Origin of the sequence: Gemmatimonas sp. UBA7669 (genome assembly GCF_002483225.1) — a bacterium.
Taxonomy (GTDB): Bacteria; Gemmatimonadota; Gemmatimonadetes; order Gemmatimonadales; family Gemmatimonadaceae; genus Gemmatimonas.
In genome coordinates this window covers 1-57,671 of the sequence record NZ_DLHL01000037.1, presented here as the reverse complement: position 1 = coordinate 57,671, position 57,671 = coordinate 1, and the positions used below count along the sequence as shown (strand labels likewise).

Below are 57,671 nucleotides of genomic sequence, written 5' to 3'. Positions count from 1 at the left end.
CGGGGATGTTGGCCATCGGCATCAATCTCGCCATCGCTGGCGTGGCGGCGCTCAATCTGGTGCTGGATTTCGACCGAATCGAAGAAGGCGTGCGCATGGGCGCGCCGAAGGCCATGGAATGGTTCGCGGCGTTTGGGCTCATGGTCACTCTCATCTGGCTGTACCTCGAGCTGCTTCGTTTGCTGTCGCGCCTGCAGGGGCGTCGCGACTGACACGTTGACTTACTGACTATCGCGGATTCCGCGGACAACCAAGGAAACCACAGGATCTGCACACTGCAGGTTCTGTGGTTTTTTCGTTCAGAGGTCTTTGTTCATTCCTTGAGATCGTGAACAGCTCACGCAGAGGAATAGAGGGCGCAGAGGCCGCAGAGAGATGCAGTCGGGGGCTCAACTGCCTTGTCGCGGATCACGCGGATGAAGCGGAAACAGCACGGATAAGGATGTAAAATCAGCCCATTCTTTCACCCTCCTCTGCGTACTCTGCGCCCTCCATTCCCCTGCGTGAGTTGTTATTGATCTCGGCCCCCACACGGCCTGGTCAGCAGCGCGCACAAAAGAAGAAACCACAGAAACTGCGGAATGCAGATCCTGTGGTTTCCCTTTTTGTCCGAGTACTCCGTGATAATCAGTCCAGCCGGATCCGGCAGCGCTTACTTGGGCCAGCCCGCCGAAGGCACGGCCGGCATGATGCGCAGCGCGTTCTGGTAGTACACCTTTTTGAGCACGGCATCCGGCAAGTCGATGCCGTAGAGCTTCCAGAAGGCGTGATAGTCGCGGTAGTAATCGAAGTAGTCATCCCGCGTTTCCAGCACACGCCAGTAGTACGGATACTCCTCGGGCTGGAAGCTGTCCTTGCCAAAGAGAATGCGGTCCTGGTACTTCACGAAGAAGTCGTGCGCCGCGCGCGGCTGACGGCCAATGTCGTAGAGCACCGCGCCCATTTCGCCGAGCACGTTGGGCATCTCGTCGAACATCTTGCCCAGTCGCCCGAGGTCGTTGGCATGCCAGCCAAGGTGCGCCGCGACAAAGGTGGTTTGCGGGTTGGCGCGGAAGAGGCTGTCGCGCTCGTTCATGAGCTGCTCGAAGCTCGGGTAGCGATCCTGCGGATAGCGACGCTCGGGGAAGAGCGCCTGCTCGAGCCAGCGCTCGTTGGTGTAATCGAGATCGCGGAAGAACTCCTGCGGGTCCGCCGTGTGAATGAACACCGGCAGCTTGAGGCGCGCCGCGGCGGCCCACACCGGCTTGAGTTCCGGGTCATTGAGCTTGAGGCGCGAGCCGTCGGCCTTGCGCGTGGACAGACCAAAGCCCTTGCCCACCTCGCCGATGCCCACGGCACCGGCCTTCACGTCGGCCTCAAGCTGCGCCACCGCGCGCTCGGCCCAACCTGGCGAGCCGACACCGCTGAAATTGATGCCGGTGAGGAACACCACGCGGTTCTTCATGGACGGCGACTGCTTGACGAGGGCGAGGCCCTGCGTGAGGCGATCGCCGGACACGTTGCCGGCCACCACCATGAGGCGCACGTTGATGGAGTCGAGCGTGTACCGGAAGCGTTCGAGCGCCTCGACACTGCCGATCTGCGCGCCGCCCGGGTGGCCGTGGAAATCCACCACCGGAAACTTTGCGGCACGCCGCATGTTGGCGGGGACCTTGAGTGTCGACTTGGGGCGATAGTCGACGATGCTGGGCACCGCGCCCTCGGGCGCGAGACAGGTGCGCGGACGGATTTCCGTCATGCCCGCGGGGCAGGACTCGCCGTCCTTGATCTGCGTGCCGCCACGGAAGCCGCCCTGGGCCTGCAGTGCGGATGACGACGTAACGAACGGTGTGGACAGCAGTGAAGCGGCAACGAGCGAAAGCATGCGACGCACGGACGACTCCTGAGTGAGGAAACGACGCGGGGACCGACTGTGGTCGATCCCCGACGTGCGAAAGACCACGGCAATACCAGGCGAACTAGTTGCGGCTGCTGTCGCGGCCCGTATCGGCCGGCAACAGCAATTGCTGTGCGGCCGTGTCGTTGCCGGGCTGTGCGAAGGGCTGCGCCACGCGCTCGAAGCCGAACACACTTTCGCGGCGCATGGCCTTGGCGATCTCGCGCGACTGGTTGTACACGGAATCGGCGCGGGCCATCCGCCCGGTCTGCGCAAGCGCTTCCGCGAGCGTGATGCCGCTGATGACGTAGAGATCGGGGATGCCCACCGACGCGTCGTCCACCCAGCCGTTGCGGGCCGCGAGCGACTTGGTGGCGGTGAACACCGAGCTCCAGAGCTCGTACGAGCGCTTCACGTCCACGAGGCCTTCGCCGGGAATGACAACGAGATCACCGCCCGGCTCCTGCGGGTCGGGCATGAGCTTCTTGGCCATGCCCTGCGTCACCACATAGCGCTCGAGGCCCAGCTCATACGGATACCCGCCGGCGGTGCGGCTGAAGTACAGCGGCCGATCGGGGAAGGCGTCACGTAACATGAAGTACACGAGCTGGTCGGACTTCATGAGCTGCGGCGAACGCGGCTGGGCAATGATGTTGCCCTTCTGGAAGGCGGCGTTCTGCGGCGTGGGGATGTAGAGCGGCAGCGCGTCGGCTTCGTCGTAAGTGAGGTTGAACGGCGGGCCGCTGGGCTTCTTCCAGTTGCCACCCTTGTAGATGGCCGGCCCCTTGGCCTCGTCATACTCCCGCACCGGATTGCGAATGAGCTGTCGCACATACCAGTCGGTGTTCATGAGCGAGGTGTTGGCCACGATCACGTCCTGACGCACGCCTTCGACTTCCTGCGCGTACCACAGCGGGAAGGTGTCGTTGTCGCCCACGGTAATCAGGATGCCGTAGGGCTCGACCGAATTGAGCAGGTCCCGCGCAAAGTCGGCCGTGTCGGTCTGCCCAGAGCGCGAGGCTTGCGTCCAGTTGCCGAAGAGCGGGATGAAGGCCACCACGAGCAGCGGCGAGGCCATGGCGAAGCTGCGTGGCCGCGGCTCCACCACGGTGGTCTTGCCCAGCTTCGTTTCGTCGGCGCCAAACAGCGTGGCCACCGTCTCCCACAGATAGAACAGGCCCAGCGCGGCCCAGACGGAAAGCGCCGAGAAGCTCCAGAGATAGAAGTAGTCACGGTCACGCACTTCACGCGGCACGGAGTCGCCCAGCTCGGGCGCCTGCGAGTGACCGTACTTGAAGTTGAGGTAGAAGATCAGCCCCAACGTCATCGTGAACACGAGTGGTCCGAAGAACCAGAAGGATCGTCGATCCTTCTGGAAGTGCATCCATCCACCCAGGATGATGAGGATGAAGTAGAACACGGCGAGTCCATTCTGCAGACCCGGGTTCTCGTTGTAGGCGTCACGCAGCCACTGCCACTTGAAGTACAACCAGTACATTCCCACCTGCGCCGTGAACGGGGCCTGGCGCTCTCCGAGCTCCGGCTTGCCGTATTGGCCGCGGTTGAAATTGTACATGAAGCGGTCGTACGTGAGCTTGCTGAACGTGCAGTCCATCCGGATTTCCGTCACGCATCCGGTGGGCTCACCTTCGTTGATGGCGGGGAAGTGCGCAGCGCGAATGGGCTGCGTGGCAAACGGCGTGAGACCGAACACCAGGGCGGCGGCGCAGGCCACCAGCAGCTTCCAGCGCATGACCGTCTGCGGGCGACGAATCAGCACGGCCAGACCCACGGCCGGTGCGGCCAGCATGCCGGCCATGTGATTGGTATAGCCAAGGCCAAGCAGATAGGCGATCAGCACGAGCAGGCGATCTGCCACCGGGCCTTCGGGATCGTCGCACCAGCGCACGGTGAGCCAGCAGATGAACGCCAGGCCAACGAGTGACACCGTGTACACCTTCTCGTTCACCACCGACTGGTTCCACACCGTGAAGGCGGTGGCGCCAATGAGCACGGCAAGCGAACCGCCGATGATGCGCTGCCAGCGCCGCGGCATCCACTGCACGAGCACGCGCTCGGTGACGAGGAACCAGAAACCCGCCGACACGGCACTGACCAATGCGGCCAGCACATTGATGCGCATGGCCACGGTGGGTGCGATGGGCAGCACCGCGAACACGCGGCCGATGAGCACGAAGAGCGGATTGCCCGGCGGATGTGGCAGGCCAAGCACGTAGGCGGCAGCGATGTACTCGCTGGTGTCCCACATGGACGTGGACGGCGCGAGCGTGACCAGGTAGAGCAGGAAGGTCACGAGCCCCGCCACGGTGGCGGCGAGGTAGGACGGGCGGTAGTCGAGTTCGGCCGCATCGGTGCCCTTGGCACCGATGCTGGTGGCCGTAGTCGCGGAAGCGGTCGCGGCGACGGTCATGGACGGGACAAATAGTGGAGCCGCCCCGGGCCGGAGGCGGACCGGGTGGGCAGAGGAGCAGTAACCCTCAAAGCTCGCCAGCGGGGGGACCGGGCACAACCGCCCGGGGCGAGAAGCTGGGGGCCAGTTGGCCGACTCAAACAACAAGGCGGGACCAGTCGGCCCCGCCTTGGACGTTGGTGCTGTGGTTTGCCGGACAGCCCGGCCGAACGCGGCGCGTTGTGTGCTGGGGCTACAACGCGCGGTGTCGGCGCGCTCGTCGCGCTGCGAGCAGCAGCAGACCGCTGGCCAACAACGCGGGCAGCGCCGGTTCCGACACGGGGACGGCCTTCACGCGGATGACGAAGTCGTTGTAGTCACGGTCGGAGAAGGAATTGCGATCGTTCGGATAACCGAAGGCGCAGCCGCCCGCGCCGGGGATCGGGTCGCAGGCGTTGTCTTCGGCGCCGACGTAGTAGGTGCCGGTGTTGGCGAGTTGGTAGAAAGTCCCGTAAGCGTCAATGTCTGATACCGGCGGAGCGGCGTTACCAATGTCTGTGAAGACCGCGAACTGCTGGGGGGCGGCAGCGAATTCCTCACCATCGAACGTCAGCATGTCGGTGTAGAACCGACGCGGGTCACCAGTGGGGTTCCACGCGTCCACCCAGAGGAAGAATCCGAAGTCGACCGTGATGGTTGTGGGACCCGTCACAGCCGCTTCCACGTCAAAGTCGTCTGCCAGCTGATAGCCGAACTGCGACTCCAAAGGCACATCGGCGCCTGCCACCCTGCCCAGCAGTTCGATTTCCCAGGTGCCGGCGCCGAAGAAGAAGCGCAGAGGTGTTCCAGTGCCGCTCTGCAGCACCCTGGCGTTGGCTGCAATGAGTTCACCACTCGTGCTGAGCCAGCCGGCAGGCTTCTGATTGCTGCAACTCCCCTCCGTGTTGCGGAGGATGCGGCCAATGTTGCAGTTCGTGCCGTCGCTTGAGTTGTTGTCCCAGTAGCCGCCGCTGGAAATGTCCTGCCACTGCTGGGCCTGGACGGTTGAGGCGGGCAGCGCCACGAGGGCGGCAAGGAGCAGGGCGGGAAGCGCCTGGCTCGAGAACAGACGGGGGCGGACAAGCATGACAGCTCCTGGTCAAAGGGCGGACCGTTTCATGATGAACACTGCATGATTCGCGCCGCGCGCTCTGCCCCGCGTCCTTAGGGAAATACCACTGGGGGGACGCCAGGAAATTCCGGAAAATGGCCACAACTCGCCACAGTCTGACGCAAACGTGCAACAGACGGGCTCATGCATGGGAATGCCCGCGACATGACGACAGGGAGCGGGCTCTTGTCCCCGGGGGATTGGCTCTGGTCCGGAAATTATCTAGCGTGACGCATGCGACTCCTGTTTGCTGTCAGCCGCCGGTTCTGGACGCCGGCCATCGCGTCTGTCTTGCTCGTGTTGGCTCGCCCGGTCGAGGGTCAGAGCGAGCGTTCTGGTGCCGCCGATACCACCCGCCGAGCTGGGGTACCGTTGGTCGGTGACGTCATTGATGCGGCGGGCCGGCCGCTGGCCGATGTTGAGGTCGCCCTCGTGGGGACCGGACTGCGCACGCGTACTGATGCGCGGGGCTTCTGGATGTTCCGCGATCCGCCTACCGGCGCTTATGTGCTCACGGCTCGCCGATTGGGTTATGCGCCCATCAATCATCCCATCAACGTGTTCGCCGGCGTAGCGGATACGGTCAATCTCGCCACCGCGCGGCTCACCAAGCTCACGCCCGTGCAGGTGCAATCCACCATGGACGCAGCTGGTCGTGATGCGACGGCCATGGCGGAGCGTCTGCTGCAGATTCGTGTGAGCACGGGGCGCTTGCTGACCCGCGATGACATTCTGGCGCGCAAACCAGCCGGTGTGGTGGATCTCATTCAAGGCGTGCCGGGCATCCTCGCGCAGCGCACGGCGCGTGGCATCAGTGTGGCCACCACACGCGCGGGCACCGGGGCCATGCAGATCGAAGGGCAGGGCTGCCAAGTGCAATTCTTCCTCAACCGCCAGCCGGTGGATGTGGAAGACATCCAGTCGCTCAGCCCGCTGCAGTTCCGCAGCGTGGAGATCTATCCCAACACCTCCATCATGACCGGCCTGCCCATGATGTCGGGCAAGTGTGGAGCGGTGGTCATCACGATGATGTGAAATCCGGCCGATTGCCAAGCTCTGGTACAACGCGATGCCAGTGCTGGCTGACCACACTGGGATCGGTGACATCACTCAATGCCGGAACAGGCGCTCGCCGGTGAAGACCATGGCAATGCCGTGCGCATTGGCCGCTTCGATCACCTCGGCGTCACGCACCGAACCACCGGGCTGCACGATGGCCGTCACGCCCGCCGCTGCGGCCTGATCGATGCCGTCGCGGAAGGGGAAGAACGCATCGCTGCCGAGCGCTGACCCCTTGGTGTCGTGGCCCAGCGTCGTGGCCTTGTGCACCGCCACGAAGCTCGCGTCCACGCGGCTCATCTGCCCCGCGCCAATGCCGATGGTGGCGCCACCGCGCGCGAGCACAATGGCGTTGCTCTTCACGCTGGCCACGGCCTTCCACGCAAACAGCAGATCGCGCTGTTCTTCTGCCGTGGGCGGACGCGTGGTCACCACGTTCCACTGCTGCGGATCGGTGGGCGACGGCGCACGATCCTGCACCAGGAGGCCGCCACGCACACGCTTGAGATCCATGGTGCCGGCCGGCCAGTTGGCCCGACCCTCGAGCACCCGCAGGTTCTTCTTGCGGCCAAGAATCTCCACCGCCTCTTCCGCGAACTGCGGCGCGACAATGCACTCCACGAAGAGACTGCTGATGGCTTCCGCCGCCGCCACGTCCACCGGCACCGAGAACGCGATGACGCTGCCGAAGGCACTCACCGGATCACAGGCCAGTGCCTTCTTGTAGGCGTCGAGTGCGTCGCTGCCCGTGGCCAGGCCGCAGGGCGTGGTGTGCTTGATGATGGCGCAGGCCGGCTGGCTGCCAAAGGGCTCGATGGCCAGCAGGGCGCCTTCCAAGTCGAGCAGGTTGTTGAACGAGAGTTCCTTGCCACCCTTCTGGACCAGCGCGCCCAGTCCCGTACCGGGCTTCTCCACGTAGAAGGCGGCGCGCTGCTGCGGATTTTCGCCGTAGCGCAGCGTCTGCTGCTTCTCGAAGGCCAGCGGGTAGCGATCGGGGAAAGGCTCGCCGCGCTGCTGCGCGAACCACTGCGCGATGGCGGCATCGTAGCCGCTCGTGTGTGCGTACACCTTTTCGGCCAGTAGCCGGCGCAGGCTGGCATCGTCGGTGCCGGCGGTGACATGCGCGAGCACACGCTCGTAATCAGCCGGGTCGACGATGACCCACACCGACTCGAAATTCTTGGCCGCCGAGCGCAGCATGGACGGGCCGCCGATGTCGATGTTTTCGATGACCTCTTCGGGATGCACGCCGGCCTTGGCCGCCGTCTCGCGGAACGGATAGAGGTTCACGACCACGAGATCGATGGTGCCGATGTTGTGCGCCTTGATGGCCTCCATGTGCTCGGGCAGATCGCGGCGCGCCAGGAGGCCGCCGTGCACCACCGGATGCAGCGTCTTCACGCGCCCATCGAGCATTTCGGGAAAGCCGGTGATCTCGCTGATGTCCTTCACCGCGAGGCCGGCATCGCGCAGCGTGCGGGCCGTGCCGCCGGTGGACACCAGTTCAACACCCTTGGCCGCGAGGCCCTGGGCAAACGGCACGAGGCCGGATTTGTCGGAAACGGAAAGCAGGGCGCGCATGGACGGGATCTTGGTGTGAGCAGGGCGACGAGCAAGCCGAAAAATAAACGGGTCGCCAAGCCGATGCTTTCAATCTTGACAGGAGAGTCTCAGGGCATAGCATTGCGGCGCCCAAACTGGGAACTTCGATTCCTTGGCCCGTCTTCTCCTCGCTTCAACTGCGTGGCTATGAACTTCAACATCCTCATGCTCGTGTCCTTTGGCCTGCTTGTCGGCTGCTCGGATACGACGCGGGCGCGACCTGCCAATGCCGCACAAGACACAGACACGCCGACGCTGGAGGCCGCATATGTCGGCGTCACAAGTTTGCCTGACCTCTTCTCTTTGGGAAGCGATGGTCGGGCCTTGGCTGTGTCAACGGCGGACAACCGCGTCTTCGTGATTGCCGATTCTCTCGAACGGGATATAGCTATGCGTCGAGGCCGTGGTCCCGGCGACGTAGAGGCCGTCGGACGAATATTCGCAGTCGATGCCGGCTACGGACTATGGGATGATGCTTTGCAGCGGGTCTCCGTGTTTGACAGCAGCGGACGCGTGCTCTTCACCGAATCACCAGTGGCGTGGCGGGGCATGGGCGGTCTTCAGGTTGTGAAGCGGCTCGACGACGGCCGATACCTTGGAGTCAGAACTTCACGATTCGGTAGGGTGTCCGTTGGTAGTGTCGTTGCCGATTCGGTAGACGTGCTCGTTGGCGACATCAAGGCCGCTCCGCTCCGACTTGTACGTCTGCCGGCGGGTCAGCGTCTGCTGGTAGATGGAAGTCCCGCTCCACGCATGGTTACGGTGCCCAAGGTCTCACCTCAGCTTGTGCTGGCGTGCCGTGAGACTTTCACTGTCGTGACAGCAGACAGCGTGCGAGTGTTCTCGTACGGTGGTTCGCCGATCAAGGCATATCCTCGATTCTGGCCCGCATTTCCTCTGCAAAGAGAACAGTTGATCTCGTCGGAACTCGGGCAGGAAGCGATGTCCCCTGACTCGTTTCGGTCAGCCAAGCGTTTCCTTGAGGCTCAGCTGGCTGTGCACGACTCGATCGTTCCTGAACCAATCGCTGACTCCGAGGGCAACTTCTGGCTTTCGGTACCAGGCGGAAAGCGTCGCTACGCCAATTTCACACCGGAAGGGCAGACCTTGCGAGTCGCACAACTTCCGCCCGGAGCCATGGTGCTACTTGCCGATGCGCGGCGATTCTTTGCGATGTCGCCCGAGGCGGACGATGCTGAGCCTCACCTCGTCATCATGAATCTCCCCGCGGTGACTTCGCAATCGAGGTCAGCAGATACAGAGAACTGTACCACCGTTCGATTTTGAGCTGCCCGCTCAGCGGGGAAACAGTCGGGCCACATGTCCCGGCAGCAGCGCCGGGAGCGTGGTGTCATCAGGTGTGAGAGCAAACTGCCACTCGGGCGCCGCCGGGCTCACCGGTACCGGCAACTCGCCGTGCACGCGGTTGTCATCACCGAGCAGCACGGCGCCGGAGGCCACGGCCGAAGCACAGAGCGGCAGCAACTGGTGCTCCACGCGCAGCACGCGCGCCGCGAGCAAGGCCGGTGTATCGCCCGGCAGCACGGGCACCGGCCACTGTGCGATGATGGGGCCGCGGTCGTACACTTCGTCCACGAAGTGCACTGTCACGCCCGTCACCGTTGCGCCATGTGCGAGCACGGCGCGGTGAATGCGCTGACCATACATGCCCGGGCCGCCAAAGGCCGGCAGCAGCGCTGGGTGCACGTTGATCACGCGACCACGAAACGCGCGCACCACCTCGGCGGGCAGCAGCTTGAGATAGCCAGCCAGCACCAGCGTGTCCACGCGCAAATTCTGCAGAGTGCGTACGAGCGCGTCACCGTCAGATGGCGCAGTCAGCACTTCGGTGGCCACGCCGTGTGAGCGCGCACGCATGAGCGCGCCGGCGTCGGGCTTGTCGGCACCCACCCACACGATGTCCCCAACCGACTGCGCGCTGCCCGCAAAATGATCGAGCAGGGCCTGCAGATTGGAGCCACCACCAGAGGCCAGCACACCAAGACGAGCGCGCGGCGTCATGACGGTTCGGAGTTGGAGTGGATGGGCTGTGTCATACCAAGCGCGGCCAGGGCCCAGCGCACGGCATCGCCCAAGGAGTCGGCTACATGCAGGCGACTCGAGAGGGCCGAGCGTGCCTGTTCGACGTCATCCACCGGCGTTTCGACGCCCGGTACCAGCACACCCACACCGCCGGTGGCAATGGCCGGCTGCACGTCGCGCCACCGGTCGCCAATGTAGGCTGCACGCGCGAGATCGAGCCCATGCTCGGCCGCCGCCTGCTGATACATGCCAAGGCCAGGCTTGCGACAGGGACAAGGACGGGCTGGGTCGGGCAAGTGCGGACAGTGATAGGTCTGCACGATTGCCGCGCCGGCCTCGGCCAGCAGCGCTTCGGTGCGCTCGCGCGTGGCCTCGTACTGCGCCGGCGTGATGAGCCCGCGTGCAATGCCCGACTGATTGGTGATGAGAAACACCGGCACCTGTTGGGCGTTGGCCCATCGCACGGCATCGGCCGCGCCGGCAATGAGCCGAACGCCAGACGGATCGGCGAGGTAATGCGCGTCGGCGATGACGGTACCGTCGCGGTCGAGGAACAGGGCCACGGTCACTTGCGCGAGGTGTCCGGTGGCACCGGTCGCACGGGCGCCGGTCGTGCGGTGGTGTCGCGCCGCGTCGTGGTATCCGGTCGTGCTGTGGTGTCGCGACGGGTTGTGGTGTCACGCCGCGCGGTTGTGAACACCCGCGAGGGACGGCGCACCACTTCACCCAGACTGCGCACCCCGCGCACCTCCACGCGATACTGCGTTTGCGGCGCGAGGGCAGTGTCCAGCCGAATGAACATCTCGGTGAACACTTTGGGGCGATTCATTTTGGGCGGCGGCGTGGTGTCGGGCGGCACATAGCGCACACCACGCGCTCGGGCCTCGCGCTCGGCAGCTTGACGCGCGCGCCGGGCTGCAGCCACCGCCGCTTCAATGCTGTCGGCGCGGCGCGCACGCATGGCGCTGTCCGCGCGGGCGCGCATGGCTGGTGTGGAATCGATCTTGGGGGCGTTGGCGGCGTTCGCGGCCCGCGTGGAATCGGCCACCGCCTTATTTCGCGCACTGTCGGCCGCGGCCCACTGGCCGGCGGTCTGCACGAGCCGCACCATGACCAGCGAGGAATCCGGTCGCTTGACGAGTACACTGTCGATGAGGAACTGCTGCTCGGGGCGGTAGGGCTTGTCGAAGGTGACCTTGAGCACCCGATTGCTGTCACTCACTTCCACGCCCGTGATGCGCAGCCCCACCGTATCGTGCTGGAAGGCATAGAACTCCGCTTCCGCGCTTTCGGTGAAGGTGACACGCACCGAGTCCCAGATCTCCAGCGGCTCGAGTTCGCGGTTGCTGTTGCGATCGGCAAAGGCGCGCAGCAGGTACGGCCCCGGCGGCAGATGCCGAAGCTCGTAGCGACCAACCGAGTCGGCCACGGCCTGATACGTGGTGCTGTCTTCGGCAATGGCCTCCACCACGCTGCCCGGCATCCCGCGACCGGCCGCCCAGTCGAAGGCCACGCCCGTAATGCGCGTGGCCGGAATGGGTCCGCCGGTGGAAAACACGAGACGGATGATGGAGTCGATGCCGTTGGCGCGCAGGTCCTGGATGCCGGCACGGATCTGGATGGAGTACACCGTGTTGGGTTTCCATCCCTTCTCCGGACGAATGCTGATGCGTGAGCGCGACCAGCTCACGCGGGCCTGGCCGCTCTTGGGGCTGATGAAGACCAGCTCGCGCAGGTCCTGCGCGCCCTTGGGCGTTTCGCTGATGACTTCGTCGAAACGGATTTCGACATCGCGCGGCTTGCCGATCACGCTGGCGTTCTCCGGCGTGATGGCCAGAATGCGCGGCGGCGCGTTATCCGGCGGACCGCCCGGCGGCATGCCCTGATTGGCGCACGCCGCGGCAACGGCCAATGACACGGCGCTCAGCAGCGCCGCCGCGCGGCGGCGCAACATCGAATCCGTTGTACGCGAGGTCACGCGCCGAGCGCCTGATGCTTGCTGCGCAACTGCTCGAGTCGTGCGCGCCAGTCGGCGGCCTTGGCGCGCTCCGCGGCCACCACGGCCTCGGGCGCCTTGGCCACGAAGCCTTCGTTGGCCAGACGACCATCGAGGGCCGTGAGCTGTTTGTCGAGCTGTGCGATTTCGGTTTCCAAGCGCTGCTTCTCCTTGCCCAGGTCGATCATCCCGGCCAACGGGATGACCAGCTCCACGCCACTCGGCAACACCACCTGGGCGGCGGCTCCAGCAGGCGCTGCACCGGCCGCTGACACCTTGGCACGGGCCAGCGCTCCGATGGTGTCGACCTGTGCCGCCACTGCGTCCAGCGTGTCACCTGCGGCCACGAGCGTGGCATCCACCCACGCCCCCGGATTCACATTGTACTCCGCACGGACCTGACGGATCGCCGCCACGGCTTCACGTACATACTCGAACTCGGCGCCGATACCGGCCGGTTCGCCACTCGCCGTGGGCCAAGGGGCCTGTGCAAGGAAGGTACCGTCGGGCGACTGCGGCAGCTTCTGCCAGAGTTCTTCGGTGATGAAGGGCACGATGGGATGCAGCAAACGCAGCGCGCCGTCGAAGGCGTGCGCCAGCACGGCGCGCGCCACCTCGCGGTCGGCGCCTTCCGCCGCAAGGCGCGGCTTGACCGACTCGAGATACCAGTCGGCCAGCTCGTTCCACACAAAGCGGCGCGCCGCTTCGGCGTACTCGGAGAGCCGGAGGCCGCGCCCACGTTCTCCGTCGGTCCACTCCAGCAGGTCGGCAGGACGCGCCGGGCCCAGGGCCGCGTTGCAGTCGGCGATGGCCATATCGAGCCGCTCGAGAATCCAGCGATCGGCGGGCGCCAGTTGTGTGCGATCGAGCGCGGCTACCGGAGCCACCGGATCGGTGCCCACGCGCGAGAGCAGGAAGCGGCCGATGTTCCAGAGCTTCGTGCAGAAGTTGCGCCCCGGCGCGAACGACTTGTCGAGATCGGTGGGGTCGAGCATGACGTCGACACCGAGTCCGAGGCCCGCGATCATGGTCCAGCGCAGCGCATCGGCGCCGTAGAGCTTCACGACATCGAGCGGGTCGATGCCGTTGCCCAGCGACTTGGACATCTTGCGGTGCTGCATGTCGCGCACCGTGCCGTGCAGATAGACCGTGTGGAAGGGCGGCTTGTCCAGGAACCAGCAGCCACTCATGACCATGCGCGCCACCCAGAAGAACAGGATCTCCGGCGCGGTGACCAGCACATCACCCGGGTAGAACGCGCGCAGATCGGGCGTGTCGTCAGGCCAGCCGAGCGTGCTGAAGGGCCAGAGCCAGCTCGAGAACCAGGTGTCGAGCACGTCCTCGTCCTGACGCACGGCGCCGCCGCAGCCTGCACAGGCGCTCACGTCGCTGCGCGAGACCATGGGCGCCTGACCGCAACTGTTCGCGCAGTACCACACGGGCACACGATGGCCCCACCAGATCTGGCGCGAGATGTTCCAGTCGCGAATGCCCTCGAGCCAGTTGACGTACACGGCCTCCCAGCGCTCGGGCAGAATGCGCAGCTCACCACTGCGCAACGCTGCGAGTGCCTTGTCGGCCAGCGGCTGCATGCGCACAAACCACTGGTCGGACAGACGCGGCTCCACCACCGTGTCGCAGCGGTAACAGCGGCGCACGCTGTGGGCGTGGTTCTCGACCTTGACCAGCGCACCGGCCTCGTCGAGCGCGGCCACCACGGCCTTGCGCGCCGCGAAGCGCTCGAGACCCTGGAATGCGGCCGGCACCCGACCCGCGGCGGCTTCCACCTCACGCACCATGCCTTCGGCGTCAATGATGACCGGCATGGGCAGCGCATGACGCTTGCCGACTTCGAAGTCGTTGGCGTCGTGCGCCGGCGTGATCTTCACCGCGCCCGAGCCAAAGGCCGGGTCGGTGTAGCTGTCGGCGATGATGGGGATGGCCACGCCGTTGAGCGGCAGCACCACCGACTTGCCGATGAGCGCCTGGTAGCGTTCGTCGTCGGGATTGACGGCGACGGCCACGTCGCCAAGCATGGTTTCCGGGCGCGTGGTGGCCACGGTAATGCTCTGCGACGGATCGTCGGCCAGCGGGTAGCGCAGATGATACAGCTTGCCGTTGCTGTCGTTGAACTCCGCTTCCTCGTCACTCAGCGAGGTGCCGCAGCGCGGGCACCAATGGATGACGCGATGCCCCTTGTACACCAGGCCGTCTTCGTGCAGACGCACGAAGGTTTCGCGCACGGCGCGCGAAAGCTCTGGCGAGAAGGTGTAGGCCGTGCGGCTCCAGTCGGCGCTGGCACCGATGGACTTGAGCTGATTGAGGATTTCGCCGCCCGTCTTGTCGACGAACTCGGCGACACGACCCACGAAGGCCTCGCGCCCCAGATCGAAACGCGTCTTGCCTTCGGCCGCCAACTGCTTCTCCACCACGTTCTGCGTGGCGATGCCGGCGTGGTCGGTGCCCGGCACCCAGAGTGCCTCGTCGCCAGCCATGCGCCGCCAGCGAATGAGCACATCCTGCACCGTGTTGTTGAGGCCATGCCCCATGTGCAACACGGCCGTGACATTGGGTGGCGGGATGACGATGACGAAGGGTTCCCGCGTCGCGGCGCGTGCCGCATCGGCAGTGAACACTCCGTGTTCGGTCCAGCGAGGGTACCAGGCGGCCTCGGTGGCCGCGGCATCATAGGTGGTCGGCAGCGACGTATCTGGCGCAGTCATCCGCGCAAGATAACCACCCCGGCCAGCGCGCGGCGTGTGCCGCTACGAGGCCTTCCGGCGGCGCTCAGGCCGCCGGCGAGGGACGCAGGACGAGCGAGTTGACAATTTGCTTTACGCCGGGCACGCCGCGCGTGATCGTGACGGCGTAGTCCACCTCGGAAGGCAACGCCACCCAGCCACTCAGCTCCACGCTTCCATCGGCCTCGGCGGTGATGTCGATGGCACACTCGGAGAGAATGGGATCGTTCTGGAAGGCCTCGAGCACACGCTGTTCGAGCTCCTCTCCCGTGGGCAGGACTTCAACCGGTGGGGCGGAGCGGACCGGGCGACGGGCGCCGCCTGCCACGGGCGGGTGCGCGTCGACTGCCTTCATGCCGCGAGCCGGGGTTCCACGCGACTCCTGGTGCGCAAAGTGCAGGTGCGACATGGCCTCGGGGGCCAACTCGGAGTCGTCGTCGGCGAGGTCGTCGAAGTGCGCCGATCGACGAGCGTCGCCGCGCCAGCCGCTGTCCTTGTGCCGCTTGCGCGAGCGGAGGCCTGCGCGACGGGCCAATCCGTCGACACCGCCAAACCGGTCGGCGAGAGCCATGCCGATGGCCAGGCCGGCCACCGCACCCAGCGCCACGAGGGCCAGCGTGCCGGCCCCCTCTTTCTTCCGACGAATCCGCAATGCCCGGGAGGTTCGAGTAATTCGCATGTCGCACGTAGGGTCGCGGGAGCGCCCTGCGTGGCGCCCCTAGGGTCTGAAGGATAACTTCAGAGGCTCTACCCGGCGTAGTGGCTCTGGTGCCACCGGCCGGTCGTTCTGACTCCTGCGCCTTTGCCGATGATCGCCGGACCGTCCTCCAATGCTGCTGCTGACGCACCGATCACCCTCACACTCCCGGATGGGGCCACGCGCGAGGTCGCGGCCGGCACCCTGGCGCGGGATGTGGTGGGCAGCATCGGGGCCCGTCTGCTGCAGGCGGCGCTCGCGGTGGCCGTGGACGGCGAGGTGCAGGACCTCATGACCCCGCTGCGCAAGTCGGGGACATTCGTGGTCATCACCGACAAGGACCCGCGGGCCCTGGCCGTGCTGCGCCACAGTGGCGCGCACATCCTGGCCACGGCCGTGCGGCGGCTGCGCCCGGACGCCAAGATCGGGTTCGGTCCGGCCATCGACGATGGTTTCTACTACGACTTCGAAGTCGAGAAGCCCTTCACGCCCGAGGACCTCGCGGCCTTCGAGGCCGAGATGCGCAAGGTGGTGGCCGAGAAGTATCCGTTTGTGCGTGAGGAGGTGACGCTGGAGGAGGCGAAGCAGCGCTTTGCCGACGACCCGCTCAAGCTGGAGCGCCTCGCCGATTTCGACGGCACGGACGAGGTCATCAGCACGTACACCGACGGCCCGTTCATCGATCTGTGTCGTGGGCCGCACGTGCCGGATACGTCACACCTCAAGCATTTCAAGCTGCTGCACACGGCGGGCGCGTACTGGCGCGGCGACGTGAAGCGGCAGATGCTGCAGCGCATCTACGCCACGGCCTTCTTCAAGAAGGACGAGCTCGAGACGCACCTGCACAATCTCGAGGAGGCCAAGAAGCGCGATCACCGCGTGCTGGGCAAGTCGCTGGGGCTCTTCCAGCTCTTTCCGCAGGCGCCGGGCGCGGCCTTCTGGACGCCCAAGGGCACCACGCTGTACAACACGCTCGAAGGCTTCGTGCGTGAGCGGCAGGCGGAGGATTTCCAGGAGGTCAAGACGCCGCTCCTGTACAACAAGATGCTGTGGGAACAGTCGGGGCATTGGGGCAAGTACAAGGAGAACATGTTCCTCGTGCTCGACAACGAGACGGGCGAGCATGACATGTCGCTCAAGCCCATGAACTGCCCGTCGCACTACGTGCTGTTTGGTTCGCACAAGCACTCGTATCGCGAACTGCCGGTGCGTTACGTGACGTTCGATGTGCTGCACCGCAACGAGCTGTCTGGCGCGCTGTCGGGTCTCACGCGCGTGCGGCAGTTCTCGCAGGACGACTGTCACGTGTTCCTGCGTGAGGACCAGATTGCCGAGGAAGTGCGCTTCCTCCTGGAGTTCATTCTCGGCTACTACGACACGTTTGGGCTCACGGCCACGCTCAAGTTTGCCACGCGTCCCGAACAGCGCATCGGCAGCGACGAGCTCTGGGATCGCGCCGAGGCGGCGTTGCGCGCGGCGCTCGAGAGCACGGGCCGAGCGTACGAGATGAAGGAAGGCGACGGCGCGTTCTACGGGCCCAAGATCGACTTCGACGTGACCGACTCCATTGGCCGCGCCTGGCAGTTGGGCACCATTCAGCTCGACTACAACGCGCCCGAACGCTTCGACCTCACGTACACGGGCGAGGACAACGCACCGCACCGGCCGGTGGTCATCCATCGTGCGGTGAGTGGGTCGTTCGAGCGGTTCATCGCGATTCTCATCGAACACTTCGGTGGCGCGTTCCCGGTGTGGCTCGCGCCCGAGCAGGTGCGTGTCATTCCCATCGCGATCGACTACAACGAGCATGCGCAGGCGTTGGTGGATCGCCTCAAGAAGCACGGCATCCGCGCCACGCTCGATGCGCGCAACGAAACGCTGAACTACCGCGTGCGCGAGGGTGAGGTGGAGAAGGTGCCTTACATGTGCGTGATCGGTCGGCGCGAAGCGGAAGAACAGACGGTGGCGCTGCGCACACGCGGCGCCGGCAAGAAGCAGGACATCATGACGCAGGACGCCTTTCTGGAGCGACTGCTGCACGAGGTGTCCACCCGGGCGCTGGTACCGGCGTCCGGCGGAGCCGCTGCCCCGGCTGATGCCGCTTCCTCCGACGCCAAGTCGGAGGCGACGGCGTGACCCCCGAGGCGCTGCTCGACCTGTTTCTGCTTTCGCCCGTCGGCCTCGTGGAGCTCAACGAGGATGGGCGGGTGGAGGTGGCCAACCTGGCCGCGCGGCGTCTGTTGTCGCCGTTCACGCCCACCGGGTCCCTTGAAGATCTGGTGGGTGCACTCAATACCATTGCCCCCGACCTCTCGGCGCGCGTGCGCGGATTCGACAGTCCGCGTGGCGTGATTGTCGACAGCGTGGAGTTGCTGGCGCCCGGCTCGCAGCACGGGGTGTTTCTGTCATTGGTGAAGGTGGCCACGGGTCGCATCGTGGCGGTCGCCACTGATGCGGCGGAGTTGGCCAGTGCGCGTGGGCTGGTGAGCCGGCTCGAGCAGCGGCTGCATGCGGTGGAAGGCGCGGTGCGCGAGTATGCGATCTACACGATCGATCGTGAGGGGCGCATCGACAGCTGGAGCGAAGCGGCCGAGCGTGTGCATCAGTGGCCGGCCTCGGTGGTGGTGGGGCAACCCATGACGGTGCTGCTGCCGGCGGACCATGGGGACAGCTACCTCCAGGACACGCTCGCCCTTGCGGCGCGCAACGGCTGGTGTGAGGAAGAGGGGCACCGCCAGCGGCAGGACGGTACGCTGTTCTGGTCGAACACGGTCATCACGGCCCTGCGTGGCGCGTCGGGCGAGGCGCTGGGCTTCTCCGTGGTCACGCACGATCAGTCGGAGCGTCGCAAGCTCGAAGAGCAGACGCGTGACGATGCGTCAAGCACCACGGACTATCTCACGGGTGTGGCGGCGCGCCGGGCGTTCTTCGACGTGGCGCAGTCGGAAGTGGCCCGTGCTCGGCGCTACGGACAACCACTCACGATGTTGCTGGTGGATCCGGACAATTTTGCGGACACGGTGGCGCAGCACGGCGAAGGGTTTGCCAGCGAGTGGCTGCGTGCGATTGCCTGGGTGTGCCGTCAGGAGTCGCGAACGACAGACGTGGTGGGTCGCGTGGGCGGCGAGGCATTCGCGGTATTGCTGCCCAGCACGGAGCTCTCGGGCGGTCTGGTGCTGGCCGAGCGTATCCGCGAGCGCATGCAGCGGCATGTGTTTGCCGGCGACTACCAGGGCGCGCGCTGCACGCTCTCGATTGGTGTGGCTGAGGTGTCGGAGGGCATCACCGGTGTGGACGGGCTCATGACGACGGCCGGCACGGCGGTCGAGCGGGCGCGTCAGGCAGGCATGAATCTGGTGGTCGGGTACGACGACTGAGTTCTGGGTCGTGGTTTGGGTCAACTGACCATCACGGATGGCACGGATTCAAACGGAAACTGCAGGAGGACTGCAGTGACCGTAGAGGAAGTGATCCGTTTTGGGCTCGTATCTGATCCGTGTGGTTTCCGCCCCATCCGCGTGATCCGCGACAAAGTTGTTGACTGGATCGGCCGCCGGTACGGCATTTGAGGGCCGGCTCGGCTTCGGCCGCCAATTGGTACAACAGCTCACGCAGAGAGAATGAGGCCGCAGAGTTCGCAGAGCACTGCAGTTTGGGCTCAACTGCCTTGTCGCGGATCACGCGGATGTAGCGGAAACTGCACGGATAAACATCAATGGGAACGTGCTGCTTTTCCTCTGCGAACTCTGCGCCCTCCGTCTCTCTGCGTGAGCGGTTGACGATCTCGCCGATGCACCGAGTGCCGGTGTCGCGGCAATCCAAATCAGCCAAAAAAAAACGGCAGGATGCCAGTGCCGCACATCCTGCCGCTCCCGCTTCAATCCGTGCAATCCGCGATAGGCAGTCCCGTGCTCAGCGCGGTCGACGCGCGCCGGTCCAGATGACGATGGAGCCGCAGCCGTTGCGATCCTGGAACTGAATGGGCACGCTGCCCGTGCGCGGATAGACCTCGACGGCGCGGATGTCCGTCGGATTGACGAGGTTGTCGAGGATGCCACCGGGTGCGGGTGTGAGCACCCCGTTGAGGAACACCGCCGGCACGCAGGTGCCGGTGCCGGCGTTGCCACGCATCATGACGCGGTCAGATCCCAGGTTGCCGGGCTGCACCTGCACGCCGGGCGTCGCGCGGAAGATGTCCGCGGTGTACTGCGCGTTGCGACGCTGCAGGAAGGCATCGTCCATGTAGTAGCCGCCGCCGATCTTCTTGCGTTCCTCGAAGCCCGCCATCTGCTGCGCCCAGCGATCCGCCTGCACACGCACCGTGTCCACGGTGGGCGTCAGTGACGCCATGTTGATGACGGCGTTGGCTTCAGCGTCGTCGAGAATGTCCACCGGTACACGCAGGGGCTCGAAGCCCACGGCGCGGGCCTCGATCATCCAACTGCCACCGGGGAGTGAGTCGAGCGCGAACTGTCCATTGGCATTCGACTCGGCCTGGCCGACTGCACCCGGCAGGGTGACGCGCGCGCCGAGCAGTGGGCGGCCCAGGGAGTCGCGCACGGTGCCGCGCACGCGGCCTGTGCCCTTGAGTTGCGAGAGCGTGCGACCCGCGGCGCCCGTCGTGGCGACCCGCTTCGGGTTGGCGATGATGATGTCGCGCACGAGCAGGCCGTGCGCTGGCACCTTGTACTCCACGACGCCGCTCGAGTCCGAGCCGGCGTAGGCGCGTGAAGTGATCTGTGCATCGGCGGGCAGGCCGCAGACCGCAAACGCCCCGGTGCTGCTCGCGTCGGCAAAGCGGGTGGGGAAGCGGCGCTGCAGGCCGCTGCCCGAAATCACGGTTTCGCGGAACTGCGCGCGCACGCGCGCGGGACCGCCCAGCGGCGCCCCATTGGCGGTGCGCACCAGACCCACCCAGGCGCCCTCGGCCATGTCGGCCCCCGCGTTGCGGCAGACGGTGGCGAGAATGGTGGCCGGTCCCGGCACGGCCAGCGGCAGGGTCTGGTCCCCCGCTTGCGGCACATTGACCTGCACCACGCGCGTGTCGAGGCCGAGGCGATCAAGCTGCGGGTGAATCATGCCCACGAGGTAGCTGCCGAGGCGCACCGAGTCGAGCACGAAGCTGCCCAGGGAATCGGTGCGCACGCTGCGCACACTGCTGGGGTTCTGCGCGTCGACAAACTGCACCGTGGCCTGGGCCAGTGGGGCCATGGCCACGCTGTCGTACACCTCGCCCTGAATGCGGGCGTAGGGGATGGCGAGGGTTGGTCCCGCAGCGGCTGGCGCTACCGGCGCCTTGCCCACCGGCGGCTTGCCGGTCGGAGGCTGCCGGGGCGGACCACCCTGTGCGTGGGAACGGGCCGGTAGCAGGCAGAGGCCGGAGAGGCCGAAGGCCAGCAGGGTGGTCAGAATGCCCGGGTGCGTCATGACGCGCCGGGGCAGGGACCGGGGAAGGGCTTGGTTCGGTCGCATATCGGAACATCGTGGAAAGTCGGCCTGCTCCTCAACCCCTCACTCTGGTTATTTTGAGGGGCTGCCCCCTTTGGGGACGGTGCGCGATGTCACTCCCGATCGTGCCGCGCGGCGGTCCCGCGGGTCGCCGCTTTCCCGCAGTCGCTCTTTCGATCATGACCGACCTTTCCCGCCAGCCCGTCATCGTCGGTGCCGCGCGCACCCCGATCGGGCGGTATCTCGGAGGCCTGGCCTCCCTGTCGGCGTCCGATCTCGGCGCCATCGCCATCAAGGCCGCCCTGTCCCGCAGCGGCGTGTCCCCGGACGCGGTACAGGAAGTGATCATGGGCCACGTGCTGCAGGGTGGCACGGGTCAGGCCCCGGCCCGGCAGGCCATGCTCAAGGCGGGCGTCAGCAACACGGCGTCGGCGTTGACCATCAACAAGGTGTGCGGCTCCGGTCTCAAGGCCGTGATGCTGGCCGCGCAGGCCATCAAGGCCGGTGATGCGCAGGTCATCGTGGCTGGTGGGCAGGAAAGCATGAGCAACGCGCCGCACTACGTGTACGGCATGCGTGGTGGCGTGAAGCTGGGTGACCAGACCATGGTCGATGGCATGATCAAGGACGGGCTCTGGTGCAGCACCTGCGATGTGCACATGGGCTCGCACGCTGAATACACGGCAGAGAAGGCCGGAGTTTCGCGCGACGCACAGGACGCGTTTGCGGCGGCGTCACACACGAAGGCCGTGGCCGCGCAGCAGGCCGGCAAGTTCACGGCGGAAATCGTGCCCGTGGAGATTCCGGGCAAGAAGGGGCCGACGGTCATCAGCGCGGACGAAGGACCGCGCGCCGACACCACGACCGATTCGCTTGGCAAGCTGCGTCCGGCCTTCCCGAGCAAGGGCGGCGACAACAGCAACCTGTCAGTGACGGCCGGCAATGCCTCGTCGCTCAACGACGGCGCCGCGGCGGTGGTCGTGACCAGTGAAGCCTACGCGCGTGAGCACGGTCTGAACATTCTGGCGCGCATCACCGGCTACGCCACGGGTGCGGGCCATCCGCGCGACCTGTTCTTTGCGCCCATCACGGCGGTCAAGAATCTCATGGCCAAGGCCGGCACCAGCATCGGCGACTACGACCTGATCGAGGCCAACGAAGCCTTCGCGAGCCAGGCCCTGGCCGACGGCGAAGGACTGGGCTGGGACGCCACTCGTGTGAACGTGCACGGCGGCGCCATTGCGCTGGGTCACCCGATTGGCGCCAGCGGCACGCGCGTGCTGGTCACGCTGTTGCACGCGCTCATCGATCGCCAGGCCCGTACCGGTTTGGCGACGCTCTGCCTCGGTGGTGGTGACGCGGTGGCCCTTTCTGTGGAACGCGTCGGCTGAGTGACGTGAGCGTGCCAGGCTGGGCCCGCGCGGGCCGGCTGCTGTGGCGACTTGGCGGGTTTGTCGTGGTGTGGCTCGTGGCGCAACTGCTCTTCGAGTCCTTCGCGGGCCCGCTCTGGGGAGGTGTGTCGGCACTGGTTGGTGAACCGGTGCCGATGTACCCGGTCAGCATGCTGATTGGCGCGCTGGCGGGCACGCTGGTGGTGTTCCGACAGGCCGAGCCGCAGTCGTGGACGCAACTGGGTTTTGCCGAGGGCAGTTGGCACTGGCGTCGTCTGACGGTCGGTGCGCTGCTTGGTACCGCGCTGATCGGCGGCACGGCGCTGCTGTTGTGGTTGGGAGGCTGGCTGCGCTTCGAGCGCGTCGCCCCGCCGGTGTTCATGCAGGACACGTGGTGGGGCACGGCGCTGCGATTGCTGGTGGTGCTCGGACCGGCGGCGTTGTGGGAAGAGTTGGCGTTTCGCGGCACGCTCTACTCGGCGTTCCGTGAGGCGTTTCAGGAGTCCGCGGGTGACACGGCGAGTGCCACGGTGGCTCAAAACGGAGCCAATGTGGCGGCCCGGCTGGTGACGAGTGTGCTGTTTGGCCTCGTGCATCTCACCAATCCGGGAGCCGGCGTGCGCACCACGGCGTTGGTGATGCTGGCGGGGTGGGGACTCGCGCTCGTGCGCGAGCGTGCCGGCGTGCCGGCGGCCTTCACGGCGCATCTCGCGTGGAACTGGATCATGGCGGCCGTGCTGCACCTGCCGGTGAGTGGGCTGCCGTTTGCGACACCGGGATACCGTGCCACGGTGCACGGTCCCGACTGGTTGACCGGTGGCAGTTGGGGCCCCGAAGGGGGACTGGCTGCGGCCTTCGTGCTTGGAGGCGCCGTGCTGTGGGCATCCCGCCCGCGCCGTACGTCTCACGACTTGCAAACATCGCACGCGTAAGAGGAGTGGCAGAGATGTCGGTTTCCGAGAGCAGCCCCGTGCAGCGCGCCGCCGTGGTGGGCGCCGGTCAGATGGGCAATGGCATTGCCCATGTGTTCGCCACGAGCGGGCATGCCGTCACCATGATCGACGTGAGTGCCGATGCACTGGCGCGCGGTCGCGACACCATTGCCAAGAACCTCGACCGTCAGGTCAAGAAAGGCGCGCTCGAAGCGGCCGCTGCCGAAGCCGCGCTGGGTCGCATCAGCACGGCCACCGCACTCGATGCCGTCGCCGATGCGCAGATCGTGGTGGAAGCGGCCACCGAACGGGTGGATCTCAAGTTCCGCATCTTCGAGGATCTCGATCGCCTCGCGCCGGCCGGCGCCATTCTGGCCAGCAACACCAGCTCCATCTCCATCACGGAGATCGCGGCGCGCACGAAGCGCCCCGAGTTGGTCATCGGCATGCACTTCATGAATCCGGTGCCGGTGATGCAGCTGGTGGAAGTCATTCGCGGTCTCGCCACCAGCGACGCCACCACGCAGCAGGTCATGGCCCTGTCGCGCGCGCTGGGCAAGACGCCGGTGGAAGTGAACGACTACCCGGGCTTCGTGGCCAATCGCATTCTCATGCCGATGATCAACGAAGCCATCTACTGCGTGATGGAAGGCGTGGGTACGCCGGAGGCCATCGACACGGTGATGAAGCTCGGCATGAATCATCCCATGGGGCCGCTCACGCTGGCCGACTTCATCGGGCTCGACACCTGTCTGGCCATTCTCGAGGTGCTGCACGAGGGCCTCGGCGATCCCAAGTACCGCCCCTGTCCGCTGCTGCGCAAGTACGTGGCCGCCGGCTGGTACGGCCGCAAGGCCGGTCGCGGTTTCTACCAGTACTGAGGGCTGCACGACATGGGTTTGCTCCACCTGACCGACACACAGCAGGAAATCCAGCGCCTCGCGCGCGACTACGCGCAGCGTGAACTCACGCCGCTGGCGGGTGAGCGTGACCGCGAATCGCGCTTCGATCGCGCGATGATCACGCAGATGGCCGAGCTCGGATTTCTGGGCATGCTCATCCCCGAGCAGTACGAGGGGCTGGGACTCGACGCGCAGAGCTATCTGCTGGCGCTCGAAGAAATCGCCGTGGGCGATGCGACAGCGGCGGTGACACTCAGTGTGCACAACTCGCTGCCCACGCAGATGATCCTCAACTTCGGCAACGACGCGCAGCGTCAGACCTTCCTGCCGCGCATGGCGCGCGGGGAGTGGCTGGGTGCCTTCGCGCTCTCAGAGCCGGAGGCCGGTTCCGATGCCGGCAGCCTGCGCACGCAGGCCGTGCGCGACGGCGACCACTGGGTGCTGAACGGCACCAAGGCCTGGGTGTCGCACGGCAACGAGGCGCAGGTCATCCTCTGCATGGCGCGCACCGACACGGCCGACGCACGCCGCGGCAGCAAGGGCATCAGCACCTTCATTCTCACCCCCGATCTGCCCGGCTTCCATCTGACCAAGAAGGAAAACAAGATGGGGCTGCGGGCTTCGCCCACGCTGCAGATTGTGCTCGACAACTGCCGGGTGCCGGCCGATCGTCTGGTGGGTGAAGAGGGCAAGGGCCTGACCTACGCGCTCGGTTCACTCGATCATGGACGGCTTGGCATTGCGGCGCAGGCCGTGGGCATTGCCCGCGCCGCGCTCGAAGCCAGCGCGCGCTACATGACCGAGCGCAAGCAGTTCGGCAAGGCGATTGCCGAGTTCCAGGCCATCCAGTTCAAGCTGGCCGACATGGCCACACGCATTACCGCTGCCCGCACGTTGTTGCACACGGCGGCGGCCGCGAAGGAGCGGGGAGAACGGGTCACCCGCTTCAGCAGCATGGCGAAGCTCTTCGCAACGGAGACCGCCATGTGGGTCACCACCCAGGCCGTGCAGATCTACGGCGGCTACGGGTACGTGACCGATTATCCCGTCGAGCGCCACATGCGCGACGCGAAGGTCACGGAGATCTACGAAGGCACCTCCGAGATCCAGCGTATCGTCATCGCGCGTGAAACGCTGGCCGCTGCGGCGGCCGCCGACGGATCACTTCCCGACTGAACATACGGTCGTCCCATGCGCTACTTCGAAACCATCGCCGAGATGGGCCACGAGCAGGTCGTGTTCTGCCACGACAAGGCGTCGGGCTATCGCGGCATCATCGCCATTCACGACACCACGCTCGGGCCTGCGCTCGGTGGTGCGCGCTTCTGGAACTACGCCTCCGACGAGGAGGCCGTCATCGATGCGCTGCGCCTCTCGCGTGGCATGACATACAAGAACGCCGTGGCCGGTCTCAACCTCGGCGGCGGCAAGTCGGTCATCATCGGCGACAACAAGACCACGCAGCGCGAGATGCTGTTCCGGGCGCACGGCCGCTTCGTCGATTCGCTCGGCGGCCGCTACGTGACCGCGGAAGATGTGGGCACGTCGGTGGAGGACATGGACTTCGTGCACATGGAGACGGACTACGTCACCGGCATCGGGTCCAAGTCGGGTGATCCGTCGAGTGTGACGGCGCGCGGCGTGTTTCGCGCCATCCAGGCCTCGGCCTTCCAGCGTTGGGGCAGCAAGGAACTCACCGGCCGCACGGTGGCCATTCAAGGCCTCGGGCACGTGGGTGGTTACCTGGCGCGCGAGTTGCACAAGGCCGGCGCCGACCTCGTGGTGACGGACATCGATGTGACGCGCGTGGACAAGGTGGTGAAGGAGCTGGGCGCGACGGCCGCGCCGTTGTCCGACATCTATGGGGTCAAGGCCGACATCTTTGCGCCCTGCGCGCTGGGTGGCATCATCAACGATGACACCATCCCGCAGCTCAAGGTGGAGATCGTGGCCGGTGCCGCCAACAATCAGTTGCTCGAGGATCGCCATGGCGAAGAGCTCGAGTCGCGTGGCATTCTGTATGCTCCCGATTACGTGGCCAATGCCGGCGGCGTGATCAACGTGTACAGCGAACTCACGGGCTGGAGCCGCGATCGCTCGCTGCGCAAGGCCGATGAGATCTACGACACGGTGTTGAGCGTCTTTGCCCTGGCCAAGAGCACGGGCCTTCCCACGTACAAGGCCGCCGATCGTGTGGCCGAGCAGCGCATTCAGGCCGTTCGTGGCATGATGCGTACGTGGCCGCAGTATCCGAACAAGGAATCCTGACCTCCGTTCATCCTGAGCCCAGCGAGACGAACATGGTGGAACACGCACGTCCCGGCGAACGCATCCCGATCGCGTCGGACCACGCCGGCTTCGAGCTGAAGGAACGCTTGCGCACGGTGCTGGCCGACCTGGGCTATCAGGTGGAGGACATCGGTACGCACAGCACCGCCAGTACCGACTATCCCGACTACGCGCATCCGCTCGCCCAGCAGGTGTCCGACGGCGCGGCCGATCGCGGCGTGCTGCTCTGCGGCACGGGTCTTGGCATGTCGTATGTGGCCAACCGCTATCCCAATGTGCGGGCGGCGGTGGTGTGGAACCCGGAAATCGCGGCGCTGGCGCGCAAGCACAACGACGCCAATGTGCTCGTGTTACCGGCGCGCTTCGTGTCCGACGAGGACGCGATCGCCATCCTGCGCACCTGGCTGGAAACCGATTTCGAAGGTGGCCGTCACGAAACGCGTGTGGCCAAGATCGAACAGACCAACGAACACAACGGGGCCGAGCGCCCGGGGAATGACGCATGAGTGCTGCTGCGAGTGCGGCCTGGTCCGACTGGGATCGTCTGCCACCGGGTGGTGCCCTCTCGGCGGTGGACCCACAGATCGCCGAGCTGATTGAAGAGGAAACGCGGCGCCAGAGTGATGGCATCGAGCTCATCGCCAGCGAGAATTTCGTGTCGCCGGCGGTCATGGAAGCCATGGGGTCGCCGCTCACCAACAAGTACGCCGAGGGCTTGCCGGGCAAGCGCTACTACGGTGGCTGCGAAGTGGTGGACAAGGTGGAGCAACTGGCCATTGATCGCCTGAAGCAGCTCTTTGGTGCCGAACACGCCAACGTGCAAGCGCACAGCGGCGCGTCGGCCAATGCCGCGGTGTTCCTCGCGTTCATGAAGCCGGGTGAGACCTTCCTCGGCATGGACCTCTCGCAGGGCGGTCACCTCACGCACGGCTCGCCGGTCAATTTCTCAGGACTGTTGTACAACGCCGTGTCGTACGGTGTGACCGGTGATGGTCTCATCGACTACGAGCACATGCGGGCGCAGGCACGGGCGCACAAGCCGAAGATGATCGTGGCGGGATACAGTGCGTATTCTCGTGTCGTCGATTGGCAGGCGTTTGCCGATATCGCCAAGGAAGTGGGCGCCATCTTCTGGGTGGACATGGCGCACTTCGCGGGGCTGGCCGCCACGGGGGTGTATCCGTCGCCCGTGCCCTTCGCCGATGTGGTGACGAGCACGACGCACAAGACCCTGCGTGGTCCGCGCGGCGGCATCATTCTCTGCAAGGCGGAACACGCCAAGGCCATCGACAAGGCCATGTTCCCCGGCATGCAGGGCGGACCGTTGGAGCATGTCATTGCCGCGAAGGCGGTGGCATTCCATGAGGCGTTGCAGCCGTCATTCACGGCGTACTGCCAGCAGGTGGTGCGCAATGCCCAGGTGCTGGCGGCCGCGCTCGTGGCGCGTGGTTATCACATTGTGTCGGGCGGCACGGACAACCATCTCATGCTGGTGGACCTGCGCAACAAGGGTCTCACCGGCAAGGTGGCGGAAAAGGCGCTGGATGCGGCCGGCATCACGGTCAACAAGAACACCGTACCCAACGAGACCCAGTCGCCCTTTGTCACCAGCGGCATTCGCATTGGCACGCCGGCCGTGACGACGCGGGGTATGGGTGTCGAGGCCATGGAGCAGATTGCCGTGCTCATCGATCGGGTAATTGGTGCGCCGGAAGATGGCGCGGTGCTGGCGGCAGTGCGCGCCGATGTGAAGGCACTTGCCGATCGCTACCCGCTGTATCTCGAGCCGTCCAACGTGGGCTGAGATTGGGACCATTTGAGGTTGTGGCCACCCCGAATGGCCTGCATTTTTCGGGGTGGCCTTTTTTCTGCACAGGTGAGGAGCAATATCCGGTGACCGAGCTGGCATTCCGTGAAGGCATCATGGACCAGATCCGCTTGCGTGAGCAGCGGTTCGACGAGCGCGCGTATCTGTTTGTGCTCTCGTCGCTGGAGCATTGCCAGGGGAAGCTCACCGAACGGCGTCATATTACCGGGCCGGAGTTGGCGCACGCCTGCCGCGAGCTGGCGTTGCAACGCTTTGGTGTGATGGCGCGTCTGGTGCTGGAGCACTGGGGCGTGCGCAGCACCAGCGACATTGGCGACATCGTGTTCACGCTCGTGGACATGGGGCTGCTCATCAGCCAGCCGCAGGATTCGCGCGATGACTTCTTCGGCGTGTTCGAGTTCGCCGACGCATTCGAGCGGTCCTATCCCTGGGGCACGGCCAACGTCTGACGTTTACCGTCTGATGCTCCGGACAGGGGCCGTGTGAGCGCCCCGGTTCCACGCGCGTTACGCGTGACCACGGCCGCTCAATCCCGCGCGGCCGACGAAGCGGCCATTGCGGCCGGCACGCCGTCGTTTGCCCTCATGTGCCGCGCCGGCACGGAAGCCGCAGCGGTCATTCTTGCTGAGCACGGCGATTGTCTTCATGCCGGTGTGGAGGTGTTGGCGGGCCGCGGCAACAATGGCGGTGACGCGTACATCGTGGCCGCACAGTTGTATCGCGCCGGAGTGCGGGTGCGCGTGTGGGCGGCGGCGCCGCCGGCCACGGTCGATGCGCAGCGCGCCGCCGAACTGTGGGTGCGCACGGCCGGGCCACTGGCACACGGCGTGTCGGATGGTGTCGCCGGTACACCAGAGCTTGCGGCCGCGCTGGTGGTGGATGGCCTGCTTGGCACCGGTCATCGCGGCGCGTTGCGTCCAGAGCTCCAGCCCTGGTGTGCGGCCATCCATGCTGCGCGCGTGCGTGGTGCCACTATCGTTTCGCTGGATCTGCCCAGTGGCCTGGATGCCGACAGCGGTGCGTTGAGTGAAGGCGGTGTGGTGGCGCATCACACCATCACCTTTGGCACACTCAAGCGCGGCCTGCTGCAGCAGCGTGCGGCCGCGGGCGCCGTGTCCGTGGTGGATATTGGTCTGGGTACCGCCACGGACCTGGCCACGGACGCCCAGACCGCGTGGTGGTGTCCGCCGCACACACTGGCGCCGTGGCTGCCGCGCGCGCCGTGGAATGCGCACAAGGGCGTGCGGGGGCGTGTCGGCATTGCCGGCGGTGACACGGGCATGGCGGGAGCCGTTGTATTGGCGTGCAAGGCGGCGCTGGCAGCGGGTGCCGGTGTGGTGCATGCCGTGGTTGATGCGCCAAGTGTATCGGCCATCCAGTCCACCTTGCTGCAGGTCATCGCGCACGAATGGCCACCGCTGGCAGCCTCGCGGCAGGTCGACGCCATGCGCCTGACGCCCAGCGAAAGCGGGCAGGTGCCGCGCTACGAAGCGTTGGCCATCGGCCCCGGACTTGGCAGGTCGCGTCTTTCGTCGCAGGTCCTGCAGCGACTCATCGACACCTATCGCACCGGTCCCCTGGTGCTCGACGCCGATGCGTTGTGGTTGGCTGCCGACGCGGCCAATGCGCTCGGCACCGACACGGCGTCGCTGCTGCGTTATTGGCTGCGTGACACCCCGCAGGCCGTGTGCACCCCACATCCCGGCGAGTTTGCCCGCATGACGGGGGCGTTGTTGCCTGCCGAGTGGGAACAGCGCGTGGCGCGAGTCCAGGACCTTGCCGACCGCGTCAATGCCGTGGTGCTGCTCAAGGGCACGCCCACATTAGTGGCGGCGCCCAAGGCTGCGGAAGTGTTGGTCGTCCCGCATGGCACGCCGGTGCTGGCCACAGGCGGCAGCGGTGATGCACTCACGGGTCTCATTGTGGCGCTGCTCGGCCAGGGAGCCACGGCGCGTGCAGCAGCCGCCGTGGCGGCCACAGTACATGGCGTGGCGGCCGAGTGTGTGCAGGCTCGCGCGCTCGCGGACGGACAGGCCGCGTTGCATGGCCACACACTCGACCGCGTGCTGCAGGCGCTGCCTGACGCATTCGGGCTGCTGGATCGCGCGCCAGACCATGCGGTGACCCGGATTTCGGCCGCGGCGACGCCGAATGCCTGCGTGCTGGGTCGTTTGCCGGCCCTGCGCTGAGCCGCGATCACAGGGGTGTAGATTCCGGCATGACGATTCCCGGCATGGCGTCAAACCTGCTCCGCATGGTGGCCGCGCTTGTTCTCGCGAGTGGCGTGTCTGCCTGTGTACCGGCCGGAGCGGGAGGCGGCGGCTCGGGGGCGGCGCCGCGCGCCATGTTTGGCCGCAACGATGACCGACAGCGTATCGGCAGTTTTGCCAACATTGACGGCGTGGCCGTGTCGCGGCGCTACGTGTTTGCCGCGGCGAGCGGGGGCATTGCCGTGTACGACCGGCTGCGCAGTGCCTGGCTGCCGCCGCTCACGCGCGATGCCGACATGGGCGAGATGTCCATCACCGTCATGGCCGGTGATCCGTTCGAAGACGCGCTGTGGCTTGGTGTGCCGGGTGGTGTGCTGATCTATCGTCCCGAAACCATGCAGCTGCAGCGCAGCATGCTGACGGGCGTGCCCGACGTCATTGCCTTCGACAAGCGCGGCACGGGCGACGCGTTCGTGCGTGCCGGGGGGCAGTGGACGCGGGTGTCGCGCATTGGGCTCACCACGCCCATGCCCGGGCCGCCGGCGGCCAACAGCGTGGTGGTGTCCGGTGGCCTCAACGAACTCTACGCGCGGTTCCCCACACTGCGCGCGCAGCCGCAGGCGTTGTTGCGTACACAGCAGGCCAATCGATCCTTGCGGCCGTTTGCCCTGTCGAGTGGCGCCGCCTCACCCGATCGCACCAGTGAAGTCTGGCTGGGTACGACCGGGGAAGGCCTGTTCCGACTCGATCCCAACTTTCTGCAGGCCGAACCGCTGCGCTTCGGTTTGCAGGAACCGGGTGTTGGTGCGCTCGCGCTGGCCGCCGACGGTGTGTGGGTGGCCGGACTGGGATTGTCGTCGTTTCGTGGTGGTTTGAGCTTCACCACCAGCGACCTGCAGCGCTGGCGATGGATTGACGGCACGATTGCGGTGCCACTGGCCGGTGTGCGCACCTTCGCGCTGGCCACGCGTGGCAATCGCGCGTGGATGGGCACGGCCCGAGGGCTTGTGCGGGTGTGGCTCGATGGCAACGAAGACATGACCGCGTGGACGGCACTCGACGGCTTGCCCGACGAGCGCGTGCTGGCCGTGGCCCCACGTGGAGACGGCGTGTGGATTGGTACACCGCGTGGTGTGCTGTCCATTGTCGATTCGTCGGACAGCAAGCCGCGCGAGACACGTGGCCTGGGTGTACGTCTGCTGGAGAATGTGCCGGTGTACGCGTTGCAGTTTGTCGGCGACACGTTGTGGATGGGCACCGAGGGGGGGCTGGTGGCCATGCCGCGTGCGGAGGCCGGTGGTGGCGTATTGTCCCGGCCCGCCGGTGATGATCCGGCGCTGCGGCGACCGGTGCGCAGCATTGCCTGGCATGACACGGTGTTGCTCGCGGCCACCGACGACGCGGTGTTGTCGGTCGCTCCGCGCGGGGGACGTGCGCCACGCCGCCTCGATGAGCTGTCCCTGCCGCAGATCGGTCAGGTGACACGCGTGGGCATCGACGAGCGCGCGATGTGGGTCAGCGGCAGCACGGGGCTCGTCGTGCAGTCGCGCAGCACCGGTGCGCTGCGTGTGATGCGTGTGCCATCGGAGTTGCCTGGACCCGTGCTGGACGTGGTGGCCGACGCCAACTGGATGTGGGTGGGCACGCCGCAGGGACTCATTCGGCTGCGTCGTACCAGCGACGGCGTGATCTTCTAGTCCCCCATGTTCACCTCACACAACGCGGCCGCGGCGGGCGCACTGCGCCACAATCAGGCCATGGGGCAAGGGCAGGAGTTCGACGTGATTCGTCGCCTCATGCACACCTGGGGCGATCTGGCCACGGATATCGGGGATGACGCCGCCGTGTTGCCTTCACGGACCGATGGCCTGCGTGTGGTGAGCACCGATGCCTGTGTGGAACACGTGCACTTTCGCTCGGCCTGGATTTCGCCCGACGAGGTGGGACATCGTGCGGCCGCGGCGGCGCTCAGCGACCTGGCAGCCATGGGCGCGGTGGCCGAGTTCGTGCTGGTGGCCTTCGTGGTGCCGGATGCGTGGCAGCCCAGGCTCGAGGCCGTGGCGCAAGGCATCGGGCGCGTGGTGCGCGCGGCCGGCGCCCGCATTGTGGGGGGCAATCTGAGCCGCGGCGATACGTTTGGCATCACGCTCACGGTCATTGGCTGCGCCGCACGACCCGTTTCGCGCGCCGGTGCCACGCCGGGCGATCTGGTCGTCGTGACTGGCCAGCTGGGCGGGCCGGGGCAGGCCCTTGCCGCCTGGATGCAGGGGCAGGCGCCGCGCGAATGGGCGCGAACGCGGTTTGCGCAGCCCTGGCCGCGTCTGGCGCAGGGACAGCGTCTCGCGGCGCATGGCGTGACGGCCATGCTTGACCTTTCTGATGGCCTGGCGGCCGATCTGGGACACCTGGCGGCCGCCAGCGGCGTGCGGGTGGTGATGGACAGCGCAGCGCTGCCCTGTGGCCCCGACTGCGCAGTGGGCGAGGCGCTGGGGAGCGGCGAGGAGTACGAGCTGGTGGCCACCGTGCCTCCGGCAGCCTGGCCGGCGCTCAAGGCAGCCTGGGACGCGGAGCAGCTCGGGCCCCTGCACGTCATTGGACGCATTGAGGGCAAGGCCCCCGGCGAGCCCCCCGTGATGGTGACGTCGGGCACGGATGCCACGGGCTTCGACCATTTTGCGCGACCCGTCGTTGAAATGCGTCCCGGAAAAGGCGAACTTTGATGGAATGTTCCGGACCGCCATCACCTTCATCGCCCTGCTGCTTGGCACGCTGATTTTCGGCAGCCTGGTGTTGTTGGCGCAGTTGTTCGGCATCAAGCCCGGGCCGGGCAGCGTGTACGAGAAGGCGCCACGCTGGTGGTCGTGGTGGTTGTTGCGCGCCGCCGGGGTGAAGGTGGTGCTTCGCGGAGACGACAGCCTCGTCAAGGGCGCGCCGCGCGTGTTCATCGCCAACCACGTGAGCTGGTTCGACATTCCGGCCATGATCGACGCGTTGCCGCACTACGGGTTTGTGGCCAAGCGCGAGCTCGAGAAGATTCCGCTGTTCGGACCCGCGGCGCGCGCGGTGGGCGTCATCTACATCGATCGCGAGAATCGCAAGGCGGCCTTTGGCGCCTATGAAGACGCAGCAAAGCGCATCCGCGATGGCCATCCGGTGCTCGTGTATCCGGAAGGCACGCGCGGCGCGGAGTACGCGCTGCGGCCGTTCAAGAAGGGCCCCTTCGTGCTGGCCATCAGCAGCGGGGCGCCCATCGTGCCCGTGGTCATTCACGGCACCATCGAAGTCAATCCGCGTGACGAGTTTCGCGCGTCGCCGGGCACGGTATACGTGCACATACTCGAACCGATTCCCACGGCGGGCCTGTCGTACGATGATCGGGACGCGCTGGCGGAGCGGGTACGCGAAGCCATGGCGGAGTGTCTGCGCACGGAGTACGGCGTGGATCCGGCCCTCGTCGCGCGCGAAGCGCGTGCGGTGCGTTCTGTACCTGAAGCTCGACTGTCCACCTGATCGCCGCTCCTTTTTTCTTTCTCCCCAAAGACACTCATGGCTCCCATCGTTTCCGTCAGTGCCCGCGAAATCCTCGACTCGCGCGGCAATCCCACCGTCGAAGTGGACGTCATTCTCGAGACGGGCGCGGCCGGTCGTGCGGCGGTGCCGAGCGGCGCCAGCACGGGTGAGCGTGAGGCCGTGGAGCTGCGCGACGGCGACACGTCGCGCTACATGGGCAAGGGCGTGCAGCAGGCGGTGAACAACGTCAACACCGAGATTGCCGAAGCGCTCGAGGGCATGGATGCCACCGATCAGATCGCGATCGACCGCGCGATGCTCGATCTCGATGGCACGGAGAATAAGGGCCGTCTTGGCGCCAACGCCATGCTTGGCGTGTCGATGGCGGTGGCGCGCGCTGCGGCGCTCGAGGTGGGACTGCCGCTCTATCGCTATCTCGGCGGCCCCATGGCGCGCACCATGCCGGTGCCGATGATGAACATCCTGAACGGTGGTGCGCACGCCACCAACACGGTGGACTTCCAGGAGTTCATGGTCATCCCCGTGGGCGCCGACTCGTTTGCCGAGGGCCTGCGCATGGGCACCGAGGTGTTCCATCACCTCAAGAAGGTGCTGGTGGGTCGCAAGCTCTCGACCGGTGTGGGCGACGAGGGTGGGTTTGCGCCCAACCTGGCCAGCGACGAAGAGGCGCTCAAGGCCATCATGGAAGCCATCGAAGCGGCCGGCTATCGTCCCGGGCAGGACATCGCGCTCGCGCTCGATGTGGCGGCGAGTGAGCTCTTCCGCGGTGGTCAGTATCAGTTCAAGAAGAGCGGCGCCGCGTCGCGTTCGCCGAAGGACATGGCCGAGCTGTACGCGGGCTGGCTGGAGCAGTATCCCATCGTGTCCATCGAGGACGGCATGGCCGAAAACGATTGGGACGGCTGGAAGCTGCTGACCGAGATGATTGGTGATCGCTGCCAGCTGGTGGGTGACGATCTTTTCTGCACGAACAGCGAGATTCTGGCCAAGGGCATCGAGAACGATGTGGCCAACGCCATTCTCGTGAAGGTCAATCAGATCGGTACGCTCACGGAAACCATCGAGGCCATTGAGCTGGCGAAGAGCGCGGGCTACAACGCGGTCATCTCGCATCGCTCGGGTGAGACGGAAGACACCTTCATCGCCGACCTGGCGGTGGCCACGCAGGCGGGTCAGATCAAGACGGGTGCTCCGTCGCGCAGCGATCGTGTGGCCAAGTACAACCAGTTGCTGCGGATCGAGGAGCAGTTGGAAGCCTACGCCGAGTATCCGGGCGGCGCGCTGTTCGGCATTTGATGTTTCGCATTCCGTCCGGGAGCTGAGAGATGGCCAACAAGGACAAGCCGGGACGGATCTGGCTCCGGCGCCTCGCATGGGGCGCCGGCGTGCTGGCGGTGCTGGTGTACGCCGTGGAAGGTGGTGAGTACGGCACGAGTGACCTCTGGACGCAGCGTGACGAGCGGCAGCAGTTGGAGTCGGATCTCGAGGTGCTGCGTGACACGGTGGCCGTGCTGAGGCGCACGCTGGAGCAGGTGCGCACGGACGACGCGACCCTCGAGCGGATTGCGCGCGAGGAGCACGGCCTGGTGAAGGGTGAGAAGGAGTTGCTGTACCGGGTACGGCGGGTGGAGGCGGGCACCGCGCTGAACGACTCGGCGCGGTAGCCCTCGGCCTGCAGTTCCGAGGGTGTGGCCGCGGATGGTTGGGGCCATTCTTGACAGCTCAAGTGATATAGTTATACATATCACCTATGTTCTTGCCGCTGCAGCCCGGCGCCGAATTGCCCCTGTATCGCCAACTGATGCGTCAGGTGGTGGAGGCGATTGCGTCAGGGCGTCTGACCGCGGGAGACCGACTGCCGTCGCATCGCGAGCTCAGTGAGCAATTGGTGGTAGCGCCGCTCACGGTAAAGAAGGCGTATGATGAGCTCGAAGCCCAAGGGTTTCTCGAGAGCGCGCAGGGCCGAGGCACCTTCGTGTCTGCGGCGGCCCCGTCCACCCGCCGGCGGAGCGCACAGCGCGCCCAGGAGGCGGCATGGGCCGACCTGGTGGACGGCTTTGTGGCGCAGGCGCTGGCATCGGGTATGCCGCCGCAGGTCGTGCGCGATCAGGTCGCGCGTGCTCTGCAGGAACTCCTCCCCGAAGCGAAGACGTCGCGCCAACGCTGACTCCGCAAGACGGACTCTGTACCGCGGACTCCACAGTGAATTCTGACCACCCCCCAATCAGCCCCCAGTCATGACTGTACCACCCCCTGTGCTGTGTGAACGTGTGTCCTTTGCCTACGAAGCACGGCGTCCCGTGCTTCGGGATGTGACCCTCACGATTGAAGCCGGTGAAACGGTGGCGCTGCTCGGCCGAAATGGAGCGGGCAAGAGTACGCTGCTGTATCTGCTCATGGGGTTGCTTCAACCTGGTCAGGGTCGCGTGCTGGCGTTCGGGTTGGATCCGGTGCGTCACCCGGTGGCGGTAAAGCAGCGCATCGGCTTTGCCAGTGAGCTGCCAATGTTCCCCGCCACGCTGCGCGCGGCCGATCTGTTGTCGGTGTATCGGCGCGTTTACCCCACGTGGGACGTGCGACTTGAGCGCGAGCTGGTGGAACGCTTCGATCTTGGTCGCGTGGTGTCGTCGAACGCCGACATGAGCAAGGGTCAGCGGCAGCAATTGGCCATCCTGTGTGCCGTGTGTCATCGCCCTGAACTGCTCATTCTCGATGAGCCGGCGTCGGGGCTCGACCCCGTGTCTCGGCGTGACTTCCTGGCCACGATTCTGCAGCAGATGCAGGGTGAAGGCAGCAGTGTGCTCTTCTCCTCGCACAACCTGAGCGATGTCGAACGCTTCGGCGGGCGCGCCGTGCTGTTGCATGACGGGCGACTGGCGCTGGATGCCAACCTTGATGGGTTGCGCGAGGAACATGCGCTGATGCTGGTGCCGTCATCCCTCGTGCATGACGGACTCTGGGAGACGGTGCCGGGCGTGCTGTGCCGCCGGATGGTGCAGAGCACTTGGCGCGTGGTGGTGCGCGGCTCGGCAGCTGACGTGGAGCGCATGCTGCAGGCTCGACTCGGGAGTGATGTCGTGCAGGGCATGCCGCTCACGCTCGAGGAGCTGTTTGTGGAGTACACCAGTCGGGACAGTCAAGTGGAACCGACGTTGTCTGCGGAGCGGGTGGCATGAAGCCGTCCGCTTCGCTTGTCGAGCGGGGCCGCGCGTCGCTGGAGAGCCCGCGAGGGACCAGCCTTGTTGGCCTGGTATGGACGTTGCTTCCGCGTCGGAACATGCCCACACCGCTTCGAATGCTGGTACTGGGGTCGACGCTGCTTGCGCCGATGGTGCATGGGCGCCAAGTCCCAACCGATGTGCCGTGGCTGGCGGCGGGTGTCTTCCAGGCTCTCCTCTTCATGGTGGTGGCGAGCTCGGTGATGGTTCCCGCAACGCCTTCGCTGGCGGAGCGACTCTGGCCGATGACTGTGCGCCGGGTATTCATTCTGCACATTGCGCAACGGCTGCTGCTCGGTCTCGGGCCGTTCGTGCTGATGTCGCTGCTGGTTTGGGGAATTGGTTGGGTACGCGTCGGTTCTGTTCACGCGGGACCGATCGCCGCGAGGCAAAGCGACGCATCTGCGCAGCCATGGCTTGAAGTTGTGGCCGTGCTTGTCTTGGCCTGCCTCCTGCCATTCCTCTCAGCGCAGTCTCCGATTGCTGATGGAGGCGAGAAGGCGCTCCGGGAGCGGCGCGCGTTCGTCCTGTCCATCGGATGGTTACTGGTCGCGTTGCATTGGTTGGGCGAACCATGGCGCCTCTTCGCGCCAACTGCCGCGGTGCTGCTGATGCTGCCCTTGGTGTGGCGGCAATGGACGCGGGCATATGAACCGGCAGTGAGCGCATCGCTCGAGTACGACTCGTCGGAATCCAGACCAATGAAGATGCGTGGTGCTTACGGATTGCCGTCGCGCCCTGCGTCAACCAGCGGTCCAGGCCTGCTCGATACGTGGCGCTTGGTGTGGGCACTGAGCCCCTCTCGCTGGCTTCTGGTGGTCTTGAGCGCCATGTATCCTCCGCTGATCGCATACGGCGCGTATACAGGGAGTCGCAATGCCATTTCGCTGTTTGCCGCGATGGTCCCTGCCATGATTTTCCTTAGCCAATCGCAGGCCCTTTCGGTCTTGCCGGTTCACCCGTGGCGCCGCCTGCAGTTGACGGTTGTGATGTTTCCCCTCGCAGCGACGATGGCCGTCGTATGCGGACTCGCATTGCGTTCCGTGTACCGGCCGCCAATCACGCACACCCGCGAGGCACCGTTCGGCGAAGCCTTTGCAGGCGACTGGGACAACCCGTCCCGGGTACAACTGGCGTACTGGCGGTGGAGTAGCGCGGACACTCCACCCGCCGTTGTTGCTCCGTGGGGTGAGCAAGTCCGGCCCTATGCTGCACGCATCCTGGTGTGGTGGCTCTACAATCCGTTTACGGTGCGGAAAGGGACCAGTGAGGCGTTTCAGAGGTGGCAGTGGCAACGTCTTACCACGACCGTCTATGGTGTGCCGGTCGCGAAGGAAGTGCTGGCCAAGCGCACACGAGATCGACCGCCCATGCGCAGCGAGCAATGGCCGATTCTGACCTTGCGTACGGCGTTTTCGTTCGCGTTGCTCCTGATTGTGACACTCGGATGCTGGCATGGTCGAGTGAATCGGTTCACATGGCGCGCTGCGCTCGGCACCGCGGGATTTTGCCTGCTGATGTTGCTTCCCATGCTGGGCGACTTCCTGTCAGGAGGACTCGGACTTGGGCTCGTGTCGGGTGTGGTGGACCAGTTGCTCATGGCCCTTGTCGCCCAACTGCCTACCGATCCGCTCGCATTGGTGACGACAGTGGGAGCGATTTCCCTGCTACCCGTGCTCGCGGCGCTGGCTCTGCTGTACCGCGCGTCGCTTCAGCCGATGCTGGAGTTTACGCCGCGTCAGACGCCGGGATGGGGGAGCTCCCGGGGTTGACTCTGCTCACCAGGTGACTAATATCCCAAGACTGCCGCGGGGTGGAGCAGCCTGGTAGCTCGTCGGGCTCATAACCCGAAGGTCGCGGGTTCAAATCCCGCCCCCGCCATAGTGCACTCGGCCGGTCCGCAAGGGCCGGCCGTTTGCTGTCCCGGACCCACTGTTGCTCCAGTGGGTGCACAGGGGCTGGGTAGCTCAGCCGGTTAGAGCGCACGACTCATAATCGTGAGGTCGGGAGTTCGAGTCTCCCCCCAGCTATTGTGGTTCACTGTCGCCGCCCTCGCGTTTCGAGGTGGTGGCAGCAGGTTTCTCTGACGGCATCGGCGCCTTGGCTCCGGTGCCGTTTCTTGTGCGGACATTGCAATAGTGTTCAGGAATTGGGCACCCGGAATTACTGAGGCCGGTGCTTGCGATGGCGCCCGATACTCAAAGGCAGCGACGTCACCTGCATGTTCCGGCCGCGGTTCCGGCTACGTCGTCGCCCCTGTAAACCCACGACGCCGTGCCCACTCGTGCTGCCGGAGCGCAATCCGGCTCGTATAAGCGCCTCGCGCGCCTTGTCACCCTGAGTCTGGTGGCCCTCGTGGTCCTTGGCGCCACGGAATGGGTGTGGGTGCGGCGTGCGACCACCGAGATCGCGAGTATTCCGCAACGTACGGTGCTCGTGACGCAACAGCGCATGTTGGCCACCTTGGTGGTCAGCAACAGCATTGCCCTGATGCAGGCGCCCTCTGCGCCCGAACGTGAGCCGTGGCGGATTGCCCGCGAAGCGGCCCGCCAGCAGCTGGACTCGGCTATTTCACAGCTCGGTCGAGCGACGGCCAAACAGGCGCAGGCATCGGAAGCCAGTGGTGTCGGTCAGGCCAGAGTCAGCGCGCAGATCCGCGAGGTCGTGACGCGAACCAATGCGCTGGTGGCCGCCCGCCGCTCTGGTGAACGTGGCCCGCTCACGGAAGCCGAAATCCGCTCATTGGTCGCACTCAATGACTCGGTTTCCGCGCTCGTCGACGCTGTGAACAAGTCCGAACTGGCGTGGGCGGCGGTTCGCACCAAACGTCTGCAGACCGGTCAGACTGTGGTGTTCCTTCTCATCGGCGGCGTACTGGTGCTGTTGACCCTGGTGGTGTTGCGACCAGTGGCGCAGCGGCTGGCCGGTATGGCCGAACTGCTTTCGGCCTCCAATGCGAGCCTCGAGGCAAAATCTCGCGAACTCGAGGACAGCGCCACCGAGCTGGCAGCGCAGAATCATGAGCTGCTCCAGCAGCAACTGGTCATGGAGCAACATCGCCAACTCATGGAGGAACTGCAGCAGTCGGCAACAGAGCGTGAGGCACACCATCGTTCGGTCCTGGAGTCGATGGCCGAGGGCATGGTGCTCGTTCAAGCCGACGGGCGCATTCTTTCGTGGAACGCCAGTGCCCTGCAGTTGCTGGGTGTGAGCGACGCCGACATGCACGCGCGTCGGCCTGATCGCCCCCTGTTCGCCATTCGCGATTCGCACGGCGCCCTGTTGCAGGCGGATCAGTCGCCACTCGCTCACGTGCTCTCGCGTGGCTCCATCAATGGCGCCGAGTATCAGGTGCAGCGTGGCGATGCGCCGGCACGCTGGCTTCGTCTGAATGCCCGTCTGGTGGACAACATCGACGATTCACCGGGCGCGACCGCGTCTCCTCGTCTGGCTGTTCTGACATTTGTGGACATCACGGCCGAGCGGACGAAGGAACAACAGCTCCGCTCTCTGTCCGTCGCCGTGGAGCAGACCGATCAGGCCATCGCCATGTCGGACGCAGCGCTTTGCTTGACCTGGGTGAACGGTGCCTGGACTCGCACCACGGGCTACACGCTGGACGAGGTGCGCGGGCGCCGACCCGGTGAGCTGTTGCATGGCCCGCATACGGCGGCCGAAACGGTCGAGCGCATGCGCGCCGCAGTGCGCATGGGCGAGTCGATTGACACGGAGGTGCTGAACTACCGCAAGGACGGTACGCCGTTCTGGATGGAAGTACACACGACACCACTTCGCGACGACCATGGCCGGATCTCCGCATGGGTTTCTGTCCAGCGTGATGTCACCGCCAGAAAGGAAACCGAGCGCGAGCGCCAGCAAATGGCCGCCGCTCTGGCTGTGACCAACGATGGCATCGGCATCATCAACGCGGGTGGCGCGTTCGAGTTCGTCAACCACGCGCTCGCGCGCCTCTTGCACCTGCGTCCGGGAACGCTGATGCACGAGAGCTGGACGCGCTGTTTCGCAGATGGCGAGGCGAGGCGGCTGCAGCGCGAAGTGCTTCCGCAGGTCATGCGACTCGGCGCGTGGACCGGTGAATCAGAAGTGCAGCGCATGGCTGGGGATCTTGTGCCTGTTGACCTGTCCATTACGATGCTGCCAACCGGTGGCTTGATCTGCATGTTGCGCGACGTGTCGGATCGCAAGCGCGCGGAAGCGCAACTCCGCACGCAGGCCATTCGCGACGAACTGACGCAGTTGTACAATCGTCGCGGGTTCTTCCAGGTGGCGACGGCTGAGCTGAAGCGACAACAGCAGCGTGGAGGCAGGGCGGTCTTGTTGTACGGTGACGCCGACCGGTTCAAACAGGTCAACGATCAGCACGGTCACGAAACCGGTGATCAAGTGCTGAAGTTGATTGCCGACGTGATGCAAACGCATCTGCGCGCCACGGATGTCATTGCCCGTCTTGGTGGTGACGAGTTCACGGCCCTGTTGCCAGACACCGATGAGTGCAGTGCGCCCGACATCGTGCGCAAGCTGCAGGAGGCGCTCGCTGACGCAGTGCGACGCGCTGGGCTGCCCGTGGATGTGGGGCTGAGCCTTGGGTTTGCCGGCTTCGACGCGTCCGAGCCAGCGGACCTCGATACCCTACTGCGCCTGGCCGATCAGGCCTTGTATTCGGTCAAGTCAACGCGGCGCGTGCAGATCGCGGCTTGACTGCGACAAGCACGAAGATCACGTGACCGCCACGTTCGTTCAACGGCCTTGCCACGGATGATACGGATGCGGCGGAAACAGCGTGGATGAACAGCAAAGAATCCTGGCGTTTCCGCTTCGATTCGTGGTAGTCCGTGATAATCAGTTGCGGTTGGCATTCGTATCGACAAACACACCGGCTGGGGCGAACAAGAGCACCGCAAGCGCAAGGACCGCCATCGCCGCACCACCAAGAAACGTGGTGGCTGCACCGAAACGGTCCCACAACACGCCCGCCACCATGCTGGCGAGCAGCACGGCTACACCGCTCACGAGACCGAACACGCCAAAGGCCGTACCACGCAGATGCGCCGGCGCGCTACGTGCGATCATCACCGACAGCAGGCCCTGCGTGATGCCCAGATGCATGCCCCAGAGCGCGAGGCCCAGAAACACCACGGGCACACCGCGGGCCGCCGTGGCCAGCGCCAGGTCGGCTAGCAGCAGCATCACGAGACCAAGGGCCAGCAAACGCCGGTGACTCCATCGATCCGACAGTGCGCCAAAGGGGTAGGCCGAGGCCGCGTAGACGACGTTCATGACCACCATGGCCAGCGGTGCATAGCGAACGGGCAGGCCGCTCTGCTCGGCGCGCAGCACCAGAAACGCCTCACTGAAGCGCGCCAACATGAACAGGGCGCCAATGCCAACCACCCACCAGTACGCGGGTGGCAAGTCGGGCAGGGCACGCCAGCGCCGCGCAGGCGTCGCTGTCTGCTTGGCGACTGGTGCGGCCGTTTCCCTCACACCAAGAATCAGCAGTAGTACGGCCAGTACGGCGGGGATGACGGCCACACGAAACACAAGGCGAATGTCGTCGTGCCAGAGCCACATCAGCAGCACGGCCACTCCCGGGCCAAGCAGCGCGCCCACCGTGTCGAGCGATTGCCGGAGACCAAAGGCGGCACCACGCTGCGGCGGTGGGGTAAGATCGGCCACAAGGGCGTCGCGTGGCGCGCCGCGAATGCCCTTGCCAATGCGATCCATGATGCGCGCGCCAAACACCAACGAGGCGGATGTCGCGAGCGCAAACACGGGCTTGGCCAGTGCGCCCAGACCATAGCCCAGCTCGGCAGGCGCTTTGCGCCGGCCCCAGCGGTCGCTGAGCGTTCCCGAGAACACGCGCACAACAAGCGCTGTTCCTTCGGCCATACCTTCGAGCACGCCTACCAGGGTGGCGCTGCTGCCCAACACCCCCACGAGAAACAGGGGCAGGAGGCTGTGCACCATCTCCGAGGAGATGTCGGTGAGCAGGCTGACGAAGCCCAGCACCCACACACCCTTCGGCAGCGTTCGCAGCCCGGTCGCTCTGTCGGTCTGGTGGTCAGGCGTCATGAATCCTCACCGTCGAATTGATTACCACGGATGCCGCGGACAAACAAAGAAACCACAGGATGATCATGCAGCATGATGTCATCCTGTGGTTTCCTTTGTTGTCCGTGCAATCCGTGGTGGTCCGTTCAACCCACGGGCAAGACCGTTAGCGTACCACCCAGTCCGTCTGCAACTGCACGGTGCCCCACTGCACGGTCAGCACACCGGTCTGCGCGCCCGGCGCGGTGGAGGGCACGAGGGCCATGGTGAAACTCTCCACCGGCGTGCTCAGTGTGGAGGCCTTGAGCGGAATGCGCGCCGCGTCCTTGCTCTGCTCGTAGCGCGTGGGCATGACCTGCGCCGCGCCACTGGTCTCCTTCTGCAGTATGAGCGTCCAGCCGCTGCGCGTGGGCAGGGCCTGCACGACATAGCGGCCCGCGGGCACAACCTGGCCGCCCATGGTCAGATCCACATCCGTGGTGAGCAGCGTGGCGGCGTTGGCCCCGAGTCGCCACACCTGATCAAAGGGCACGAGGTCGCCCTGATGCAGGGTGCGGCCGCGCAGATGCGGCTGGCCGTAATCCAGATGAATGCGCGCGGGCTTGCCGGCGGCGCGCTGCGCGGCAGTGTCGGCGAAGGTGAGTTCAACGGTGGCCGAGGCGCGGGTGCTGGGCGCAGCGCGGCGTGCACCGGCGGCCTGGGCGTGGAGCGACGATACGCTGAGGGGCGTGGCCACGGCCAGCAGCAGCGCAGCAGAAGCAAGAGCGAAACGAGTCATGACGATGGGGAAGAGTTGTGTGTGATTCAGCAAACGCCGTGATGCAGGAACCGTGATACCAGTCGATGCCGCCGAGGTTACGGCCGGATGGCCTCACGCTGCAACGCCAGCTTCACGGCGTTGTACGCGTCCACCAGACCGCCGGTGCGGGACAGTGCCGAAAACGGTACCGCCTGCGACGGGCCGTTGGGCAGCATGACCTTGAGCGTGGGAAAGGTGCGCACTGACTGCACGATGATCTCGCGCGCGTCGGCCGGCGTGAGCGTGGGAAAATATGACAGCAGCAACGCCGCCACACCCGACACCACAGGCGCCGCCATGCTGGTGCCACTCTCGCGCTTGTAGCCGCCGCCAGGAGCAGTGCTCAGAATGTCCTCGCCCGGAGCGAAGAGATCGACCATGGTGCGGCCGTAGTTGGAGAAGCCAGTGACCAGCTTGTCTTCGCCCTTCCACGAACTCGCGCCCACCTCCAGCCAGTTGCCCACACGACTGCCGTTGTCGAGCACGCTGGTGGGATAGCTGGGCACCACATCGTTGTTTTCGCCATCGTTACCGGCGGCGTGCACGAGCAGCACACCCTTGTCGGCGGCGTAGCGCACCGCGCTGTCCACCACGGCCTTGCCCGGCGAGTACGCCTTGCCGAAGCTCATGTTGATGATGTGCGCGCCGTGATCGACGGCATAGCGAATGGCGCGCGCCACGTCGGCATCACGCTCGTCACCATCGGGCACCGCACGCAGACCCATGATGCGCACGTTGGGGCTGATGCCCTGTACGGCGGCCTGCGGCGTGGCGCCACTCGCGCCACGTACCGCACCAATGATGCCCGCCACGTGCGTGCCATGTGAGGCATCAGGACCGGTCACATCGCGCGTACCATTGACCGAGGCGGCCGCGCGCGGATAGTACGCGGTGTCGAGACCATACTTGGCCTGTGCGTCGTAGGCCTTCCTGGCATCGGCCAGTGACTCGGCGCCCAGACCGGCGGCGTCGAGCTGCAGCCACATGCGCTTGGCCTGTTCCTGCGTGGCATTGCCCGGCGTGAAGGCTTCCACCTTCGCACGTGTGAGGCCGCCGCCGTTGGCCGCCGCCGCCAACGCCGTCTCCACCTGCGTGAGCGTGCGCTGGATGTTTTCGATCTGCCGCAGCGTGCCGGTGATTTCTTCGGCCTTGCTGCTGTACGCACGTTGCAGGGAATCGCAGCTCAGTGCCGGCGGACGCACAATGCCCTGACCGGCCGGCTGGTTGCGGCAACTCGCGTAGAGCCGTGTGAGCTCGAAGGTCTCGTGATGCACGGCCTTGCCATCAGGCTGTGCCATGAAGTTCCAGCCGAACACGTCGTCGACGTAGCCATTGCCGTCGTCGTCGCGATTGTTGCCGGCGACTTCTCGGGCGTTGCGCCACATGACCGGCGCGAGGGCCGTGTGCGCCGTATCGACACCGCCGTCGATGACGGCCACGATGACCTCGCGCTGCGGGCGACGATTGGCGAGGAGTTCGCGCAGTGCCCGTTCGGAGCCCACGCCCAGCACCCCATCGGTTTCAAGCGACAGCCGGTGCCAGTCGCTGCGCGCCGTGTCGGGCAGGGCAGTGGCGGGCGGCGGGGCCGGCGTCACGGCAATGGGTTCGCGCACCACGGGCTGCGGTGCCGGATTGGTAGGCGCGCCGGCGCGCGCACAGCCCACGAGCAAAAGCAGCGCAGGCGTCAAACGAAGCAGAGCAGGCAAACGGGTCATGCGTCGGAGCTTGAAGGAGCGGACGCGGCCTCGAACAGCGCGCACACAGCGCCGGCCGGATCCTGAATGACGGCAAAGCGACCGGACGGGCCGGCATTGCGCGGTCCGGACAGCACCTGCCCACCGCGGGCGGTGACCTCATGCAGGCGCTGCGTCAGATCGGTGACGGTGATGTACACCAGCCACTGCGCCGGGAGCCCTGCGTTGCCACCGCGGGCGTGACAGACACCGGCGTGCGGCGTTCCATCGGGAGCGAGCATGACGTAGTCGTCGTAGTCGCCCATGGAGAGGGCCTGGGGTGTCCAACCGGCAACGGCGGCGTAGAAGTCGCGCACGGTGGGCGCGTCCGCCACCGTGAGGTCAACCCAGCCAATGCGGCCGGGCAGGGGAGGCGGAGGTGTCGTCATGCAGGGAGTCTGCCGCGTCCCGAGCCGCGGGGCAATGCCTGCACCCGCCAGTGCACCCGCCAGGTGGCGAGCCTATGGCTCGGCGGCGCAGCTGAGGCCCTGGCGGCTCAGCGCCTGTCCACGCGCCCAGCCCGGGGTGGGTCGCGTCCCCACCAGTGCGACATCGGGCGGGGGCACCTTGAACTGATAGGCCACCGACTGCTGCAGCTCGATTGGATGGCCCACGTTGGCCGAGCGCACGGCGCCACCACGCGGGGGCTTGAGCCAATTCACGGCACAGAGTCCGTCGATGATGCCGAGTCCGGGCGCGATCTGCACAAACGTCGTGATGGCCCGCACGGTGAGCACGCCGCGAAACTGCGAAGGGAGTCGGTCGGGTCGACTGAGTTCGAGATCAAGCCGACGGAGCTGCGAGGTGGCGCTGTCGAGGTACACGGCGCCGTGCACGTCGGGTGAGCGCAGTTTGTCGGCCGCCCGCATGTCGAGCCGATACCAGGTGGCATCGCCCACCTGTTCCGTGCCGCCATAGCTGAAGCAGTGATTGGCGAGGAACTGCTTGTCTGCCAACTCCACAATGGTGGGAATGCGCATGATGGTTTCGCGCCGGCTGTTCACCGTTACCGTGGTCACGATGCGGCCTGGCCGGTATGACACCTCGGCGGTACCGGGAACGGCGATGGAGTCGATGGTCTGCAGCACGGCCATGGTGTCGCCGATGCCGCCGAAAGCGCGCGCCTGCACGTAGGCAAACGGATAGTTGGTGACCAGCACGCGATACGCGGCCGCATTCTCGCGCAGCGTCGCCACGAGTTGCCACACCTCCGGCGAGCGCAACGAGTCGGGCACGCCCGGACTTTTGCACGGCTGCACGGGCGTGACCGTCATGCCGGCCAGACGCACCGGCACCTGCTCGAGGTCAATGTCGAGTGTGGTGCGTTGACCAGGCTCAATGCGTATGCTGAAGCGCCTTGGCACAAAGCCAATGCGCCGTACGAGCAACTCGTGCTCACCCGTCGGCACATTGAGCAGCTGATACACGCCGTTGGCGCCGCTGAAGCGTTCGATGCCGAGGCTCGGGATGCTGACCACGACGTACGGCAGTCCGACACGCGCCGGTCCCGAACGCACGACACCGCTCAGCGAGCCGCGCGTCGCTTGCGCCTCTGCAACAGGCCCGTGAGCGGCCAGCCAGTCGGGAGTGGAAAGACCTGGGGCGCCGATCAGCAGCGCGACAATGACGGCCAGAGCACGGAAAGGCATGTCCTCATACTACGGATTGTCCAGTAGGAGCGCAATCTGTGTGATCGGTGCAGCGCGCAGCTGACGGGTCTCCGTCACCCGACCGCTGTGGTCAAAACGGTAGTACACCAGCAGCGGCGGTGCCTCGGCGCGCTCCGCAATGACCACCCATGCGTCCTGCACGGTGGCGCCCACTGCCCGAAGCGGCGTGCTGCCAGCGTGCAGCGCGAGCACGGTGCGGCGATTGCGCGCCGTGGCCAGTGAACTGCGCCTGACACCGAGGTCGCTGGCAAACTGCCGGTCGAAGGCGTCCTGATCATGCGGCACGACATCGAGCCGATCCAGTTGGCGGACGCTGTCGTAGCGCACACGCAGCATGACGGGACCGGCAGACGTGGATGACAGCCAGAGCTCCGTGTCGCCGTCGAGCGCGAAGCGATGGGGCAGGCTTCGGGTATCGGCGCAGAGTGCTTCGAGCGTGGCCGATACCGCCGACGGTCCGCGCTGTACCCCGGCCAGTCGGTTGCTGCCGAGAATGGTGAGCGAAACCTGCTCGGTCATGCGTGGCAGCGCGTGCAGCGGCGCGGGCACGGGCGCGGTCGGCAGGGGTTGCCGTGCCCAGGCGGGGGTGGACGCCAGCAGCAGGGCGAACGGCAGAGCCACCAGCGCATTGATGACGTGGTGCCGCCACGACGGCGTCCTGCATGGCGAGTTGGTCAGCATGGGAATAGCGGTTGCAGAATCGCGATGCGGAAAGGCGGTTTCGGCATGGCCGTTGCGGAGCAGCTGTTGGGTTTGGTACGTACCACTCTTTGTTACAAATAAAGACACAGCGCCGCGCGATCGTTCACACGGGGAATTGGTTCAGGCGACCTGTGAGCCGTGCCGCGAGCGCAGGCGCTGCATCACGTCGAGGGACATCTGCTCGATGGTGACCCGCGCCAGGGTGGCGCGCAGGGCCTCTTCGGCCTCGCGATAGAGCTCGTCGAGGTAGGAGGCAATGACAGGCGCCACCTGACACTCCTGACCCACGGCGGAGGCGTGACGGCCGATGAATTCGGCGCAGTCATCCTGCACGGCCTCGTGCACCATGCGCAGCGTGATCTCCGACGCCGGGCGCGCAAGCACCGATCCGCCCCCGGCACCGCGCCGACTATCGATGAGGCCAGCCTGCTTGAGTTGCGACAGAACGCGACGCACGACCACGGCATTGGTGCCCACACTCTCGGCGAGCTCCTCCGACGTGACACCTCGGCCTTCTTCACGCTCGCAGAAGGCAATCATGCCCAGCACGTGCGCGGCGACGGTCAAACGGGAATTCATATTGTATACGTAACCAGAGTTGTGGCATTCGACAAGCCATCTCCGGCGCCTCTCGTCCCCCGCAATCGACCACTGGGCCTTGCGCATCGGCCATTCGCGGCTGAATGATGGATAGGAGCGCCCTATCCTCCCTAGTTTGGGCCACCTGGATGGAGGTCCGCATGCCAACGCGCCGCGCACGAATTTCCCTCACCGAATCTGATCGCCACCTGAGCTGGCGACACGCCTTGGCCAAACCGGGTCTTGGCTTCGGTGTGGAGTTGCTGTTGTTGGCCGCTTTTGCCGTGGGCGGCAATCTGGAGCGGAAGTTCACGCCGCTGCCCAGCGACGAGCACGTGAGTTTTCTGGCGCCGCTCAAGGAGTATGCACCGCCGCCAGCCGAGGAGCGCCTCAACTGGGTGGGCTTGGGTGGGCCGTTCGAATCGCAGAGCGGGGAAAGCGAGCCGCCGGTGGATGACGGGACGCGCCCGGTGTCGGTGAACACCTCGGGGGGAGCGCCAAGCGAGAGTGAATTGCCGCCGCAGGAGGCCGTGGAGTCCGAGCGGGCCATGAGTGAGATCGAGGTGGACAGCACGGCGGCGCTCGATCCGACGGCTGAGGGGCCGCAGTATCCGGCCGATCTGCTCAAGGCCGGTGTGGAGGGCGTGGTCTATGCGCGCTTCATCGTGGACAGCACGGGCTACGCCGATACGCTCACCTTCAAGACCATCGACAAGGCGGATCCGCTCTTCGTGCGTGCGGTGAAGGCGGCGCTGCCGCACATGAAGTACCGACCGGCCGTGTACTCCGGCCGTCGCGTTTCGCAGTTGGTGGAGCAGGCCTTCGCGTTTCGCATTCGCCCGCCGCAGGGGCAGTAGCCGCGCGGGTCGTCGCGACCGGGACAGGCGTCGCGCGCGCTACTCGCGGTGAGCCGCGTCGAAGCGAATGGCGGCCGCCAGGCGCTCTGCCGCCTCGTCCCAGTTGTGACGCACGGCGCGCTCAACCTGCGTGGCCGTCCCAGAGGCGACGGCCTCCACGATGGCGTCGTGCTCACGGTAGGTGTCGGTGAACGACTGACCGGCCGTGCGCGCCAAGGGACCATGGAACCATTCGTAACGTGCGCGCCGCGGAAACAACGTGGTCAGCAACATGCGCGTGACGGCACTCGCGCAGGCCTGCACCAACGCGTGGTGAAAGCCGTGGTGATTGGCAAAAAGTCGAGTCGGGTCAGGGCGTGACTTTGCGGCTTCCTTGCGAAAGGCTTCGTCGAAGGCGGCCATGCTCTCGGCGAGTCGCTGACGCTGACCGGTTGGCAGGCCGGTCACTGCGCGCGCCGACGCGCTCTCCAGCATGCCGGTGGTGCGATACACTTCCGTGGCCTCATCGGCATCGAGGGGCGCGACGGCCACCCGCGGGCGCTCACCGCCGCCGTCGGGTACGAGCAGTCCCTCGAGTTGCAGACGATGCATGGCCTGACGCGCCGGGGTCCGGCTGATGCCCAGTCGCTCGGCTACCATAGGCTCGGTGAGTCGAGTTGATGGCGCGAGCTCGCCGCGCACGACCAGGTCGCGCAGGCGGTCATAGACATTGGCGCGCGACAGCGGGGTGCCATCGAAGAGCGCCGATTGGGAGTTGGAGCGGGGCATGGGGGGAAAGCTACCGCGTTCACCACGTGCTGCCCAAGGGGCCGTGCCGTCTCCCGATGCGGCGGACGCGAGGAGATATTGACACCAGCGCCGCCCCGGACGCGTAGCGTCCGAATCGGGCCGGCGTCCTCCCGCCCCTTTCCCCCGCCGACGGAGCCTCCTGCGTGGAATCCCCTCTCGAGATACTGGATCAGGCCGAAGCCGAGTTGCTGGCCATGGACCTCGACGACAGCGTGAACGGCCTGCCACGACGGGAGTTCATGTTCCGTTCCCTGGTTGCCGCAGCCGCCGGCATGTTTGGTGCCCGATCGCTGGGGGCTGAGACCCCGCAGCACTATCTCGACTCCGCCGCTGGCGTGTGGCAGACCATGCAGCCCCCCGCACAGCAGCAGCAGACGGCTGTGCCGCTGGGCAACGGCGAGGCGCCGGCGTTGCAGTTCATGCCGTATCCCGCGGGGACCGGTGCGCTGATGGCCAAGCTGCTGCGTGAGCGCGGCGCTACCGCGTTCACGCGCAGCACGCATGTCATTGAGCCGTGGGTGGGGGCGGTGCCCACCGATCCGGAAACGCTGGCCTTCCTGCCTGCGCATCGCATTGCGGCGCTCATTCGCGCGCGCCGGCTCACGTCGCGTCGCATTACTGACATCTACATCGAGCGACTCGAGCGCTATAACCCCACGCTCAATTGCGTGGTGACGCTCATGAAGGAGTCGGCGCGCGCCGAGGCCGATGCGATGGACGCGGAGTTGCGTGCCGGCAAGTATCGCGGGCCGCTGCACGGTGTGCCGTATGGTCTCAAGGATCTGTTTGCGACGAAGAACGCCCCGACCTCATGGGGCTCGGCCGACTTCAAGGATCAGGCCTACGACTACGATGCGGAGATTGTCGTGCGTCTGCGTGAAGCGGGCGCGGTGCTGCTGGCCAAACTGTCGACCGGCTTGTTCGCGCAGAACGACTGGTGGTACGGCGGCCGCACCAACAATCCGTGGAACACCAACATCGGATCGAGTGGCTCGTCCGCTGGTCCCGGTTCGGCCACGGCGGCGGGACTGGTGGCATTCTCCATTGGCACGGAGACCCAGGGGTCGATTGTGTCGCCGGCCATTCGCAACGGCATCAGCGCACTGCGCCCCACGTACGGTCGGGTGAGTCGGCACGGCGGCATGGTGTTGTCCTGGTCACAGGATCGTGTAGGGCCCATGTGCCGCACGCTCGAAGACTGCGCGATGGTGTTCAGCGTGCTGCATGGCGTGGATGAGAAGGATCCGTCCACGGTCACGACGCCATTCCGATTCAACCGGGCGCTGCCGCTTGCGGGCCTGCGGGTTGGCGTGGACGCCAACGCGCCCAAGGAACTCGTGGACCGGCTCAAGGCACTTGGGCTCAAGCCACGCGACATTGGCGCGCGTCCCACGGTGGCGGGCATGGCGGGTGGGGGGCTCAACGTGGAGTACGCCGCGGCGTTTGACAGCTATGTGCAGCGCAAGGCCAAGGAGTTCGGGCTCGATCTCAACGCGATGCCCGAGCGCGCCAACAACAACGCGCCCTTTGGCAATACGCCGCCGGCGCGTCCGGCGGGTGTGGAGCAGGGGCAGCCCAACCCCATGGCGCCGGCCGACTGGAATCCGCGCTTTGTGGGAGGCCGCACCATTCGTGCCTTCGACTTCGTGAACAACCAGCGGCGACGTCTCATGCTCGTGCAGGCCTGGGGCACGTTCATGAAGGATCTTGATGCGTTCATCGCGTCGCCCAACGCCGACATCGCACCGAATGCGCAGACGGGGCATCCCTGCGCGGTGCTGCCGTACAAGTTTGACGTGCCGCAATTCGGTGGCGCGCCGCGCGCGAACGACAGCACACCGGCACCCACCTACAAGGCGCAGCCCATCTGCGCGGTCATCACGGGCAATCTGTACAACGACGATCTGATCCTGTCGCTGGGTCACCAGTTCCAGAAAGTCACGGACTTCCATTCCCGTCGTCCGGCGTTGTGAGCAACGGGGCCTGGGGCGGCGCGCCACCGATGGCCATGGTGGCGGTCAACGAACGCATGCGCGAGCGCGCGGTGGCCGCACTGGCCACCGCCTACGCGAACGACCAGCTCAGTGTGGAGGAGCTGGATGCGCGACTGGCGCATGTGTTTCGAGTGCAGACGACCCAGGACCTGGCGTCGCTGCTGGCCGACCCGTCACGTCCGGGCCATTCACTCGACGACGTGCAGCGCGTGGATGCCCCGGACGAGCAGGTGCCCGCGCGTGCGCTGCTCATTGCGGCCATGGGCGGATTTGGGGTGAAGGGCGAGTACATCGTGCCGCGTCATCTCAAGGCCTGGGCCGTGGCGGGTGGCGGAGAACTCGATCTCTCCAAGGCGCGCTTTGGACGCGGCGTGACGCGCATCGATGTCACGGCCTTCATGGGTGGGGTCGATCTCATTTTGCCCGAAGGCGTGCGCGTCGAGTTGGTGGGCACGGCCTTTCTGGGCGGCGTGGAGCATGACGCGGGACGCATGCAGCCGCTGGATGACGCACCCGTCGTACGCATTGACGGCACGGCCGTGATGGGTGGCCTCGACATCAAACATGGCCCGCCCGAGCGCAAGAGTGAGCGCAAATTCGTGGAGGCGGTGGGTCGCGCCGAGGCCTGGCGGCCGCCACGCTGAGAAGTATTGAGCAGAAACGCGGGACGCTGCGTAGACTCAGCGAGTCGTCGTCTTCACTCTTCCCACCGTCCCGATGAACAAGGAACACCTGCCCAGCCGGCACGCCACGTCCGGCCCTGAGCGCGCCCCGCATCGTGCGTTCTACTACGCCATGGGACTCACGGCGGAGCAGATTGCGCAGCCGCTGGTGGGTGTGGTGTCCAGTTGGAACGAGGCGGCGCCCTGCAACATCGCGCTCAAGCGTCAGGCCGAAGCGGCCAAGCGTGGTGTGATGGCGGCCGGCGGTACGCCGCGCGAGTTCACGACCATCACGGTGACCGACGGCATTGCCATGGGACATGCGGGCATGAAGGCCTCGCTGCCTAGTCGCGAGGTCATTGCCGACAGCATCGAGCTCACGGTGCGTGGGCATTGTTACGACGCGCTGGTGGGCATTGCCGGCTGCGACAAGACGCTGCCTGGGCTCATGATGGCCATGCTGCGGCTCGACGTGCCGAGCGTGTTTCTGTATGGCGGCTCCATTCTGCCGGGCCGCTATCAGGAGCGCGACGTGACGGTGCTCGATGTGTTCGAGGCGGTGGGTGGCTACGCGGCAGGTCGTGTGTCACTGGACGAACTGACGGCGCTCGAGAAGGTAGCGTGTCCGGGTGCCGGGTCCTGCGGCGGTCAGTACACGGCCAACAGCATGGCGTATGTGTCGGAAGCGCTGGGACTCGCGCTGCCCGGCTCCGCCAGTCCGCCGGCCGCCTGGGAATCACGCGATGCCTATGCCGAGCGCTCGGGTGAAGTGGTCATGCAACTCGTGCGCGACGGGCTGCGGCCGCGTCGCATTGTCACGCGCCGCGCGCTCGAAAACGCGGCGGCCGTGGTGGCGGCGACTGGTGGCTCCACCAATGCCACGCTGCATCTGCCGGCCATGGCCCACGAGGCCGGCATTGCCTTCGATCTCTTCGATGTGGCGGAAGTCTTCAAGCGCACGCCGCTCATTGCCGATCTCAAGCCGGGCGGGAAGTATCTGGCGAAGGACGTGCACGACATTGGTGGCGTGTCGATCATCCTCAAGGTCTTGCTCGACGGCGGATTCCTGCACGGCGACTGTCTCACGGTGACGGGTCGCACGCTGGCGGAAAATCTCGAGGACGTGCGACTGCCGGACAATCAGAAGGTTGTGGTGCCCGTGTCGGCGCCGCTCTCGCCAACGGGTGGTCTGGTGGGATTGCGCGGCAACCTCGCGCCCGACGGTGCGGTGGTGAAGGTGGCGGGCATGAAGCAGCTCACGTTTCGTGGACCGGCGCGGGTGTTCGACAGCGAGGACGCGTGCTTTGCGGCCGTCATGGCGCGTGCGTATGCGCCGGGCGATGTGCTGGTCATTCGTTACGAAGGGCCCAGAGGCGGACCGGGCATGCGCGAGATGCTGAGTACGACGAGCGCCATTTACGGACAGGGGCTGGGCGAGCAGGTGGCGCTCATTACCGATGGCCGATTCTCCGGAGCCACGCGGGGGTTGTGCATTGGTCATGTCGGGCCGGAGGCGGCGGTGGGTGGGCCGATCGGTCTGCTGCGTGATGGCGACGTGGTGGTGATCGATGCCGAAGCCGGCACCTTGGACGTGGAGCTGAGTGAGGAGGAGCTGGCGGCGCGGCGGGCGGAGTGGACGGCGCCCGAGCCTGCGTATGGGAGCGGGGCGTTGTGGCGTTATGCGCAGGCGGTTGGCCCGGCGCGGTATGGGGCGGTGGTGCATCCGGGTGGGGCGGGGGAGAAGGGCGTGTATGGGGATGGGATGGGGTAATTGAACTGCGGCCGGCGATCCACTGTTCTGGGCCGTGGGTGGTGGGTTTTGCGTGTGGGTGGTGTATGTGGCGGTATCGCGCGATCCGAAGGTTGTGGATCGCGAGGTTCTGCTGATGAACCACTCGCACCCATATCGCAGGGCGCGTAGCGCATGGCAGTGGGTGGCGATCGCCGTTCAATTGCATTGGGTGGAATTCGGTAGCATGATTTCCCATGCCTCGTCTCCTTTCCCCCCGCCGCGCCGCCAGTGTGTTGTTCCTGGCCCTCCCGTCCGCGCTCGTCGCGCAGAGCGCCAAACGCCCCATGACCTGGCTGGACGCACAGCATCTGCGCTCGGCGTCCACGCCGGCGCTGTCGCCGGACGGACGCCTGGCGATCTATGCGCTCACCACACCCGACTGGAAGGCGGCGACGACGCAGTCCGACTTGTATCTCGTGCCCACCGATCGCGGAGTGTCGGCTACGCGTCAACTGACCTACACCACGGGCAAAAACGAGAGCAATCCGCAGTGGTCGCCAACGGGCGGCTGGTTCGTGTTTGCCTCCAATCGTGAAGCGCCGGCCAGTGCGGCCAATCAGCAGCAGCTCTACGTCATGTCGCCGGATGGCGGCGAAGCCCGGCGCATCACGGCCGCGCGGGAAGGCGTGAGTACCTATGCCTTCTCGAAGGACGGTTCATGGCTGGTGTATCGCAGCGGCAAGTCGGGTGAGGAGCAGCTGTATGCCCTGGCCTCGTCAGCGGTGAGCAGCGGCAAGCCGGCTGACTCGCTGAGTGCCATTGCGCTCACCAAGCAGGCCGCCGGCGTGGACACATGGCGCATCGCGCCAGACGGCAAGTCGATCGTGTTTCTGTCATCCGACACCGTCGACACGGAGGAGCGCAAGCGGCGCGAGGCGCGCTTCACGGTGAACGTGCGCAATGCGGAAACCCCTTCGGTGTCCCTGTATACCGTGCCGATGCCGTCGGCCTCCTCGCCATCTGGCGCGCCACCGGCGGCCACGCGACTCACGCGCGACGCACAGTTGGCGGTCACCAACTTCACGCTGTCACCCGACAGCCGCCATGTGGGCTTCACGGCCACGCCCTACGATCGCTACAAGCGGAACATCACCGAAGAGGGCATCTACGCGGATGTCTATCTGCTCGACCGGCAGGATGGGCGGGTGGAGCGCCTGACGCAGAACGACGAGGTGAGCGAGTCGGGCCTGAGCTTTTCGCCCGACTCGAAGTGGTTGGCGTTTTCGGCGCCCGATGATCTTACACGCTACACGATGAAGAATCGGCGGGTGTATCTGCGTGAGGTGGCGGCCAACGGTGGTGCGCTGCGCAAGCTGGGTGATCTCGATGGCGATGTGTCGGTGTCATTCTGGAGCGCCGACGGCCGCACGATTTACTTCAACGAAGGTTGGCGGGCCACACAGCAGCTCTTTGCAATGGATGTGGCCAGTGGTCGCGTGAAGCCGGTCACGAACGTGCAGGGCGTGCTGAACGTGTCGCAGGATGAGACCACCAAGCGCCTTGTGCTGTCGTATCAGGATCCGGCCACGCCGTCGTCGCACTACGTGGTGACTTCGGTGGCGGAGTTGCCCAAACGTGCAGCGTGGACACCCCTGACGGCGCCCAACGCCTGGGTGAACGAGCAGCTTGCACTCGGTGAAGAGAGCGAAGTGACCTGGACGTCCACCGATGGCAAGTCGGTAGCTGGTGTGCTGCTCAAGCCGGTGGGTTACACCCCGGGCAAGCGCTATCCGCTCATCGTGGCCATCCATGGTGGTCCGGCGGCGGCGGATCTGCTGAGCTTCAACGGGGGCTATGGTGCGCAGGTGTATGCGGGGCAGGGCTGGATGGTGCTCAAGCCCAACTACCGGGGCAGCACCAACTACGGCGAAGCGCACAAGACGGGCATCGTAGGCAACTACTTCCCGCCCGGCTACGAGGACATCATGACGGGCGTGAATGCGCTCATTGCGCAGGGCCTGGTGGACAGCACGAAGATGGGGGTGCTGGGCTGGAGCGCCGGTGGCCACTGGAGCAATTGGATTCTCACGCACACCGATCGCTTCAAGGCCATCTCGAGTGGCGCGGGCACGTCGAACTGGATTTCGATGTACGCGCAGTCGGATGTGCAGCGCAATCGCCAGCACTACCTCGGTGACAAGCTGCCCTACGACGACTTCGACGCGTACTGGACGCAGTCACCCATCAAGTACATCCGCAACGCGAAGACGCCCACCATGATTCACGTGGTGGAAGGCGACCCGCGTGTGCCGAGTCCGCAGAGTGTGGAGCTGCACATGGGACTCAAGCGTGTGGGGGTACCCACGGAGCTGTTCATGTATCCCGGCAATTCGCATGGGATCCCCGACGCGCGCAATCGGCTCGTGAAGAGCATGTCGGAGATGGCGTGGATGGATTACTACGTGCTGGGCAAAGGCCAGAAGTTCTCGTGGCGGCAAGTGCTGGAGACGCTGGAGGCGCCGGCGTCAACGAAGCCGGAAATTAGAGGGATGTAGGCTTCTCGTCTCTCGGCTCTCATCTCTCGGCCTCTCGTCTCAGATCTCCGGAGATGAGAGACGAGAGACGTGAGGTGGGAGCGGTGGGGCGTAAGGTGAACCGCGTAAGGTGGCACCACGGGAAGAAACGGCCAGCGAGATGGCTGCGGTCGGGGTCGGAGCCCCCCAACCCAGACCGCCTGTCTAGTCCTGAAAAATGTCTAC

General features: G+C 65.8%; 46 protein-coding genes and 2 tRNA genes (1 of these 48 running past the window's edge). 30 read left to right on the top strand and 18 right to left on the bottom strand.

The window, feature by feature from the left end:
• Positions 1-212, top strand: partial view of a Bax inhibitor-1/YccA family protein gene (locus B2747_RS10360; RefSeq protein ID WP_291160100.1) — the 3' portion only. It extends 538 nt beyond the left edge of the window; the window shows 212 of its 750 coding nt (coding positions 539-750); its start codon lies beyond the left edge, outside the window; its stop codon occupies positions 210-212.
• Positions 213-652: 440 nt separating this feature from the next.
• On the opposite strand, the gene B2747_RS10355 is transcribed toward B2747_RS10360, so the two are convergent.
• From B2747_RS10355 to B2747_RS10345, 3 genes are all read right to left on the bottom strand, one after another.
• The gene (locus tag B2747_RS10355) at positions 653-1,864 is read right to left on the bottom strand and encodes an amidohydrolase family protein (RefSeq protein WP_291160227.1); all 1,212 of its coding nucleotides are present in this window, start codon (positions 1,862-1,864) and stop codon (positions 653-655) included.
• A 94-nt stretch (positions 1,865-1,958) separates the two neighbouring features.
• Positions 1,959-4,307, bottom strand: a complete 2,349-nt coding sequence (locus tag B2747_RS10350) for a DUF2723 domain-containing protein (protein ID WP_291160097.1) — start codon at positions 4,305-4,307, stop codon at positions 1,959-1,961.
• A gap of 232 nt (positions 4,308-4,539) precedes the next feature.
• Complete coding sequence (locus B2747_RS10345) at positions 4,540-5,412, bottom strand: hypothetical protein (RefSeq protein ID WP_291160094.1); 873 nt, start codon at positions 5,410-5,412, stop codon at positions 4,540-4,542.
• 258 nt (positions 5,413-5,670) lie between these two features.
• Between B2747_RS10345 and B2747_RS10340 the strand changes: the two genes are divergently transcribed.
• Positions 5,671-6,471 carry a carboxypeptidase-like regulatory domain-containing protein gene (locus tag B2747_RS10340; protein WP_291160092.1) on the top strand — a complete coding sequence of 267 codons (801 nt, stop codon included), beginning with the start codon at positions 5,671-5,673 and terminating at the stop codon, positions 6,469-6,471.
• A gap of 75 nt (positions 6,472-6,546) precedes the next feature.
• On the opposite strand, the gene purH is transcribed toward B2747_RS10340, so the two are convergent.
• Positions 6,547-8,076 carry a bifunctional phosphoribosylaminoimidazolecarboxamide formyltransferase/IMP cyclohydrolase gene (gene purH, locus B2747_RS10335; RefSeq protein WP_291160089.1) on the bottom strand — a complete coding sequence of 510 codons (1,530 nt, stop codon included), beginning with the start codon at positions 8,074-8,076 and terminating at the stop codon, positions 6,547-6,549.
• Positions 8,077-8,244: 168 nt separating this feature from the next.
• Between purH and B2747_RS10330 the strand changes: the two genes are divergently transcribed.
• Entirely contained in the window at positions 8,245-9,384 is a 1,140-nt protein-coding gene (locus B2747_RS10330) for a hypothetical protein (RefSeq protein ID WP_291160087.1), read from the top strand.
• A gap of 9 nt (positions 9,385-9,393) precedes the next feature.
• On the opposite strand, the gene purN is transcribed toward B2747_RS10330, so the two are convergent.
• The 5 genes from purN to B2747_RS10305 form a co-directional block, all read right to left on the bottom strand.
• A complete protein-coding gene (gene purN, locus B2747_RS10325; protein ID WP_291160085.1) occupies positions 9,394-10,119 on the bottom strand; it encodes a phosphoribosylglycinamide formyltransferase in 726 nt (241 codons plus the stop codon).
• Positions 10,116-10,703: a D-glycero-alpha-D-manno-heptose-1,7-bisphosphate 7-phosphatase gene (locus tag B2747_RS10320; RefSeq protein WP_291160082.1), complete on the bottom strand. Its 588-nt coding sequence runs from the start codon at positions 10,701-10,703 to the stop codon at positions 10,116-10,118. Before B2747_RS10320 ends, purN begins: the two co-directional genes overlap by 4 nt.
• A gap of 2 nt (positions 10,704-10,705) precedes the next feature.
• Positions 10,706-12,118: an Ig-like domain-containing protein gene (locus B2747_RS10315; RefSeq protein ID WP_291160080.1), complete on the bottom strand. Its 1,413-nt coding sequence runs from the start codon at positions 12,116-12,118 to the stop codon at positions 10,706-10,708.
• Positions 12,115-14,859, bottom strand: a complete 2,745-nt coding sequence (locus B2747_RS10310; protein ID WP_291160077.1) for a valine--tRNA ligase — start codon at positions 14,857-14,859, stop codon at positions 12,115-12,117. The genes B2747_RS10315 and B2747_RS10310 overlap by 4 nt, the downstream gene beginning before the upstream one ends.
• A gap of 64 nt (positions 14,860-14,923) precedes the next feature.
• Positions 14,924-15,556, bottom strand: a complete 633-nt coding sequence (locus tag B2747_RS10305) for a BON domain-containing protein (RefSeq protein ID WP_291160074.1) — start codon at positions 15,554-15,556, stop codon at positions 14,924-14,926.
• A 129-nt stretch (positions 15,557-15,685) separates the two neighbouring features.
• Here B2747_RS10305 and thrS point away from each other — a divergent pair, with 129 nt between their 5' ends.
• Both thrS and B2747_RS10295 read left to right on the top strand, forming a co-directional pair.
• Positions 15,686-17,710: a threonine--tRNA ligase gene (gene thrS, locus B2747_RS10300; protein ID WP_291160072.1), complete on the top strand. Its 2,025-nt coding sequence runs from the start codon at positions 15,686-15,688 to the stop codon at positions 17,708-17,710.
• On the top strand, positions 17,707-18,951 hold the full coding sequence (locus tag B2747_RS10295) for a sensor domain-containing diguanylate cyclase (RefSeq protein ID WP_291160069.1): 1,245 nt from the start codon (positions 17,707-17,709) through the stop codon (positions 18,949-18,951). Before thrS ends, B2747_RS10295 begins: the two co-directional genes overlap by 4 nt.
• A 535-nt stretch (positions 18,952-19,486) precedes the next feature.
• Here B2747_RS10295 and B2747_RS10290 read toward each other — a convergent pair.
• Positions 19,487-21,001: a carboxypeptidase regulatory-like domain-containing protein gene (locus B2747_RS10290; RefSeq protein ID WP_291160065.1), complete on the bottom strand. Its 1,515-nt coding sequence runs from the start codon at positions 20,999-21,001 to the stop codon at positions 19,487-19,489.
• A 200-nt stretch (positions 21,002-21,201) separates the two neighbouring features.
• Here B2747_RS10290 and B2747_RS10285 point away from each other — a divergent pair, with 200 nt between their 5' ends.
• The 20 genes from B2747_RS10285 to B2747_RS10190 all read left to right on the top strand — a co-directional run bounded on the left by B2747_RS10285 (position 21,202) and on the right by B2747_RS10190 (position 42,042).
• Positions 21,202-22,413 (top strand): acetyl-CoA C-acetyltransferase, encoded by a 1,212-nt coding sequence (locus tag B2747_RS10285; protein WP_291160063.1) that lies wholly within the window; start codon positions 21,202-21,204, stop codon positions 22,411-22,413.
• A gap of 5 nt (positions 22,414-22,418) precedes the next feature.
• The gene (locus tag B2747_RS10280; protein WP_291160060.1) at positions 22,419-23,345 is read left to right on the top strand and encodes a CPBP family intramembrane glutamic endopeptidase; all 927 of its coding nucleotides are present in this window, start codon (positions 22,419-22,421) and stop codon (positions 23,343-23,345) included.
• Positions 23,346-23,359: 14 nt separating this feature from the next.
• Entirely contained in the window at positions 23,360-24,226 is an 867-nt protein-coding gene (locus B2747_RS10275; RefSeq protein ID WP_291160057.1) for a 3-hydroxybutyryl-CoA dehydrogenase, read from the top strand.
• Positions 24,227-24,238: 12 nt separating this feature from the next.
• The gene (locus B2747_RS10270; protein ID WP_291160054.1) at positions 24,239-25,423 is read left to right on the top strand and encodes an acyl-CoA dehydrogenase; all 1,185 of its coding nucleotides are present in this window, start codon (positions 24,239-24,241) and stop codon (positions 25,421-25,423) included.
• Between the two features lie 15 nt (positions 25,424-25,438).
• Positions 25,439-26,515, top strand: coding sequence for a Glu/Leu/Phe/Val dehydrogenase dimerization domain-containing protein (locus tag B2747_RS10265; protein WP_291160052.1), 1,077 nt, complete (start codon positions 25,439-25,441; stop codon positions 26,513-26,515).
• Positions 26,516-26,547: 32 nt separating this feature from the next.
• The gene (gene rpiB / locus B2747_RS10260) at positions 26,548-27,042 is read left to right on the top strand and encodes a ribose 5-phosphate isomerase B (RefSeq protein WP_291160050.1); all 495 of its coding nucleotides are present in this window, start codon (positions 26,548-26,550) and stop codon (positions 27,040-27,042) included.
• Complete coding sequence (gene glyA / locus B2747_RS10255; protein WP_291160047.1) at positions 27,039-28,340, top strand: serine hydroxymethyltransferase; 1,302 nt, start codon at positions 27,039-27,041, stop codon at positions 28,338-28,340. The genes rpiB and glyA overlap by 4 nt, the downstream gene beginning before the upstream one ends.
• Before the next feature lie 20 nt (positions 28,341-28,360).
• Positions 28,361-28,813, top strand: a complete 453-nt coding sequence (locus B2747_RS10250) for a Minf_1886 family protein (RefSeq protein WP_291160045.1) — start codon at positions 28,361-28,363, stop codon at positions 28,811-28,813.
• Between the two features lie 63 nt (positions 28,814-28,876).
• Positions 28,877-30,553, top strand: a complete 1,677-nt coding sequence (locus tag B2747_RS10245) for an NAD(P)H-hydrate dehydratase (RefSeq protein ID WP_291160041.1) — start codon at positions 28,877-28,879, stop codon at positions 30,551-30,553.
• A 29-nt stretch (positions 30,554-30,582) separates the two neighbouring features.
• A complete protein-coding gene (locus tag B2747_RS10240) occupies positions 30,583-32,271 on the top strand; it encodes a hypothetical protein (RefSeq protein WP_291160038.1) in 1,689 nt (562 codons plus the stop codon).
• A gap of 6 nt (positions 32,272-32,277) precedes the next feature.
• The gene (gene thiL / locus B2747_RS10235) at positions 32,278-33,294 is read left to right on the top strand and encodes a thiamine-phosphate kinase (protein WP_291160036.1); all 1,017 of its coding nucleotides are present in this window, start codon (positions 32,278-32,280) and stop codon (positions 33,292-33,294) included.
• Between the two features lie 4 nt (positions 33,295-33,298).
• Positions 33,299-34,084, top strand: a complete 786-nt coding sequence (locus B2747_RS10230) for a lysophospholipid acyltransferase family protein (protein WP_291160034.1) — start codon at positions 33,299-33,301, stop codon at positions 34,082-34,084.
• A 36-nt stretch (positions 34,085-34,120) separates the two neighbouring features.
• Positions 34,121-35,401 carry a phosphopyruvate hydratase gene (gene eno / locus B2747_RS10225; RefSeq protein WP_291160032.1) on the top strand — a complete coding sequence of 427 codons (1,281 nt, stop codon included), beginning with the start codon at positions 34,121-34,123 and terminating at the stop codon, positions 35,399-35,401.
• Between the two features lie 29 nt (positions 35,402-35,430).
• On the top strand, positions 35,431-35,769 hold the full coding sequence (locus B2747_RS10220) for an FtsB family cell division protein (RefSeq protein ID WP_291160030.1): 339 nt from the start codon (positions 35,431-35,433) through the stop codon (positions 35,767-35,769).
• 86 nt (positions 35,770-35,855) lie between these two features.
• A complete protein-coding gene (locus tag B2747_RS10215) occupies positions 35,856-36,272 on the top strand; it encodes a GntR family transcriptional regulator (protein ID WP_291160027.1) in 417 nt (138 codons plus the stop codon).
• Positions 36,273-36,342: 70 nt separating this feature from the next.
• Positions 36,343-37,281, top strand: coding sequence for an ABC transporter ATP-binding protein (locus B2747_RS10210; RefSeq protein ID WP_291160024.1), 939 nt, complete (start codon positions 36,343-36,345; stop codon positions 37,279-37,281).
• A gap of 101 nt (positions 37,282-37,382) precedes the next feature.
• Positions 37,383-39,095, top strand: coding sequence for a hypothetical protein (locus B2747_RS10205; protein ID WP_291160018.1), 1,713 nt, complete (start codon positions 37,383-37,385; stop codon positions 39,093-39,095).
• Positions 39,096-39,130: 35 nt separating this feature from the next.
• Positions 39,131-39,204, top strand: a tRNA-Met gene (locus B2747_RS10200).
• 75 nt (positions 39,205-39,279) lie between these two features.
• Positions 39,280-39,353: transfer RNA gene (locus tag B2747_RS10195), tRNA-Met, on the top strand.
• 244 nt (positions 39,354-39,597) lie between these two features.
• A complete protein-coding gene (locus tag B2747_RS10190; RefSeq protein ID WP_291160015.1) occupies positions 39,598-42,042 on the top strand; it encodes a sensor domain-containing diguanylate cyclase in 2,445 nt (814 codons plus the stop codon).
• Positions 42,043-42,183: 141 nt separating this feature from the next.
• Here B2747_RS10190 and B2747_RS10185 read toward each other — a convergent pair whose 3' ends face one another.
• The 7 genes from B2747_RS10185 to B2747_RS10155 all read right to left on the bottom strand — a co-directional run bounded on the left by B2747_RS10185 (position 42,184) and on the right by B2747_RS10155 (position 48,878).
• Positions 42,184-43,416, bottom strand: a complete 1,233-nt coding sequence (locus B2747_RS10185) for an MFS transporter (RefSeq protein ID WP_291160012.1) — start codon at positions 43,414-43,416, stop codon at positions 42,184-42,186.
• A 145-nt stretch (positions 43,417-43,561) separates the two neighbouring features.
• Positions 43,562-44,173: a DUF2911 domain-containing protein gene (locus tag B2747_RS10180; protein WP_291160008.1), complete on the bottom strand. Its 612-nt coding sequence runs from the start codon at positions 44,171-44,173 to the stop codon at positions 43,562-43,564.
• Positions 44,174-44,250: 77 nt separating this feature from the next.
• Positions 44,251-45,909, bottom strand: coding sequence for a S8 family serine peptidase (locus B2747_RS10175; protein WP_291160006.1), 1,659 nt, complete (start codon positions 45,907-45,909; stop codon positions 44,251-44,253).
• On the bottom strand, positions 45,906-46,316 hold the full coding sequence (locus B2747_RS10170; protein WP_291160003.1) for a VOC family protein: 411 nt from the start codon (positions 46,314-46,316) through the stop codon (positions 45,906-45,908). Before B2747_RS10170 ends, B2747_RS10175 begins: the two co-directional genes overlap by 4 nt.
• A gap of 72 nt (positions 46,317-46,388) precedes the next feature.
• The gene (locus B2747_RS10165) at positions 46,389-47,576 is read right to left on the bottom strand and encodes a carboxypeptidase regulatory-like domain-containing protein (protein ID WP_291160000.1); all 1,188 of its coding nucleotides are present in this window, start codon (positions 47,574-47,576) and stop codon (positions 46,389-46,391) included.
• Between the two features lie 9 nt (positions 47,577-47,585).
• A complete protein-coding gene (locus B2747_RS10160) occupies positions 47,586-48,278 on the bottom strand; it encodes a hypothetical protein (protein WP_291159997.1) in 693 nt (230 codons plus the stop codon).
• Between the two features lie 141 nt (positions 48,279-48,419).
• Positions 48,420-48,878, bottom strand: coding sequence for an Rrf2 family transcriptional regulator (locus tag B2747_RS10155; protein WP_291159994.1), 459 nt, complete (start codon positions 48,876-48,878; stop codon positions 48,420-48,422).
• 161 nt (positions 48,879-49,039) lie between these two features.
• Between B2747_RS10155 and B2747_RS10150 the strand changes: the two genes are divergently transcribed.
• On the top strand, positions 49,040-49,735 hold the full coding sequence (locus B2747_RS10150) for an energy transducer TonB (protein WP_291159991.1): 696 nt from the start codon (positions 49,040-49,042) through the stop codon (positions 49,733-49,735).
• Between the two features lie 39 nt (positions 49,736-49,774).
• Here B2747_RS10150 and B2747_RS10145 read toward each other — a convergent pair whose 3' ends face one another.
• Positions 49,775-50,503, bottom strand: coding sequence for a GntR family transcriptional regulator (locus B2747_RS10145; RefSeq protein ID WP_291159989.1), 729 nt, complete (start codon positions 50,501-50,503; stop codon positions 49,775-49,777).
• 164 nt (positions 50,504-50,667) lie between these two features.
• On the opposite strand from B2747_RS10145, the gene B2747_RS10140 reads away from it, so the two are divergent.
• The 4 genes from B2747_RS10140 to B2747_RS10125 all read left to right on the top strand — a co-directional run bounded on the left by B2747_RS10140 (position 50,668) and on the right by B2747_RS10125 (position 57,467).
• Positions 50,668-52,497, top strand: coding sequence for an amidase (locus B2747_RS10140; protein ID WP_291159987.1), 1,830 nt, complete (start codon positions 50,668-50,670; stop codon positions 52,495-52,497).
• Positions 52,494-53,162 (top strand): DUF1707 domain-containing protein, encoded by a 669-nt coding sequence (locus B2747_RS10135; protein WP_291159984.1) that lies wholly within the window; start codon positions 52,494-52,496, stop codon positions 53,160-53,162. Before B2747_RS10140 ends, B2747_RS10135 begins: the two co-directional genes overlap by 4 nt.
• A gap of 73 nt (positions 53,163-53,235) precedes the next feature.
• Positions 53,236-54,951: a dihydroxy-acid dehydratase gene (ilvD, locus tag B2747_RS10130; RefSeq protein WP_291159983.1), complete on the top strand. Its 1,716-nt coding sequence runs from the start codon at positions 53,236-53,238 to the stop codon at positions 54,949-54,951.
• A 215-nt stretch (positions 54,952-55,166) separates the two neighbouring features.
• Positions 55,167-57,467, top strand: coding sequence for a S9 family peptidase (locus B2747_RS10125; protein ID WP_291159980.1), 2,301 nt, complete (start codon positions 55,167-55,169; stop codon positions 57,465-57,467).
• Positions 57,468-57,671: the final 204 nt, after the last annotated feature.

Excerpts from the sequence above, each read along its gene's own strand:
- B2747_RS10355 (WP_291160227.1), bottom strand. The coding sequence starts at position 1,864 with ATGCTTTCGCTCGTTGCCGCTTCACTGCTGTCCACACCGTTCGTTACG.
- B2747_RS10350 (WP_291160097.1), bottom strand. The coding sequence starts at position 4,307 with ATGACCGTCGCCGCGACCGCTTCCGCGACTACGGCCACCAGCATCGGT.
- B2747_RS10345 (WP_291160094.1), bottom strand. The coding sequence starts at position 5,412 with ATGCTTGTCCGCCCCCGTCTGTTCTCGAGCCAGGCGCTTCCCGCCCTG.
- B2747_RS10340 (WP_291160092.1), top strand. The coding sequence starts at position 5,671 with ATGCGACTCCTGTTTGCTGTCAGCCGCCGGTTCTGGACGCCGGCCATC.
- purH (WP_291160089.1), bottom strand. The coding sequence starts at position 8,076 with ATGCGCGCCCTGCTTTCCGTTTCCGACAAATCCGGCCTCGTGCCGTTT.
- B2747_RS10330 (WP_291160087.1), top strand. The coding sequence starts at position 8,245 with ATGAACTTCAACATCCTCATGCTCGTGTCCTTTGGCCTGCTTGTCGGC.
- purN (WP_291160085.1), bottom strand. The coding sequence starts at position 10,119 with ATGACGCCGCGCGCTCGTCTTGGTGTGCTGGCCTCTGGTGGTGGCTCC.
- B2747_RS10310 (WP_291160077.1), bottom strand. The coding sequence starts at position 14,859 with ATGACTGCGCCAGATACGTCGCTGCCGACCACCTATGATGCCGCGGCC.
- B2747_RS10305 (WP_291160074.1), bottom strand. The coding sequence starts at position 15,556 with ATGCGAATTACTCGAACCTCCCGGGCATTGCGGATTCGTCGGAAGAAA.
- thrS (WP_291160072.1), top strand. The coding sequence starts at position 15,686 with ATGATCGCCGGACCGTCCTCCAATGCTGCTGCTGACGCACCGATCACC.
- B2747_RS10290 (WP_291160065.1), bottom strand. The coding sequence starts at position 21,001 with ATGACGCACCCGGGCATTCTGACCACCCTGCTGGCCTTCGGCCTCTCC.
- B2747_RS10285 (WP_291160063.1), top strand. The coding sequence starts at position 21,202 with ATGACCGACCTTTCCCGCCAGCCCGTCATCGTCGGTGCCGCGCGCACC.
- B2747_RS10275 (WP_291160057.1), top strand. The coding sequence starts at position 23,360 with ATGTCGGTTTCCGAGAGCAGCCCCGTGCAGCGCGCCGCCGTGGTGGGC.
- B2747_RS10270 (WP_291160054.1), top strand. The coding sequence starts at position 24,239 with ATGGGTTTGCTCCACCTGACCGACACACAGCAGGAAATCCAGCGCCTC.
- B2747_RS10265 (WP_291160052.1), top strand. The coding sequence starts at position 25,439 with ATGCGCTACTTCGAAACCATCGCCGAGATGGGCCACGAGCAGGTCGTG.
- rpiB (WP_291160050.1), top strand. The coding sequence starts at position 26,548 with ATGGTGGAACACGCACGTCCCGGCGAACGCATCCCGATCGCGTCGGAC.
- glyA (WP_291160047.1), top strand. The coding sequence starts at position 27,039 with ATGAGTGCTGCTGCGAGTGCGGCCTGGTCCGACTGGGATCGTCTGCCA.
- B2747_RS10240 (WP_291160038.1), top strand. The coding sequence starts at position 30,583 with ATGACGATTCCCGGCATGGCGTCAAACCTGCTCCGCATGGTGGCCGCG.
- thiL (WP_291160036.1), top strand. The coding sequence starts at position 32,278 with ATGTTCACCTCACACAACGCGGCCGCGGCGGGCGCACTGCGCCACAAT.
- B2747_RS10230 (WP_291160034.1), top strand. The coding sequence starts at position 33,299 with ATGTTCCGGACCGCCATCACCTTCATCGCCCTGCTGCTTGGCACGCTG.
- eno (WP_291160032.1), top strand. The coding sequence starts at position 34,121 with ATGGCTCCCATCGTTTCCGTCAGTGCCCGCGAAATCCTCGACTCGCGC.
- B2747_RS10220 (WP_291160030.1), top strand. The coding sequence starts at position 35,431 with ATGGCCAACAAGGACAAGCCGGGACGGATCTGGCTCCGGCGCCTCGCA.
- B2747_RS10215 (WP_291160027.1), top strand. The coding sequence starts at position 35,856 with ATGTTCTTGCCGCTGCAGCCCGGCGCCGAATTGCCCCTGTATCGCCAA.
- B2747_RS10210 (WP_291160024.1), top strand. The coding sequence starts at position 36,343 with ATGACTGTACCACCCCCTGTGCTGTGTGAACGTGTGTCCTTTGCCTAC.
- B2747_RS10205 (WP_291160018.1), top strand. The coding sequence starts at position 37,383 with ATGCCCACACCGCTTCGAATGCTGGTACTGGGGTCGACGCTGCTTGCG.
- B2747_RS10185 (WP_291160012.1), bottom strand. The coding sequence starts at position 43,416 with ATGACGCCTGACCACCAGACCGACAGAGCGACCGGGCTGCGAACGCTG.
- B2747_RS10180 (WP_291160008.1), bottom strand. The coding sequence starts at position 44,173 with ATGACTCGTTTCGCTCTTGCTTCTGCTGCGCTGCTGCTGGCCGTGGCC.
- B2747_RS10175 (WP_291160006.1), bottom strand. The coding sequence starts at position 45,909 with ATGACCCGTTTGCCTGCTCTGCTTCGTTTGACGCCTGCGCTGCTTTTG.
- B2747_RS10170 (WP_291160003.1), bottom strand. The coding sequence starts at position 46,316 with ATGACGACACCTCCGCCTCCCCTGCCCGGCCGCATTGGCTGGGTTGAC.
- B2747_RS10165 (WP_291160000.1), bottom strand. The coding sequence starts at position 47,576 with ATGCCTTTCCGTGCTCTGGCCGTCATTGTCGCGCTGCTGATCGGCGCC.
- B2747_RS10160 (WP_291159997.1), bottom strand. The coding sequence starts at position 48,278 with ATGCTGACCAACTCGCCATGCAGGACGCCGTCGTGGCGGCACCACGTC.
- B2747_RS10155 (WP_291159994.1), bottom strand. The coding sequence starts at position 48,878 with ATGAATTCCCGTTTGACCGTCGCCGCGCACGTGCTGGGCATGATTGCC.
- B2747_RS10150 (WP_291159991.1), top strand. The coding sequence starts at position 49,040 with ATGCCAACGCGCCGCGCACGAATTTCCCTCACCGAATCTGATCGCCAC.
- B2747_RS10145 (WP_291159989.1), bottom strand. The coding sequence starts at position 50,503 with ATGCCCCGCTCCAACTCCCAATCGGCGCTCTTCGATGGCACCCCGCTG.
- ilvD (WP_291159983.1), top strand. The coding sequence starts at position 53,236 with ATGAACAAGGAACACCTGCCCAGCCGGCACGCCACGTCCGGCCCTGAG.
- B2747_RS10125 (WP_291159980.1), top strand. The coding sequence starts at position 55,167 with ATGCCTCGTCTCCTTTCCCCCCGCCGCGCCGCCAGTGTGTTGTTCCTG.